General features: G+C 41.4%; 52 protein-coding genes and 1 tRNA gene (2 of these 53 cut by a window edge). 29 read left to right on the forward strand and 24 right to left on the reverse strand.

The window, feature by feature from the left end; genetic code table 11:
* Together P2W82_RS10490 and P2W82_RS10495 are read right to left on the reverse strand one after the other, a co-directional pair.
* Positions 1 to 1,521: the 5' portion of a heparin lyase I family protein gene (locus P2W82_RS10490; protein WP_336515831.1), read on the reverse strand. The gene continues 972 nt to the left of window position 1, outside the view; the window shows 1,521 of its 2,493 coding nt (coding positions 1–1,521); its start codon is at positions 1,519 to 1,521; its stop codon lies beyond the left edge, outside the window.
* Positions 1,522 to 2,005: 484 nt separating this feature from the next.
* The gene (locus P2W82_RS10495) at positions 2,006 to 2,338 is read right to left on the reverse strand and encodes a hypothetical protein (protein WP_336515832.1); all 333 of its coding nucleotides are present in this window, start codon (positions 2,336 to 2,338) and stop codon (positions 2,006 to 2,008) included.
* A gap of 293 nt (positions 2,339 to 2,631) precedes the next feature.
* Between P2W82_RS10495 and P2W82_RS10500 the strand changes: the two genes are divergently transcribed.
* The 5 genes from P2W82_RS10500 to P2W82_RS10520 all read left to right on the forward strand — a co-directional run bounded on the left by P2W82_RS10500 (position 2,632) and on the right by P2W82_RS10520 (position 5,572).
* The gene (locus P2W82_RS10500; RefSeq protein ID WP_336515833.1) at positions 2,632 to 3,243 is read left to right on the forward strand and encodes a hypothetical protein; all 612 of its coding nucleotides are present in this window, start codon (positions 2,632 to 2,634) and stop codon (positions 3,241 to 3,243) included.
* 11 nt (positions 3,244 to 3,254) lie between these two features.
* Positions 3,255 to 3,902, forward strand: a complete 648-nt coding sequence (locus tag P2W82_RS10505) for a hypothetical protein (protein ID WP_336515834.1) — start codon at positions 3,255 to 3,257, stop codon at positions 3,900 to 3,902.
* A gap of 56 nt (positions 3,903 to 3,958) precedes the next feature.
* A complete protein-coding gene (locus tag P2W82_RS10510; protein WP_336515835.1) occupies positions 3,959 to 4,657 on the forward strand; it encodes a sensor histidine kinase in 699 nt (232 codons plus the stop codon).
* A gap of 97 nt (positions 4,658 to 4,754) precedes the next feature.
* Positions 4,755 to 4,910, forward strand: a complete 156-nt coding sequence (locus P2W82_RS10515) for a hypothetical protein (RefSeq protein WP_336515836.1) — start codon at positions 4,755 to 4,757, stop codon at positions 4,908 to 4,910.
* Positions 4,907 to 5,572, forward strand: a complete 666-nt coding sequence (locus P2W82_RS10520) for a response regulator transcription factor (protein ID WP_336515837.1) — start codon at positions 4,907 to 4,909, stop codon at positions 5,570 to 5,572. Before P2W82_RS10515 ends, P2W82_RS10520 begins: the two co-directional genes overlap by 4 nt.
* 81 nt (positions 5,573 to 5,653) lie before the next feature.
* Here P2W82_RS10520 and P2W82_RS10525 read toward each other — a convergent pair whose 3' ends face one another.
* Entirely contained in the window at positions 5,654 to 8,572 is a 2,919-nt protein-coding gene (locus P2W82_RS10525; RefSeq protein ID WP_336515838.1) for a sensor histidine kinase, read from the reverse strand.
* A gap of 85 nt (positions 8,573 to 8,657) precedes the next feature.
* On the opposite strand from P2W82_RS10525, the gene P2W82_RS10530 reads away from it, so the two are divergent.
* On the forward strand, positions 8,658 to 10,118 hold the full coding sequence (locus P2W82_RS10530; protein WP_336515839.1) for a clostripain-related cysteine peptidase: 1,461 nt from the start codon (positions 8,658 to 8,660) through the stop codon (positions 10,116 to 10,118).
* Here P2W82_RS10530 and P2W82_RS10535 read toward each other — a convergent pair.
* From P2W82_RS10535 to P2W82_RS10555, 5 genes are all read right to left on the reverse strand, one after another.
* Positions 10,112 to 10,519 (reverse strand): hypothetical protein, encoded by a 408-nt coding sequence (locus P2W82_RS10535; protein WP_336515840.1) that lies wholly within the window; start codon positions 10,517 to 10,519, stop codon positions 10,112 to 10,114. The genes P2W82_RS10530 and P2W82_RS10535 overlap by 7 nt on opposite strands.
* Positions 10,520 to 11,678: 1,159 nt before the next feature.
* Complete coding sequence (locus P2W82_RS10540; protein WP_336515841.1) at positions 11,679 to 12,488, reverse strand: hypothetical protein; 810 nt, start codon at positions 12,486 to 12,488, stop codon at positions 11,679 to 11,681.
* A gap of 24 nt (positions 12,489 to 12,512) precedes the next feature.
* The gene (locus P2W82_RS10545; RefSeq protein WP_336515842.1) at positions 12,513 to 13,127 is read right to left on the reverse strand and encodes a hypothetical protein; all 615 of its coding nucleotides are present in this window, start codon (positions 13,125 to 13,127) and stop codon (positions 12,513 to 12,515) included.
* Positions 13,128 to 13,977: 850 nt separating this feature from the next.
* A complete protein-coding gene (locus tag P2W82_RS10550) occupies positions 13,978 to 14,355 on the reverse strand; it encodes a hypothetical protein (RefSeq protein WP_336515843.1) in 378 nt (125 codons plus the stop codon).
* Between the two features lie 111 nt (positions 14,356 to 14,466).
* Positions 14,467 to 14,539 (reverse strand) — tRNA-Lys (locus tag P2W82_RS10555).
* Between the two features lie 207 nt (positions 14,540 to 14,746).
* On the opposite strand from P2W82_RS10555, the gene P2W82_RS10560 reads away from it, so the two are divergent.
* Positions 14,747 to 15,538 carry a carboxylesterase family protein gene (locus P2W82_RS10560; protein WP_336515844.1) on the forward strand — a complete coding sequence of 264 codons (792 nt, stop codon included), beginning with the start codon at positions 14,747 to 14,749 and terminating at the stop codon, positions 15,536 to 15,538.
* A 204-nt stretch (positions 15,539 to 15,742) separates the two neighbouring features.
* Here P2W82_RS10560 and tgt read toward each other — a convergent pair whose 3' ends face one another.
* Positions 15,743 to 16,882 (reverse strand): tRNA guanosine(34) transglycosylase Tgt, encoded by a 1,140-nt coding sequence (gene tgt / locus P2W82_RS10565; RefSeq protein ID WP_336515845.1) that lies wholly within the window; start codon positions 16,880 to 16,882, stop codon positions 15,743 to 15,745.
* 256 nt (positions 16,883 to 17,138) lie between these two features.
* Between tgt and P2W82_RS10570 the strand changes: the two genes are divergently transcribed.
* The 3 genes from P2W82_RS10570 (at position 17,139) to P2W82_RS10580 (ending at position 19,704) form a co-directional block, all read left to right on the forward strand.
* The gene (locus P2W82_RS10570) at positions 17,139 to 18,257 is read left to right on the forward strand and encodes a glycosyltransferase (protein ID WP_336515846.1); all 1,119 of its coding nucleotides are present in this window, start codon (positions 17,139 to 17,141) and stop codon (positions 18,255 to 18,257) included.
* The gene (gene rsmG / locus P2W82_RS10575) at positions 18,227 to 18,874 is read left to right on the forward strand and encodes a 16S rRNA (guanine(527)-N(7))-methyltransferase RsmG (protein ID WP_336515847.1); all 648 of its coding nucleotides are present in this window, start codon (positions 18,227 to 18,229) and stop codon (positions 18,872 to 18,874) included. The genes P2W82_RS10570 and rsmG overlap by 31 nt, the downstream gene beginning before the upstream one ends.
* Positions 18,875 to 19,068: 194 nt before the next feature.
* Positions 19,069 to 19,704, forward strand: a complete 636-nt coding sequence (locus P2W82_RS10580; RefSeq protein ID WP_336515848.1) for a response regulator transcription factor — start codon at positions 19,069 to 19,071, stop codon at positions 19,702 to 19,704.
* A 44-nt stretch (positions 19,705 to 19,748) separates the two neighbouring features.
* On the opposite strand, the gene P2W82_RS10585 is transcribed toward P2W82_RS10580, so the two are convergent.
* The 5 genes from P2W82_RS10585 to P2W82_RS10605 all read right to left on the reverse strand — a co-directional run bounded on the left by P2W82_RS10585 (position 19,749) and on the right by P2W82_RS10605 (position 24,976).
* Positions 19,749 to 21,677, reverse strand: coding sequence for a M1 family metallopeptidase (locus P2W82_RS10585; RefSeq protein ID WP_336515849.1), 1,929 nt, complete (start codon positions 21,675 to 21,677; stop codon positions 19,749 to 19,751).
* A 186-nt stretch (positions 21,678 to 21,863) separates the two neighbouring features.
* Positions 21,864 to 22,577, reverse strand: a complete 714-nt coding sequence (gene rsmI, locus P2W82_RS10590; protein ID WP_336515850.1) for a 16S rRNA (cytidine(1402)-2'-O)-methyltransferase — start codon at positions 22,575 to 22,577, stop codon at positions 21,864 to 21,866.
* Positions 22,578 to 22,604: 27 nt separating this feature from the next.
* Positions 22,605 to 22,853, reverse strand: coding sequence for a phosphoribosylformylglycinamidine synthase subunit PurS (purS, locus tag P2W82_RS10595; RefSeq protein ID WP_336515851.1), 249 nt, complete (start codon positions 22,851 to 22,853; stop codon positions 22,605 to 22,607).
* Positions 22,850 to 23,611: a CDP-alcohol phosphatidyltransferase family protein gene (locus tag P2W82_RS10600; RefSeq protein ID WP_336515852.1), complete on the reverse strand. Its 762-nt coding sequence runs from the start codon at positions 23,609 to 23,611 to the stop codon at positions 22,850 to 22,852. Before P2W82_RS10600 ends, purS begins: the two co-directional genes overlap by 4 nt.
* A gap of 72 nt (positions 23,612 to 23,683) precedes the next feature.
* Positions 23,684 to 24,976 carry an aminopeptidase P N-terminal domain-containing protein gene (locus P2W82_RS10605; protein ID WP_336515853.1) on the reverse strand — a complete coding sequence of 431 codons (1,293 nt, stop codon included), beginning with the start codon at positions 24,974 to 24,976 and terminating at the stop codon, positions 23,684 to 23,686.
* 275 nt (positions 24,977 to 25,251) lie between these two features.
* On the opposite strand from P2W82_RS10605, the gene pckA reads away from it, so the two are divergent.
* Entirely contained in the window at positions 25,252 to 26,859 is a 1,608-nt protein-coding gene (gene pckA / locus P2W82_RS10610) for a phosphoenolpyruvate carboxykinase (ATP) (RefSeq protein ID WP_336515854.1), read from the forward strand.
* Between the two features lie 96 nt (positions 26,860 to 26,955).
* Here the strand turns inward: pckA and P2W82_RS10615 are convergent, their stop codons facing one another.
* Both P2W82_RS10615 and trpS read right to left on the reverse strand, forming a co-directional pair.
* Entirely contained in the window at positions 26,956 to 27,591 is a 636-nt protein-coding gene (locus P2W82_RS10615) for a deoxynucleoside kinase (protein WP_336515855.1), read from the reverse strand.
* Between the two features lie 92 nt (positions 27,592 to 27,683).
* The gene (gene trpS / locus P2W82_RS10620) at positions 27,684 to 28,688 is read right to left on the reverse strand and encodes a tryptophan--tRNA ligase (protein WP_336515856.1); all 1,005 of its coding nucleotides are present in this window, start codon (positions 28,686 to 28,688) and stop codon (positions 27,684 to 27,686) included.
* 261 nt (positions 28,689 to 28,949) lie between these two features.
* Here trpS and gatC point away from each other — a divergent pair, with 261 nt between their 5' ends.
* Genes gatC through P2W82_RS10635 form a run of 3 tightly spaced genes read left to right on the forward strand, consistent with a single transcriptional unit; the run spans position 28,950 to position 30,644 of the window.
* A complete protein-coding gene (gatC, locus tag P2W82_RS10625) occupies positions 28,950 to 29,240 on the forward strand; it encodes an Asp-tRNA(Asn)/Glu-tRNA(Gln) amidotransferase subunit GatC (protein ID WP_336515857.1) in 291 nt (96 codons plus the stop codon).
* Between the two features lie 44 nt (positions 29,241 to 29,284).
* Positions 29,285 to 29,986: an ABC transporter ATP-binding protein gene (locus P2W82_RS10630; RefSeq protein ID WP_336515858.1), complete on the forward strand. Its 702-nt coding sequence runs from the start codon at positions 29,285 to 29,287 to the stop codon at positions 29,984 to 29,986.
* 22 nt (positions 29,987 to 30,008) lie between these two features.
* Positions 30,009 to 30,644 (forward strand): cob(I)yrinic acid a,c-diamide adenosyltransferase, encoded by a 636-nt coding sequence (locus P2W82_RS10635; RefSeq protein ID WP_336515859.1) that lies wholly within the window; start codon positions 30,009 to 30,011, stop codon positions 30,642 to 30,644.
* 24 nt (positions 30,645 to 30,668) lie between these two features.
* On the opposite strand, the gene P2W82_RS10640 is transcribed toward P2W82_RS10635, so the two are convergent.
* Positions 30,669 to 31,325 (reverse strand): ABC transporter ATP-binding protein, encoded by a 657-nt coding sequence (locus tag P2W82_RS10640; protein WP_336515860.1) that lies wholly within the window; start codon positions 31,323 to 31,325, stop codon positions 30,669 to 30,671.
* A 168-nt stretch (positions 31,326 to 31,493) separates the two neighbouring features.
* Here P2W82_RS10640 and P2W82_RS10645 point away from each other — a divergent pair, with 168 nt between their 5' ends.
* Positions 31,494 to 31,715, forward strand: a complete 222-nt coding sequence (locus tag P2W82_RS10645; RefSeq protein ID WP_336515861.1) for a DUF2795 domain-containing protein — start codon at positions 31,494 to 31,496, stop codon at positions 31,713 to 31,715.
* Positions 31,716 to 31,752: 37 nt separating this feature from the next.
* On the opposite strand, the gene P2W82_RS10650 is transcribed toward P2W82_RS10645, so the two are convergent.
* From P2W82_RS10650 to P2W82_RS10665, 4 genes are all read right to left on the reverse strand, one after another.
* Positions 31,753 to 32,565 carry an enoyl-ACP reductase FabI gene (locus P2W82_RS10650; RefSeq protein WP_336515862.1) on the reverse strand — a complete coding sequence of 271 codons (813 nt, stop codon included), beginning with the start codon at positions 32,563 to 32,565 and terminating at the stop codon, positions 31,753 to 31,755.
* 310 nt (positions 32,566 to 32,875) lie between these two features.
* The gene (gene recN, locus P2W82_RS10655; RefSeq protein ID WP_336515863.1) at positions 32,876 to 34,531 is read right to left on the reverse strand and encodes a DNA repair protein RecN; all 1,656 of its coding nucleotides are present in this window, start codon (positions 34,529 to 34,531) and stop codon (positions 32,876 to 32,878) included.
* 110 nt (positions 34,532 to 34,641) lie between these two features.
* Positions 34,642 to 35,397 carry a zinc ribbon domain-containing protein gene (locus P2W82_RS10660; protein WP_336515864.1) on the reverse strand — a complete coding sequence of 252 codons (756 nt, stop codon included), beginning with the start codon at positions 35,395 to 35,397 and terminating at the stop codon, positions 34,642 to 34,644.
* Positions 35,398 to 35,403: 6 nt separating this feature from the next.
* Positions 35,404 to 36,501, reverse strand: a complete 1,098-nt coding sequence (locus P2W82_RS10665) for a Nif3-like dinuclear metal center hexameric protein (protein WP_336515865.1) — start codon at positions 36,499 to 36,501, stop codon at positions 35,404 to 35,406.
* 23 nt (positions 36,502 to 36,524) lie between these two features.
* On the opposite strand from P2W82_RS10665, the gene P2W82_RS10670 reads away from it, so the two are divergent.
* The 7 genes from P2W82_RS10670 (at position 36,525) to P2W82_RS10700 (ending at position 46,766) form a co-directional block, all read left to right on the forward strand.
* Positions 36,525 to 37,373 carry a DUF695 domain-containing protein gene (locus P2W82_RS10670; protein WP_336515866.1) on the forward strand — a complete coding sequence of 283 codons (849 nt, stop codon included), beginning with the start codon at positions 36,525 to 36,527 and terminating at the stop codon, positions 37,371 to 37,373.
* Positions 37,374 to 37,466: 93 nt separating this feature from the next.
* Positions 37,467 to 38,975 carry a carboxypeptidase M32 gene (locus tag P2W82_RS10675; RefSeq protein ID WP_336515867.1) on the forward strand — a complete coding sequence of 503 codons (1,509 nt, stop codon included), beginning with the start codon at positions 37,467 to 37,469 and terminating at the stop codon, positions 38,973 to 38,975.
* Positions 38,972 to 39,397 (forward strand): hypothetical protein, encoded by a 426-nt coding sequence (locus P2W82_RS10680; RefSeq protein ID WP_336515868.1) that lies wholly within the window; start codon positions 38,972 to 38,974, stop codon positions 39,395 to 39,397. Before P2W82_RS10675 ends, P2W82_RS10680 begins: the two co-directional genes overlap by 4 nt.
* 208 nt (positions 39,398 to 39,605) lie before the next feature.
* Entirely contained in the window at positions 39,606 to 44,417 is a 4,812-nt protein-coding gene (locus P2W82_RS10685) for a PKD domain-containing protein (protein ID WP_336515869.1), read from the forward strand.
* Positions 44,418 to 44,437: 20 nt separating this feature from the next.
* Positions 44,438 to 45,466, forward strand: coding sequence for a PorP/SprF family type IX secretion system membrane protein (locus P2W82_RS10690; RefSeq protein ID WP_336515870.1), 1,029 nt, complete (start codon positions 44,438 to 44,440; stop codon positions 45,464 to 45,466).
* 359 nt (positions 45,467 to 45,825) lie between these two features.
* Positions 45,826 to 46,296 carry a redoxin domain-containing protein gene (locus P2W82_RS10695; RefSeq protein ID WP_336515871.1) on the forward strand — a complete coding sequence of 157 codons (471 nt, stop codon included), beginning with the start codon at positions 45,826 to 45,828 and terminating at the stop codon, positions 46,294 to 46,296.
* Between the two features lie 128 nt (positions 46,297 to 46,424).
* Positions 46,425 to 46,766, forward strand: a complete 342-nt coding sequence (locus P2W82_RS10700) for a T9SS type A sorting domain-containing protein (protein WP_336515872.1) — start codon at positions 46,425 to 46,427, stop codon at positions 46,764 to 46,766.
* Positions 46,767 to 46,795: 29 nt separating this feature from the next.
* Here the strand turns inward: P2W82_RS10700 and P2W82_RS10705 are convergent, their stop codons facing one another.
* Positions 46,796 to 47,974 carry a class I SAM-dependent rRNA methyltransferase gene (locus tag P2W82_RS10705; RefSeq protein WP_336515873.1) on the reverse strand — a complete coding sequence of 393 codons (1,179 nt, stop codon included), beginning with the start codon at positions 47,972 to 47,974 and terminating at the stop codon, positions 46,796 to 46,798.
* 122 nt (positions 47,975 to 48,096) lie between these two features.
* On the opposite strand from P2W82_RS10705, the gene P2W82_RS10710 reads away from it, so the two are divergent.
* Both P2W82_RS10710 and dnaJ read left to right on the forward strand, forming a co-directional pair.
* A complete protein-coding gene (locus tag P2W82_RS10710; protein WP_336515874.1) occupies positions 48,097 to 48,672 on the forward strand; it encodes a nucleotide exchange factor GrpE in 576 nt (191 codons plus the stop codon).
* A 42-nt stretch (positions 48,673 to 48,714) separates the two neighbouring features.
* Positions 48,715 to 49,869: a molecular chaperone DnaJ gene (gene dnaJ / locus P2W82_RS10715; protein WP_336515875.1), complete on the forward strand. Its 1,155-nt coding sequence runs from the start codon at positions 48,715 to 48,717 to the stop codon at positions 49,867 to 49,869.
* Between the two features lie 113 nt (positions 49,870 to 49,982).
* Here the strand turns inward: dnaJ and P2W82_RS10720 are convergent, their stop codons facing one another.
* Positions 49,983 to 50,300, reverse strand: a complete 318-nt coding sequence (locus P2W82_RS10720; protein ID WP_336515876.1) for a carboxypeptidase regulatory-like domain-containing protein — start codon at positions 50,298 to 50,300, stop codon at positions 49,983 to 49,985.
* 553 nt (positions 50,301 to 50,853) lie between these two features.
* Here P2W82_RS10720 and P2W82_RS10725 point away from each other — a divergent pair.
* The 5 genes from P2W82_RS10725 (at position 50,854) to P2W82_RS10745 (ending at position 57,005) form a co-directional block, all read left to right on the forward strand.
* A complete protein-coding gene (locus tag P2W82_RS10725; RefSeq protein ID WP_336515877.1) occupies positions 50,854 to 52,686 on the forward strand; it encodes an ABC transporter ATP-binding protein in 1,833 nt (610 codons plus the stop codon).
* Between the two features lie 25 nt (positions 52,687 to 52,711).
* Positions 52,712 to 53,911, forward strand: coding sequence for a glycosyltransferase family 4 protein (locus P2W82_RS10730; protein WP_336515878.1), 1,200 nt, complete (start codon positions 52,712 to 52,714; stop codon positions 53,909 to 53,911).
* Positions 53,904 to 54,923: a glycosyltransferase family 2 protein gene (locus P2W82_RS10735; RefSeq protein ID WP_336515879.1), complete on the forward strand. Its 1,020-nt coding sequence runs from the start codon at positions 53,904 to 53,906 to the stop codon at positions 54,921 to 54,923. Before P2W82_RS10730 ends, P2W82_RS10735 begins: the two co-directional genes overlap by 8 nt.
* Before the next feature lie 22 nt (positions 54,924 to 54,945).
* Positions 54,946 to 55,962: a UbiA family prenyltransferase gene (locus P2W82_RS10740; RefSeq protein ID WP_336515880.1), complete on the forward strand. Its 1,017-nt coding sequence runs from the start codon at positions 54,946 to 54,948 to the stop codon at positions 55,960 to 55,962.
* A gap of 116 nt (positions 55,963 to 56,078) precedes the next feature.
* On the forward strand, positions 56,079 to 57,005 hold the full coding sequence (locus P2W82_RS10745; RefSeq protein WP_336515881.1) for a class I SAM-dependent methyltransferase: 927 nt from the start codon (positions 56,079 to 56,081) through the stop codon (positions 57,003 to 57,005).
* A 9-nt stretch (positions 57,006 to 57,014) separates the two neighbouring features.
* On the opposite strand, the gene P2W82_RS10750 is transcribed toward P2W82_RS10745, so the two are convergent.
* Positions 57,015 to 57,671: the 3' end of a vWA domain-containing protein gene (locus P2W82_RS10750; protein ID WP_336515882.1), read on the reverse strand. 1,089 nt of this gene lie beyond the right edge of the window; 657 of the gene's 1,746 nt are visible here — the last part of the coding sequence; its start codon lies off the right edge, out of view — the gene reads right to left on this strand; the stop codon is at positions 57,015 to 57,017.

Genomic DNA, 57,671 nt, shown 5'->3' on the forward strand with positions numbered 1-57,671 from the left:
AGATTTTGTATTGAATAAAACTGAAACCGGTGTGCAATCATCGACCCAGGTTTTTGGAATCAGCATTGATGCAGACATCCAGTTGATCCCGATGAATTTTTCAGCGGGTTGGTTCCATGACAATTCTGCCCTCATACTCACCGGGTTGTAGGTTGGATTCTTCGTTACAGAAACTTTGTAACTTTTCTTCCCCTTACGTGCAAAATCAGAAGAGACAGTAATGTTAGCAAGATCGGCCTTGTTGAAAACATCATTTCCATGACCGGTATAAAATCCCCATCGTGAAAGCGGAAACTGTGCCCATTCGGTATGGGGCTGAATTTCCGGTTCATCCTCGCAGTCATCATATAAAAACACGCCAGGCATATAATCGGGTAACGTGTCGAGTACGGTTACATTAATATCATCGTTTGAAACAAAACCTGTATTATCGGTTACGGTAAATCTGAATTTATACGTACCTATTTTCAGATTAAGAATCGTAGTAGACAATTCTGTTGCGTTCGCAATTTTGACAGAAGTATCGCCGGCAATGAGCATCCATTCCTTTCTGATGATGGCGCCGTCGGAATCACTTGCGGAGCCTCTGAGTGTAACAGAATTTTTTGGTAGATTAACGGAAATGTCCGGACCGGCAGAAATAACCGGGGGTTTGTTTTTAGAACTATCGGGAGCAACAATAAAGTCCTCCAGTTTTGATGAAGTGTTACCAAACCGGATTTCATCCAAATAAATAGTCCGGGAATTATTAACCAGGCTTGGCCCCCTGCCCTCGCCAAGACTATCATTCCACGGCCACTTATGCATACCGACGGTTACATACCCTTCAGCGTAATGTCCTTTTTCCACCCAATTGCCACCGGTATGATTAAGAACGAGTTTGCCATTTTTATAAAGCCGGATATATCCACTATCGGCTTGGGTGAAATTTCGGTTCATGACCCAATCCGTCCATACTCCTTTATCCACCGGGCCAAGATCATAAAGAAAATTCCTGGAAACTTTACCGGAATCGCTCACGATTGAACCTTCTAAAAACCAGCGCCCTTTCATTATATACATAAATGAAGGAGTTGGATGATCGTAAGGCACAGGTATAGTGGAAAATAGAACTCCATCGGGCGTAACATCATCCTGGAACCATGTCGGCACCATTATCGACGCGGCCATCCATCGGATGCCTGTCTTCACATTATTGGATAGAAGATTCCAGGTCAGTTCTGCGCGTGAGGTACCGGTCAGACCGGTTTTGCCATACGAAGTATCTTTTGATATGCTGAAGCGATAACTGTATTTCCCTTTACGCGAAAAGGAATCTGAGATGACAATTTTTGAAGTTCCTGAGTTGAGCGGGCCTGTGCCATCAGGTTTGACATTGCCCTGGAAATATTGCCATTTGTTTATCGGACCAGCCCATTCAATAGCAGGCGCCTTTTCACAGTCATCATAAATGATGAACTGCTTCTGTGCAACAGCACCAATGGTTGTACAACAAAACAGTAGCAATAAAAATTGTTTCATAACCGCATGCTTAGCCGAAAATGCTGATCTTGCTTTATGTCAGTTCAGTGATTGTCGGTTGTATCCTAATGCACAGTTCCCCCTATGCTTTCAAGAGCTGTACACAGTATTTGTTGCGTTTAGCACGTTATATATGCAGTGTTACAGCATACACACGGAAATCGAGAGAATATTTGGATTACAATTGGTGAGAGTAATTCTCAGATCAGAGGATTTGGAAACACTTCAACAGTGTCCGGGTATAGTCAGAGGCAATATATCCGGGCTTGAAACCAGAATAGAAACTGAAGCATTATCCACATTTAATCAACATTACAGACAGCCTCAGTCGCTGCAATTTATAGTAAAAATTCTATTATCCCTCGTATTTAACCGGTATTTTTTAACTTGTACGGCAGAATAGCCCAAAAACCAGAAAAGTAACAGATCACAGATTCCCCCCTGCTGAATCTATCTTGTTGTGTCTCATCTATTAATATCAGGCTTATTGGGGCCGGTTGTTGCAGTTCCACACGTTTTTTTCAAATTTCGCATCATCCCTGAACTGATCAAAACTATATCCATCCGCCATGGTCAGGAGTTCTCCTGCTTCATTATAATATACAGGAGCGCAGTTACACGCAGGTCCTTTACAGAATATTAAATAAACAAATTGCTTATTCCAGGAATAAAGATCAACAAATGGTTCGCACCCGCAATTTGAATTTCCTTCGGTATAAGCCTTAATAGCATAAGGAAGTTCTTCCGGAATTTCACTCTCTTTCGCACAGGAAAATGTAAAAATAATCAGGCATACTAAAGCGACCAGGTATTTCATATGCAGTTTACTGGCAACTGACAAAAGCGAATATCGGGTCGTTGCGTGAAATGAAAATAATATATCGCTTGGATCCTGTTCAAAGTTTACCATTTCAAAATAAAACAAAGGAAACTATCAACCCATCAGATAATAACGTTTATGCATACCCTAAACTATACTTTTTAAACGGAAATTTCTATCGTCATTTCACTGAGATTATCCTCAGAAAACACCCATTCCCAATGCGCTTGAGTGGACGGGCATATCACGGTTTTAGTTTTAAATCTTTCAAAATTTAAAACCGCTGATTTATGAAAAATTCCATCAAAAACACCCCGACCATTCTTTCTTATGCAGCAATTTTCGCCAGTTCTTTTTTCATTCTTGTAGCTGCCTGCAGCAAAAGTGATGTCCGCGAACCTGGCGGAAATCTTTCATCCCATGCTAATGGAATGGGAAAATCCACTAACTTGAATAGTGGCAAAGTAGCTGAACACAACATCAGTGCAGACGATGCTAAAACTTTTGTGCGGGCCTATTTCGACCATACCACTGCTGGTATGACTGCGGAAGAAAAAAAGAACGTGGTAACCTCTGTTTATTTTCCGTTGGATGCCTTGGAAGAATACCTTGCAGCGATGAAGCAGCACAACAGCAGTACCTCGGGTCTGAGAATTTATTTTGCCAGGTACAACAGAAGTCACATCAATACCCTTGAATTGACTGATAGAAAACTTCAGCTGGATCATAACAATATGAATACGGTTGTATTGGTAGCGACAAGAAAAGATGCCGAAGGATACCCGGTCGATATTATCGGAACAGGCATCAACCAGCCCTTCAATGTAGGCATCTCTTGTCCTCCACTGCCGCCTTCCAGCTGCAAAGGCGAATACTGTCCGTTGGTTGAAAGCAGCGATTAAATCCTGAAACAATGAATCATATTTTTCTCTGGTTTGAACTTTTTTGTCTGGTGGTGGCCGTCGTTAACTACCGTACGCTGAAAGGTTCAAACCTTTTTTGGTTTATACCTTTTCTAGTGTTGACCAATGTGCAGGAATGGGGAAGCCGGTATGGGTTTCTGAGTCAGAATGGAAACAATATACTTAGTCAGAATATTTTTACGACTATAGAGTTCATGTTTTATACCTGGTTGTTTTCAAAAGAAGTTCATCATTTATTTTTATCGAAGATGATCAGAATTTCCGGCAGCATCCTGATACTCGCGATTCTAATAAACCTTTTATTTTTCCAGGGAATTGCGCCCGAATTCCATAGTTATACTTATCTGCCCGGATCAATTCTTATGATACTTTTTGCAGCTGCCTTGTTCTTTAATAATTTCCTTGGCGAGGAGTATGTTGATATACCACGCACACCCATGTTTTGGATATCTATTGGCGTAATGTTTTTTTACGCTGGTATGTTCTCTTTATACACCATGTTACTACCTGCAATAAAATCAGGCGACTACAGCTTTGTCAATCTCTATTTAATACTGACAAACGTTTTTAATATTATTTTGTATTCCTGTTTTATTATTTCCTTTTTATGCCTGAGGGGACGGAAGTTAGCAACGTGAATCCAGCTCACATTATATGGACGACAATCGTCTTTTGCCTACTTATTGCTGTAATTATGATTTTTCTGTTCCGATATCAGAAAAGACAGAAAAAATTTATTGAGCAAAAAAATGCGTTCGCTCAAACCTTACTTCAATCGCAATTGGAAATCCAGGAGCAGACGCTGAAAAATATCTCCCAGGAAATTCATGATAACATCGGGCAGGTACTTAGCCTGGTAAAACTGAATCTTTTTAAAACCGACGTCGAAGAAGGAGATCAGTTGCGTCGCCGCATACTCGATTCCAGGAACCTGGTCAGTAAAGCTATTGTAGACTTAAGAGATTTAAGCCATAGTCTGAATACGGATTATGTGGAAGAAAATGGATTGATTCCTGCGTTGGCATATGAGCTGGAGATGATAGCGAAAACCGGTATCCTGAAAACAGCTATGCAGGTGAATGGTAATTCGCGTGCATTTGATAAACAGAAGGAATTGATCATTTTCAGGATTGCCCAGGAAGCTTTTCAGAATGTAATCAAACATGCGCAGGCAAGCGAACTGGTAGTTGTTGCAGATTTCCAGGAGTCTGGATTTTTGTTGTCGATCAGGGACGACGGTTGCGGTGTAAATAAATTGGAACCAAACTCTACTAATGGTAAACCAGGAATGGGAATCAGGAATATGCAGAAACGGGCAGAAATGATAAAAGGTTATGTTTCAATTTCTTCTGATTCCTCAAATGCAGGCACAACGGTTCTCTTCAGGTTGTAACCGCTTGTTTGAAACACATAATAAAAAATCTTTTAAATAATTCTCGTTGTTATTGAGTGTTTTTTCCAGGAAAATGACCGTGAATACACCCTTGCCCATGAATCGCAGGAGTTCGAATTTGTCACTGAATCAACGACAGGCGTACCAGGGATGGATCATTCCTACGCCTGGATTTATTGATCAGCAAAAGAACAGCAGATTATGGAACAACAATATGTATCAGCTTACCCAACGAAAAAACCGACATCAATGAGACAACTTAAAAAAACTACAGTCGCTCTGGTAGATGACCACATTCTTCTCCGCAACGGACTCGCAGGACTCATAAATAGTTTTGATGAATTTGAAGTTGTTTTTGAAGCTGATAATGGACAGGATTTCACTGAAAAGATAAAACACAATCCTGTACCCGATATGGTAATGCTGGATATCAATATGCCGGAAATGGATGGATATTCAACTGCACAATATCTTAAACAAACGTATCCTCTCGTAAAAGTCCTTGCTCTCTCCATGTATGATAATGAAACTTCCATCATTCGCATGTTTAAAGCAGGGGCGCGTGGGTATATTCTCAAGGACAGTGAACCAAAAGAACTGAAAAGGGCTTTGGACTCAATTATTCAGAAAGGATATTACAACTCCGAATTGGTTTCCAGTAAGCTGATTCACTCCATCAATAAACTCGAAAACGAAGAAAGCGAAGTAAAACAGCTTGTCGATTTGAACGATCGTGAAATACAATTTCTGAAATATGCATGTACAGAAATGACGTATAAAGAAATTGCAGAGAAAATGTTTTTGTCGCCGAGAACAATTGATGGTTACAGGGATGCTTTATTTGAGAAACTTGGTGTTTCTACAAGAGTGGGATTGGTAATGTTTGCTGTGAAGAATGGGATTGTAGTGGTGTAAGGTTGGTGCATAATAAGTTTGTAGATGGATTTTTATATTGGCTGATACAAATTTTAATAACTTACTGGACATTATTTCTATTCAGATCTCTGAAATAGTAATTTCCGTGCCGTTGCCGATTGTTGATATAATTTGCACCTTATAATTAATATTTTTAGAACGGTATTTTAAATTTTTTATTCCGTTCCCTTGTGATGGTGAATCTGTGTCAAAACCGTTTCCGTCGTCTTTGATTATTAATACTTTCTTTTTGAAATTTTTTTGAAAAAGGACCTCAATATTCTTACATCCGGAGTATTTTATTGAATTATTAATTGCTTCCTTAGCCATCAGTAATAAATTTCGTTTCTCCTTCTTTGTAAGTATTGAGTTTTTTAATTCATATTCTATTTTACTCGAAAACGTAATATTGTTTGCAAGAGAAATTGGCAATGCGAATTTCTTAATTCGTTCAAGAAATTCTTCTGTTGTATCAAGGCTGTCATCCAGTATCCAGATCATATCCCTCAATCCCGTCGTTGCTTGAGATAATGCGTCTTCAATTTTATTTAAAAAATCTAAATCGCCCTGCGAGTTTTTGGCGAGATGCGTAAACACTTTGACGGTATTTAATGTGCTACCTATGTCGTCATGGAGATCACTCGCCATATTTTTCCTGATATTTTGCTGAGCTTTTATCTGACTGATTCTATAGCGATACAATGCATAGAGGAAGCCTGCAGCGAAAATAACTACTCCAACCCTAAACCACAAGGTCTGGTACCACAAAGGCAACCAGTTCAATGACACGCGAGCGATTGATTGGGTCTCGGAAAAATTTCCGTCAAGATATTTTATTTCAATGCTATAATTGCCTGGCTGGCGACCCATTAAATTGATACTTCTGCTATTCCCGATATTGATCCAATTGGTATCAACTTCCATTATCCGGTATGCGAAACCAAATTTTTCGGGAGAGTCATAGTTAATAGACGAAAAATTAACAGTTGCCTGCAACGCCCCCGCAGGTATCTCAAAATACTCCTGGTTGATATCAAAATTTTCTGTTGTTGTATCTGCCCTCACATGTACCATAATTGAGGAAATGTATACATCATGCCTTGATTTCCGTAGATTCATTTTTTTCGCGTCGAAAGCCGTCATTCCTCCTAACCCTCCAAATATTGCTATATCAGATACGGAAGTACCACTGAATTGTTCAAAATAATTTGAATGCATTCCATCTTCTTCCAGAAATGTTTCAATCGATTCATTTTTCACGTTCATTATAGATAATCCGGTATTCGAGGAAATGGCTAGTAAGGTATCGTTAATCAGAACAATCTTGTTCAATCCCACATTATAAAATCCTTCTTTTTTACCGTATAGTTTTATCGCTCCATTATCTTTTGACACTCTTGCCAGCCCATGTCCATAATCAGCGATCCAGTAATATGATCCCGTCTCTGCAATATCCATGTTTATGTTAAGCGTATCTGTTGAATTCGGAAATAAAAAATACATTTCCTCAGACGACCGTGTCTGCGGATTATACTTGGTTATGCTTGCATCAAATAATACCCATAATTTTTCTTCGGAATCAAAAAAAAGTCGTTTTGTAAAATAACCTTTCCTTGCGCCGAGCCAACTGCTTACATCGACCTTATGCAATAGTCTTTTTTTTCTATCCCAGGCATAGAACTCGTTTGGATTGAAAGCGGCAAAAAAATAAAGTGAGTCCCGCAATGTCACCATAGACACAAATCCCTTGTCTGCCAAGAGACCCAGTTCTGGAAAAACAGAACTTAGATTTTTTTTTCTACCCCCAAAATAAAATTCCGTACCACCGGGGCCAGACACTAAAAGTGAATTATTCGGTAAACAAATTCCAGAATAAAAAGTCTGCGGGTCCGATAATCTTTTTAGCGCACCGGATTGCAGGTACACACGGAAGAGTCCATTATCTGTACATACATATACTTCATTTTCGCTTCGATGAAATATAGTTGTACAATGTCCCAGACGCAAAAAACTTTTATCCATCGATTCATAATAACCGGTAACGGGCGGGTCCAGATTTCTAATATATGCAAGGCCATACTGCCCTCCGATCCACAACGCTTTTCCATCAAAATAAATCGAACTGGTATAGAGCAACCAATCATCGTCATCCATAAATCGACTGAATCTTAGTTCTGTGATTTCGCCTGATGAAAACGATATTTTCAAAAGTTTGCCGTCACCCGTAACAAATGCCTCCTCACCAAAAATCGTGATGCAATCAAACTTCCTATTTAAAATATTTAATAATTTCCCTTTTAAAACCGAGCGAATGTTAACATACCATTGCTTTTCGATATCAACAATTTTCAGACCTGTGTTGATTGGAATGAAAATATATTCGGAATTGGCTGCTAAGTCGGTATATGCAGGAATCTCACTATCACTCGGTTGAGATTCATCAATCAGGAACTTCCAATTATTAAAGATTGAATCCGAAGTGACGATACCCACTTCAGAGATCAGGAACCATAACTTATTTCTTTGGTCTAAAAGAATCTTATTAATTGACCCCGGCTTCTGAAGCTTTTCTGCTGATCGAAAGACAACTTCATTTGTATAATTCGACTTATCGATCCGGAAAACTGTTCCATCTGCGGATCCAATAAAAATATGTCCTGCAGTTACGGCCAATGACCTGCACCACGCCTGGACACCCTTTAACGATATTGTAGTGTCTGTTGTACCGGAGCTAATATTAATTTTAGTGAGCCCACCTGTCAAACTCAGCGCCCAAAGGTGATCCCCGGTATAGTCAATAGCCAGGTCAAAAATATCGGTTCCGTTCAGGATAAATTTTCGATTAGCAACATTCTGACTGAATGCGCGACTTATCGTGCCGTCAAACCGGAACAAACCCTCCTGCGTTGAAACCCATATAAATCCCAGCCTATCCTTTAAAACTTTCCTCGCATTCAGGCTGGGAATGAGATTCTCTTTATTTAACTTAGTCAGGGGCAAAAAAGTAGTTTCCTGAGCTTTTGATATTGCCGGTGCCAGGAAGAAGGTCTGCAGAAATACACAGCAGTGTAAAATTTTGCTACACATGAGTAACACCAAAAAAACCTACAAATGGAAAGTAGTCATCATAGCGCAGTACAGCAAAGACTGGGATCCTGAATATAAGGAACTTATTGATGAAGTTAAAGAGAGTCTGCAGACTTTAGAATCTGTTCGCTTTTTAATACTTACATATCGGGTTCCTCATTCAACATTTAAAAATGGAGCAATTAAAATTGAAGATTTTGAATATGGAAATCCTAACGAATCTTCTGAGGATTGGAAAGACTCAAACTTTTATGATGGAGATGATATAAAATCGTTTTTCAGTGACATAGTTTTGCCCGTTAATGCCGATAAGCTTGTGTTTATGACCTGGGGGCATGGCGCTGGATTAGGGTACCTTCCGGAAAAAATCATTCCTCCAACAGATTTAAACCTTTGGAAACCTAACGAGGTGTTTCAGATCGCAGGCAAGCTGAAAACGATGGAATTATTGCGTGAATATCAAGATCAAATCATTGCCGAAGCCACAGTATCACAATTCATTAATGCCAACTTTTCGATAAAAAAAATTACCCCAACACCTGCTTTGAATGCGCTGATTCTCAAAAGCAGCCATCTGCGGGATTTTGCAAGTGAGTTCGTCCAATCCACGGGTATAATCAGTGCGGGTGACCTGGCAGAATGGTTGAAAATTCTAAATCAAAAGGTAAATATTTTTATCGCCTCAAACTGCTTATGTCAAATGTTTGAGCCTGGATATTCGCTTAGAAAGGTAGCAAAATACATGGTTGCGGCGCAAAGCTTAATTCCGTTATTTGGGTTTGATTATTGGTCATTTTTCTGTTCGCTTAAGGATGACGCCCTCGATGACCGCGATCACGTATTGAACATTATAAAAAATTTCCCGAGCAAGTACGATGAAGAATATTTAATTTGGGCAAAAGCAGCAGACACAAAATTTGACAGAGAAGTTTTAGAAATTGCCTCACTTTCAGCAAACGATCTGTACTATTATGACGATTTACTTATAGAGATTAATAAACTTGCTGAATTGTTATCTGAGATTATAATTAACAATACTGAAAATGTAGGCATTATTATCGACGCTAGAGAGAAAAGCATGGACATGATGCCCGGGAATAACGCAATCGGATTTATCGATATTTTTCACTTTACTAATAATCTCCTTTTTTATTCAAGCAATAGCTTGAACAACGAAATAAAAAAAGTCATCTCAGAAATTAATAAAATCAAAATAAAGTGTTGCATTGCCGCTTATCCTCAATCCACAGCTGACTGGCCAATTTTAGTTCCGATAACTTTTGAAAAGCCCGAATTTTTATCAATTTTTCATCCAGCTCCCGCCAGATATGACAATCAGAAATTCATTTATGATCGCTTTTACTCTGAAAGGTCAAGAGATACCATATCAAGAGAGAAAAAGTTGAAATGGGATGACTATATCAGAGCTTTCTCAAAAAGATTTATTTCAAGTTATTGACTGCTATCCGGAAAGCCAGAGGCGTTCACTTTGCCGCCGGGGCCTTCAAACGTGAGATTTACTTTCGCGAACGATGTGCCTGCAAATCTTCTCCAGCCAAGGTTCATTCGAAAACCTTCAATTTTTATGTCATTTGTTCCGTGCTCAAATTTAAGAAAGGCATACGGATTTTTTTCATCTTTACATTTTTCATCAATTTTATCTATTTCTAAAGGTGTTTCCTGCAAGCTAGCATTTTCATCATCGGTTTGAATTTCAACTGTAAAGTTTAAAATTATAGAGTCACCAGCTTTACTCGCCACAATTTTTTTCGAATCTATTAGAAACGATTTGTAAGGGAATTCTGAAGCTGTAGTTGACTTTAAAATTTTGATAAATAGTCCGGTGAAAGCGTCTGGCATAAAGGTAATTTTTAAATGTCATCAGAATAATTCGAGAAAACTACTCACCAGTGCATTGATTAGTCGTTTCAATTTTATTTAGATTAAAGACACTAGCTGTATTTTCTGAATCGAAATAAATGCTTTTCAATCATTCATAAAAAGTGAAATCACCCTTTTTACCCTGCTTTTTCACCCATATTTATTAATTACTTTTGGAGAATATTTAGTTTTTTGTCTCAACTTCGATTTTACTTCGTCATCAACACGACAAGTCACCTCTGGCTTAATTGTAATTTGACTCTCGGCTTGTGAATCGTTGCAATATATTTGCCAATCGATTTCATAAGTTTCAGCTTGATTGCCCAAACCGCCTAGCCCTCTTTACTTCCCCTTGAAAACGGCTCAAGGTAGGGCCCAGGACTACATGATTCAGAAAGTTTATACTGCTAATCATGCTTTCTGCTATGTTCACGTTTTCTTGTTGCGATAATATTGACTTGCGAACGCCCTGGTGCTAGTGTCCGAGCCTTTTTTCCACGTACACCAAATAGTAAAACCTCCGTAACATTGTAAAATAAAATCAGACACCTCGGCCATCTGGCCCACCATCCTTTTTAATTTTATACAAAATAATGTTACTCTTATAATTAGACCCCGCGCTTTCATTATTTCTAATCTTTCGGGCAAAAAAGCGTTTGGCACCCACAAATAAAGATGTGCTGTTTCATTAGCGGCAATTTGCACTGGTATATCTTTTATTGCTTGACGATCCAAAGTGGGATAACGGCACAGTCTCCGATGTTCTTGGGGCAACTTGCCAGTTCTGTTTCAAACTGCCAGGGTGGATCAGCAACTATCGCCGTGAAACGCTGTTCACCTAAAATTGTTAAAAAATCCTTTGCTCTCAGGAATTAGTGGGACAAAATTACTCGTTCCTGCCGCTCGCTAGTCTTTTATGCCTTTTCTTGGCAAAATCTTTCACTATTAATTCTACTGTGACAATTTTCACAATGTGATTTAGATTTCCAGGCTTTCCCATGTGTTCGTCGGCATCATCCTCCGCCTCGATCTTTGTATCCCTGCGGGTTCCGGCGTAAGAGCATTTAGTACAAATCGCCTGATGATAGATACGATCCGAAAACGAACCATTTTTTAATAACTGTTTTGACATCGTTTATTATTTGTATTTGAATTGAATGGGGAATGAGAAACGAATGCCAATATTGTTTCTTTCGAACAAATCGTATTCAGTTTCTGTCGTTTTAAAAAAATCGAGGAACTTGTAGTACAGCTCCGCATTCACGACCGAACTTTCTTTCTTAGAATCTTTAATTGCGAAAAGAAATCCCAAATAAGTATTAACTATCGGCTTTTGTTTGGATTGTATAATCCATTCCGGATTGACATGAAAAGCAGCTATATTATTCTGAAATAAAAACCAAAAAATATCACCGTATAAAGTCACTTTTTTCAGATCCTGGAGATATTCTCCCTTGTAAGCAGTATAGTTTTTTGTGGTTTTCCGATTGCCGGGACTTGTCCCAAATTCAGTTGTCTCTGAAATTTCCTCCTTTTTCAATTTTGTAAAGTTGTCACTGTAACCGAATGCTATTCCACAATCTGCAAAAAAGGACTGGAAATTTACAGGTCGCCATCGATAATAGGACCATTGCAACTTAAGTTCATGTGTCACAAAGGAAGTGTCAGCTATTTGTTGGTCAACCAGCTGGGCTGGGTAGAATAATTTAAATGCATTTCTGTTGACTTTATATCCAATAGAAAACCAGCCAAAGCCAAATCCCTCAATACCTGATTGGAAGGAAAGACTCTCGAGTTGCTTAAGTGTCTTATTCTTTAGATTTCTAAGCTGTGTTTTGTAATAGGGATAATTTTGAATAGCTGCATGAATTGAATCACATAAATGACTTGCTTTTTCTACCAGATATGTCAATTCAGCGATCCTTGTATCATCTGTTGCGGCCTGCAATAGTAAAGTCAGAGAGTCTTGTTTTTAGGTTTGCGTTTCTAGCGTCATGTTTAGCTGAACAAATTCCCGACGACGGGAAAACGCAATAAATTTCTCCTCGAAATCAAACTTAATTTTATCGATTTGTTGGTTATAAATATCTGCTGAATCTGCATCATACTCCAATCGCTGTTTGGACAAAGTCATAAAATTATACTGCAGATCCAGGCTGAATTGCGTATTAAGCGTTGAATTATTGAATAGGGAAAATATACCGTCAGATACGGCCCCGCTGGCTTTAGCCGTAAAAACTGAACCCTTATTCGATATGATATTTCCGGCAAAGTCCACCTTTCCGTCCGTCAGATCCAACGAAGCGAAATTACCAATGCTGTTCTTCGTTTGGCCGGTAATCAAATTACTGAATTGTTGATTCAGCAGTTTTTTAAACATAGACCGGTTGTCGCCGACAACGACAGCACCATTGTTAACCCTGTACGCGTCAAAATCAATTCTGTAGGCTCGAGTTGAGTCTTGTGCATCTGCCAATAACGGGAACCCAACCATTAGAAAAAGGATATGTCTTATCATAAATCGGAGTTTTCCTATTTTGGAGTAGTGCTTAATCTTTAAATAAGGTTGATAAAGTAAAAAAAACAAATCAGGTTGTAAAACCGTTTTTTCACGTTCTTTCCAGGCGTGTTTTCCTCATTGCCCGCGAAGCAAACATGTATTCACTCCCATTCTATTGAAGTACTACAGATTCGAAACCTTCGTCTAAAACTTACTGTTGAATGTTATTTGTAAATCAATAAACCGTGTGTCTTGTATCAGGTTTATTTTTTGTTTGTCATTTGACAAATTCTTCCTGCGATTTGCTTCCGACCTGCCTCCAATATTAATTTAAAAGGCGGCCTACGGCAGGGTGGTTATTGACTGATTGTTGCAATGGGACTTTCAGCTTTGGACAAAATAATTCTTCCTTTATCATTTTTGCAAACAGTGATCCGGTACAAGCATCACAATCTGAAAAATTGATAACAGACCCCGAGACTTCATACATTCCTGTTAGATTATTACCATACACTATTAAGACAAACTTTTCTTTCGTGCATCTTTTAAAAAAATAGCGCCATTCACACATTCGCGCTATGGGGGGCGCTGAACGTGTTGTTTAATGTCCCGGATGCTGCTGAATACAAAAATCTTTACTCTACAACTGATCACCGTGCATTAATAAAATGGATGCATCGACCAAATACCGATGGCTCATTGAAGGTTGGAGTGACTATTGGAATGATAGAAAAAATGCTAACTGGGTTCATTATAGAATAAAAATGATCAGGTTTTAATTTCTTCACGCAGTACATGAAAATCCTGGATTGGCAAAGAAAGTCGATGGAGAATATCATGAGTTCTGCGGATACGTGGACGTGTTTGTGGAGCGGATTAGATAGGCACCTTATTGTAACTCATCTGTAAATATGCCGAATTAAGTATGAAATCATTCCTAAATAGAATTGCCTACCTTGCCAGATAAATGATCATTCGCTTGATCCCCCTGTTTTTCAAACATTTTGGTCATTGTATTCAAACCAATTTTAATTTTAACAGAATCTCTCCCGGTATCTGGCCCTTCCCCTGTTCTTATTTTTATTATCCCCGCGTTCGTATGCAAAGTTGACATTTGAAACGCTAAATATCTGAGGCCTAAAACAATGCTTATGCTCCACGACACGACTGTTATGGCTAAAGGAATTTGAATTACCCCAATGGCCATCTTTTCAGTTCTTACGATTGTAAAAGCTATTGCAGCAACGCTAAGAGCGGTAATATAATAAACATATTTTTCCTGTTTCGCTTGTAACCTATTGGCAAGATCTTTCAAATCTGGATCCTAAATATTCTTTTCCCAAATTAAGGTTGCTTGTTAATTTGCAAAATACTTGCAAAAGTCGGTAAATGAAAAAAGGGTTTCGCCTGAAACCCTTGCCTGGAGTGACCCCGCAGGGACTCGAACCCTGGACCTACTGATTAAGAGTCAGTAGCTCTACCAGCTGAGCTACGGAGTCAATTGGGGGTGTGAAATTATACATTTTCCGGCAGTCTCCCTATCAGGCAAAAAAATGTTTGAAATGTTCCATTAAAATCCAAAATAAATGGTCTCCATGGTACAATTTTAGAATCAAAAGAATTGCCTGCACAATCCGGGAAATCAATCGATGAAAATATATAATAAGACTTGTATTATTTTCGTAATCAGTTTAACACAACACCCAATGAGGAAAGTTCTGGTATTCGCCCCGCTATTGATGTGGTTTCTTCAGAGCAATGCCCAGGTGAGCTCATTATTTGAGGAACAACTTTTCATTGAAGGAGATGATACGCTCCGATGCCGGATACTTACACCACAGAACTTCAGCACGACAAAAAAGTTTCCCCTGGTGGTTTTCCTTCATGGAGCTGGTGAACGCGGAACTGATAACGAAAAACAATTAACCTGGGGAGCAGATTTATTCCTCGATTCAGTGAACAGGGCAAAATATCCGGCGATCGTTGTGTTTCCGCAGTGTCCGGAAAATGAAGCCTGGTCGAGCGTGAAACGCGGACAGATAAAAGATACATTAGGTGGCTTTGAGTTTGATACCGCTGCCGCACAACCGAAAACTGCGGCATTGGTAATTCGCTTTATCGATAGCCTGGTTGCAAAACCGGGTGTCGATCAGAACCGTGTCTATCTCGGAGGATTATCGATGGGAGGATTTGGAACATTTGAATTTCTCTGGCGTCGCCCGGATCTTTTTGCTGCAGCCTTCCCTATCTGCGGAGGTGGAGTTCCGGCAAAAGTTCATTCCTACGCGAAAAAATTACCTATCTGGATTTTTCACGGTGATGCAGATCCCATTGTGCCTGTAACCCAATCCCGTCGAATGGTTCGCGCATTACAAAAAACTACTGCAGAAATTAAATACACCGAATATCCGGGAGTGCAACACGAAAGCTGGAAAAATGCATTTGCAGAGCCCGGGCTGATGGAGTGGATTTTTTCGAAGAAGAAACCCACACGTTAAACGCAGAACGTTGAACATAAAACATTGGCTCTTGCGGTAATCAGAACTTATAGTTTCTGCTTGTTTTATATGGTTCTGCCAGCGCAATGAGTTTTCAATAGCAAAATAAACTTCATCAAATTATACTTACATCCAAATAAAATTTTTCATTTTATCGGACTTCCAAAACATCAAACTATTACGTTATACATTTAACGTTTGACTTCATACCCGTCTTGAAATGCGAGGTATCATCTCCTTCTTCCAGGACACAAAGTCGCCCGAAACGATATGTTCTCTCGCTGTTTTAACCAGCCACAAATAAAAAGCGAGATTATGTATGCTCGCAATGGTAAGACCAAGAATTTCTTTGGATTTTATCAGGTGACGCAAATAAGATTTTGAATAGTAGTTACTGGTTTCGCAGGGAATGCCAGTATCCAAAGGAGAAAAGTCAAATTCCCATTTTTTATTGTCGATATTAATTACACCTTCAGTAGTAAACAACATTGCGTTACGCCCGTTCCGTGTGGGCATGACGCAGTCAAACATATCTATACCCAATGAGATACATTCGAGCAGATCCCATGGTGTACCCACCCCCATCAGGTATCGCGGTTTGTTTACAGGCAGATGTTCGCAACTCAACGCACAGAATTCATAAATCATGTCAACAGGTTCTCCGACGCTAAGTCCACCGATCGCATTTCCCACTGCATCCTTTGAACTGATATATTCACAGGATGCTTTTCTCAGATCTGCAAACGTGCCACCTTGCACGATCGGAAAAAGCGTTTGCTCATACCCGTATTTCGCACCAGCTTTATCCAGTCGGTTGATGCACCTGTCAAGCCAACGATGAGTCAGTTCCATCGAATCCTTCACATACCTGTATTCGGAAGGATATGGCGGACATTCATCAAACGCCATAATGATATCCGCACCGATCGTACGTTGGATATCCATCACGGATTCCGGAGTAAAAAGATGCCGTGACCCATCTATATGACTTTGGAATACGACTCCTTCTTCAGAAATTTTTCGACTCGCAGCGAGTGAAAAAACCTGGTACCCACCGCTATCGGTCAAAATTGGCCGATCCCAGTGATTGAACTTATGTAATCCTCCCGCTGCTTCCAACACTTCAAGGCCCGGTCGTAAATAGAGATGATAGGTATTTCCAAGTATGATTTCTGCTTCCACTTCCGTAGCCAGCTGCCGCTGCGTCACTGCTTTTACTGTTCCGCCAGTACCCACCGGCATGAAAATCGGTGTCTGAATATCGCCATGCGGAGTAGTCAATACCCCCGCCCTTGCTGCATTCTGTTGTTCTGTCTGTTCGAGTCGAAAGGAAAACTGGCTCATAAGGCGCAAGATAACGCAACTGTTGTTCAGAAGAAGTCCAAGGCAGTAGACCTGAGCCGAACGCCGGTAGCCAACAGCCATACCTTGGTTTGGAAAGGATAAGATAACCGGCAACAATTGTTTTGAATAATAAAAATGATTCTACATCTTATTATACCAAAAGCGGAGATCTGCCGCCCGCTGCCTGTTGCCTTTTCCACATATTGTGAAATCTCCACTTCCACACTTCATTCGCCCATAATCTATCTTCGCGCACATGTCTATCAGCTTGTGGGAAATTGTCTTCATAGTATTCTGCGTAGTTACACTTATTCAAATCATTTTTTACCTGGCCCTTTTCCGTCGGGTTGGCGTTTATAAAAATCCGGAACGTACTCAATTCAGAGAAAATGCAGTGAGCGTAGTTGTCTGTGCCCGCGATGAAGCCCATAATCTTTCCCGCAACTTACCGGGCATCCTCGTCCAGGACTATCGCAGTACACATGAAGTGATTGTTGTAAACGACAACTCCCAGGACGAAACAAAATATCTCCTGGAAGGTATGCATAAACAGTTCCGGCAATTGCATGTTGTAGAGTTGAAACAGGAAGCAAAACTGATCCCCGGTAAAAAGTTTCCTCTTTCAGTAGGAATCAAAACTGCTAAATACGAAATCCTTTTACTGACAGATGCAGACTGTGTGCCTGCTACGGAGCACTGGATTCAGAGAATGCAGGACGCTTATGACGATGGTATTGAAATAGTACTCGGCCATGGCGCTTACGAAAAAAAGAAAGGATTACTCAATGCGCTCATACGATTCGACACATTTCACACAGCGTTGCAATATTTCTCCTATGCGCTTGCAGGTATGCCATATATGGGCGTGGGTAGAAATCTTTCTTATCGAAAAAAAGTTTTCTTTCAGAATAAAGGATTCGCTGCACATAACCATGTTCCCGGTGGAGATGATGATCTTTTCATAAATGCTGTTGCTACAAAAACTAACACCGCTGTTGTGCTGGACAAAGATTCATTTACACTATCCGCACCGCAGGAAACCTGGCAGGGATGGGTGGCACAGAAATACCGTCACTATACAACAGGAAAATTCTATAAGCCGAAACACCGGTACCTGCTCGGAATTTATGCGCTGACCTATTTTTTATTCTACCCGCTTTTCGCTTTGTCAGCGATTTTCTTTTGGTGGCCGCTCGCGCTGGGAATATACTTATTACGTCTGATTATTCAGGGCGTCGTTTGGTACAAAGCCATGGTTAAACTGGATGAAAAAAATCTGTTCCCCTGGTATTGGCTGCTGGATATCTGGATGTTCTTTTATTATCTCATCTTTATGTCAGCAGTATGGAAGAAACCCAAAAAAACCTGGAAATAATATTTAAATACTTCTCTGAGTTTTCACCGGCTCAGACCGATCAGCTTTCTCAGCTGCAGCCATTGTATAAAGAGTGGAATGAAAGGATCAATGTGATTTCAAGAAAAGATATTGACTCTCTTTACGAAAAGCATGTCCTGCATTCGCTCGCCATCGCAGCCTGGTTTGATTTTACACCAGGCGTAAATATAATAGACATCGGAACAGGAGGTGGCTTTCCAGGAATTCCACTGGCAATATTTTTCCCGCAAACAAATTTCCTACTGGTCGATTCGATCGGAAAAAAAATTATGGTTGTTAATGATATTGCCGAAAAAATCGGTCTGAAGAATGTGGAGACAAGACACTGCCGTGCAGAAGATGTCAGGGACAGAAAGTTTGATTTTGCAGTGAGCAGGGCCGTTGCGCCATTAAAAGAGTTGTGGAAATGGGCTAAGCCGCTGCTTACCAACGAGAGAAAATTAAAAGATTTTAAAAACGGACTTATATGCCTTAAAGGTGGCGATCTTGCCCAGGAAATTGCTGAAAGTCGCCTCCGGCCACATGTCCGTGAAATTCAATCCATTTTCCCGGAACCGGAGTTTGAACAGAAATACATTTTGTACACTCCTGTCTGATCACATCCATTAAAATCCCGGTTTGGTTTGCCATTTCAGGATGCCTCTTTAAGATGATTTTTCGCTAGCTTTATAACTCGATCCCATCAGAAAACGCGGTTCGGTTTTCACGTATGCTTTGCCGTGATCAGCCTGAATCGTAGCAGTAATTTTAATCAGTAACGCAGAATTTTACTGCATATTAATCCACAATTATGAACGACATTTCAGTTTGTATCGTTGAAGATAATAAGGACATCCGTCTTGCATTGGAACAAATCATCCAGATGGCAGATGGTTACAAACTGCTGACCTCCTTTCCTAATGCGGAAGAGGCCGTTGCGGGACTGCCCGCCTGCAATCCGAATGTTGTTCTGATGGATATCAATCTGGGCGGCATGAGTGGCATTGAATGTGTGGGCCTGGTAAAACCGAGACATCCGGATATCCTTTTTATGATGTGCACGGTTTATGAAGAAGATGAAAAGATTTTTGAAGCACTGGCCGCAGGAGCCAGCGGTTATATTCTGAAAAAAACCGCACCCGCAAAATTGCTTGAGGCAATTCGTGAATTGTACGAAGGTGGTTCACCCATGAGCAGCCAGATAGCAAGGAAAGTGGTGGCGGCTTTCAGCAAAACACCAAAGACTGCAAGTAATCTTTCTCTTGACACTTTATCGCATCGGGAAACCGAAATTCTTGAATTACTGGCAAAAGGATTGCTTTACAAAGAAATTGCTGCGAAACTTGGAATTGCACAGGAGACTGTCCGCAAACACGTATACCATATCTACGAAAAACTCCACGTGAATAACAGGGTTGAAGCAGTGAACAGGTATTTTGGACGTTAAACGATCTACGTATTACGTTTAACGTAGAACGTTCAACGTAAAGTTTACCAGTTCAATTCAAGCCGGTTGTCCTTTCTCTCCATATCCGCAGTCTGATGTCTTGGGTCTATTTCTACAATCTTAAGATCAAGAAGTTTCCTGTCGACCTCAAATGTGTAAAATCTGTCTGTCCATTTCCAGGGAGCGAACTCAATTCTTTTTACAGAAGCATCATCCTGCGGTTTACTTCCGAACATCAGATATTGAGGGATATAGGCCATCAGTTTTGAACCATCCTTAAAAGTAAGTTGCACATCATTGGGCATTGGCATCGTACCCTTATTCCTCAAGCGGATTTTAGTCTTACCGCCTTCTTCCCATAAACTATCGATCGAATAGTCTATCGTCTTTATCGTATTCACAAAATAACCTTTGTACCAATCCAGTTGGATACCACTAACACCTTCGGCCAAACGAATGAAGTCGTTTGGATTGGGATGTTTGAACTTCCATGTATCAAAATATTTCAGCATGATCGCATCGCGGTTTTTATCTCCAACGATATATGCGAGCGTTTCGAGAAATACTTCACCTTTTACATAAGCATTTGTAGAATAACCGGCATTGGTTTCATACTGATCAGCATGGGTTGTCAACGGTTCATTATAGTCGCTTTTTGAAATAGCGATATAGGCACGCATTGCACCTTCATGTGGAGTGCTGTCTTTAAAATTCTCCAGGAAATTGATGGTACGCGATTCAGCAAAAGAAGTAAAGCCTTCATCCATCCATGAATGAAGTGATTCATTTGTACCCAGCATCATCTGGTACCAGCTATGTAACCATTCATGAATTACAACTCCACGACCAGCACCTTTCAGGAGTGTAGCCATCGGGTATTCCATACCGCCATCACCACCTTGTATAAACGAATATTGCTGGTAAGGATATTTTCCACAGGTTTTTTCGATATAGGGTAAAGCTCTTGAGGCCAGTTCCAATACGTTTTCCCATTCCCTACGATAATTGGAAATGTATTGATCAGCAGACATATTCTGTTTTACGCGTGGTGAAAAACCATCGTAAATAGCTTTCAGTTTATCAGGATCAATTTTGTAAAACGCATGCAGTGTTAAGCCATCGCGGAACTTTTTTGAGAGGTGTATGTACTGCGGATCAGCTGCCCAGACAAAATCATGAACATTTGGTGCAACAAAATGCCAGTTGAGTGTATTTCCTGCTGGCGTTTTAACGGTGGTGCCTGCAGCTTCGTAACCATGGCCTATCTCCTGTGCATTCTGCAAATAACCTGTCCCCGCAATGGTGTAATTTTTATCAATATTGATGGTTACATCAAAATCACCCCACACGCCATAAAATTCACGTGCGATATACGGGGTTGGATGCCATCCTTCATAATCATATTCAGCCAGTTTCGGATACCACTGCGCCATACTGAATCTTACGCCTTCAGCATTATCTCTTCCACTTCTGCGAATCTGTACAGGCACCTGGGCCTCAAAACTAAGTTCAAGAACTGCTTTTGACTTTGGTAGAATCGGCTTGTCCAGTTCCACTTTTAAGATGGTCTCATACAACTTAACTTTTTGAGCACGACCATTTACTTTTACATCGTTCACTTTCTGATATCCTGCCTCATCAGGTTTCAGATTTAATATTCTGTCCCGTACACGACCATCCCAATCGTTTCTTCCATTCACAACACGCTTTCCCAACTCACGACTGCGTGCATCCATCATACTTTCCGGCTGAAATGCATTCCAGTACAAATGATAAAACAACACTTTAAGTGTATCAGGAGAATTGTTGGTGTATTCAATGGACTGCTTGCCTTTAAATTGATTTTTTTCAACATCCATTTTTACATCCATCTTATATTTCACACGCTGCTGCCAACGATCAGGTTGTGCCTGAGAAATAGACACATGGAAAACAAAAACGATCAGTAATGATACAGAAAGAATATTCTTCATATACGCAGGATTCAATAGAAATTGTTCTGATAAAGGCCGCAAAAATACTGATTTAGCCATGGCTGTTAAAGGGAAAGCTGTTAAAATCGGTTAAGAAGTCAGTAGACAGTAGAGCAGACAAGAAGTTTATAGTTAATAGTTGAAAGTGACAGTTGTTTCCGGCGATTGACGGAAATTATACATATGCTATTCCTCAGCCGCGTCATCTTCCTGAAACTGGTCTTTGGAACTCTTTCCCGGCCTCCCCGCAACAACAATTACGATCTCACCTTTCACGGTTTTCGAAGTAAAATAATCATGCACTTCCTGCAGCGTTCCCCTTTTATTTTCTTCAAATTTTTTCGAAAGTTCGCGGCTGACGGAACATAGCCTTTCAGCACCAAAATATCCGATCATTCCGGCCAGTGTTTTGACCAGTCGCATGGGCGATTCATAAAAAATCATCGTGCGTTCTTCGTTTGTCAATGTGGTCAGCAAAGTATGTCTGCCTTTTTTCAGCGGAAGAAATCCTTCAAAACAAAAACGATTTGTTGGCAGACCGCTTACTACCAGGGCAGGTACAAATGCTGTGGCTCCTGGTAAACATTCGACTGGCACACCTTCTTTAATACATTCCCTTACGAGATAATAAGCCGGGTCCGAAATTCCAGGGGTACCCGCGTCCGTAATCAAAGCGATTTTCTTTCCCTCCTGCAATTGTTTTACAAGATGAGCAGACACTTTGTGTTCATTATGCTGGTGATAGGGAGTAAGTGGTTTGCTGATATTGTAATGCTGCAGCAAAACGGAAGAAGTCCTGGTATCTTCTGCAAGAATAAAATCAACTTCCTGCAACAATTGTACTGCGCGGAAAGTGAAGTCTGCCAGATTTCCTATCGGTGTTGGAATGATATGAAGCATCTACGTTGAACGTTGAACGTTAAACGTTTAACGTTGAACGTGGATTTCAAAATACTCCATTACAGGGTTGGCGAGTAATTTTTTGCTTGCTTCTTCTGCAATTGATTTTGCTTCCTCAGGTGAACCTGCTTCTACCTGCAGCATAATGTGTTTGCCGATACGCACATCCTCAATTGATTTCATACCAAGGTTACCCAGTCCGCCAAGCACAGCTTTCCCTTGCGGATCCAGCAGATCTTTCAACGGCATCACATCTATATGCACGTTATAATTCATGCAGTTTGTTTTTTGTAAATTAAAGATATAAGAATATAAGCGAGGAATACCACCGGTACCGCAAGCCATTTTAAAGTTATAGCTGCTAACACAGCAACTACTACAAGTATGATTTTGGGAAGATTTCCTTTTGCACCTCCACCAGAAAATTTCATGCTGATCATCGGAAGGCGCGAAACCATCAGGTAACTGATTACAAAAATCAGGAGATATAATACCCAACGATTGAGTAGCAGTTGCTGAACATTAAAATAGTTATACAGAAGAATCAGCGGGAAAGATGCAATCAGCAGCCCGGCAGCCGGAGCAGGAATGCCGGTGAAACCGGAAAGATTGGGCTCGCTGATATTGAAGCGGGCAAGTCTCCATGCTGCAGCTGCAGGAACCAGGAATGCAGGAATTAAACTGAACATTGCCACATCCAGTCCATCTTCCGTAGAAGCAAAACTAATCCTGAGCAACTGATACATGATCATTCCCGGAGCAACACCAAAACTCACTACATCTGCAAGTGAATCGAGTTGCTTTCCCATTTCGGATGTTGACTTGAAGAGACGCGCGACAAAACCATCCAGGAAATCAATTATGCCTGCAATACCAATACAAACAGATCCCCACCATATTTTTTCCGGAAGATAGATCTTCCAATCCTGCCCGTTATAATTGATGATGCCTTCCCCGGTTTGTAATATAAAAACGATGGCCAGGCAACCTGCAATCAGATTCAGCAGCGTAAACAGGTTAGGGATTTGTTTCATATTTTATTGGTCGCTTGAGCATTGAAAAGCCGGGCAAATATAGCAAGTCAAAACTTGAGGCAACAAACGTTTTTAGCGGCTGTTCATGAGCGACTCGATTTCTTCCGCGGTAATCGGAATATTATTCATGAGATCGATATTCCCCTTCTTTGTAATCCAGACATTGTTTTCAATACGAATCCCCATTTGCTCTTCCTCAATATAGATGCCCGGTTCAACGGTAAAAACCATTCCTGCTTCAATAGGTTCAGTACGCGTACCAAGATCATGAACATCAATGCCCAGGTGATGCGAAATTCCGTGATAAAGATATTTACGGTAAGCTCTGTTTTCGGCGTCTTCATTTTTCACATCTGATTTTTTCAGAAGACCAATTTTGATAAACTGATCCGTAGCCTCCTCCCCCACTTTATCCGTATAGTCAACAATCGATATTCCTGGTTTTAATAAGCTTTTTGCATAATTGTGCAGGTGAAGACAAGCGTTATACACTTGTTTTTGCCTTTTACTGAATTTGCCGTTAACGGGAATGGTACGGGTAAGATCCGCATTGTATCCACCATATTCGGCACCAAAATCCATCAGGATTAGTTCGCCACTTAAACATTGCTGGTTATTGGCTATATAGTGAAGAGTCCGCGCACGATCTCCACTGGCGATGATTGAGGTGTAACCCGGACCAGCCGATCTGTTACGAATAAATTCATGATAAATTTCTGCTTCTATTTCATTTTCCCAAATACCAGGACGGACAAAACCGAGCAGCCGGCGAAATGCAAGTTCAGTGATTCTGATGGCTTCCTTCATCACGTCGATTTCACCGGCGGTTTTGACTGATCTCAGATTTTTCAGAATCCTGGCTGAACGTTTAAATTGATGAAGCGGATATTTCTTACGCAATTCTTCTGCGTAACGATAGTCCCTCGTTGGTACATGATTCGATTTCCTGTCGTTCTCGTTACTGTTCAGATAGATTGTATCAGCCAGATGGATCCATGTTTGCAAAGCGGCGTCGATACTATCAAGCCAAACAATCGTTGAAATTCCGGAAATGGCTGTTGCTTCCTCTCTGCGGAGCCTCTTACCATCCCATTTTTCTTTCAATTCATTGGGCCTGACCAATACCAGCACTTCCCTGAATTTAACATCCGGACTATCGGGGAAAAGGATCAGCATGGTATCCTCCTGGGTTATACCTGTAAGCCAATAGAGATCCGAATTTTGTTTAAAAGGAAAAAGAGCGTCGCCATTGGTGGGAAACTCGTCGTTACTATTGAAAATGGCAATACTGTTTTTGTCCATTTTCTTTACAAACCTGCTCCTGTTTTCGATGAAAATGCCTGGATTTACGGTTGCCTGTTTCATAATTCAAAAAGCATAAAAATACTGATAAAAAAGCGCGGATTTTTTAAAGTCTGCCCTTAACCATCATCCAAAAATGTTGAAAAAATATTTTTTTTCGAAGAAATTCAAAGTGAAACGGTTAAACTTTATTCAAAACTAACACCTGTAAGTTTTTAGCAGTAATATTCTATCATTAATCGAATTAGCAGATAATTTTCAATTTCCAGTTGAAAACCAAGCGATTTTTAGATATTATTCAAATAATTATTTTTGTTGATCGTTTAAAATAAATGCGCATGACGATTACTGCCAACCCATTGATTCCGAGAGAGAAAATTCTTCATTTCGGTCTTCGTAACTCGGACAGGATACATTACCAGTTGAGTCCGCAGGAACTTGCTGCTGCCGCCGTTTTACGCGGCGAAGCTGTTTATAATGATACCGGCGCGCTGGTTATAAATACAGGCGAATGTACCGGTCGTTCTCCCAAAGACAAGTATATTGTTCTGGATGAACTGACCAGGGATAATGTCGACTGGAACAATTTCAACCAGCCGATTGATTCCATCAGCTTCGACCGGGTTTTTGAAGAAATTACTGAATACCTCGCGACAAAGGATATGTGGGTCAGGGATTGCTACGCTTGTGCGGATGACAGATTTCGGGTGAACATAAGAGTAATCACCGAAAAGCCTGCGGAGAATCTTTTTGCGTATAATATGTTTTTACGACCTTCCGAAGAAACCCTGGAGACCTTCCGCCCGAACTGGCAGATCATCTCTGCTTCCGGTCTCAAACTGGACCCACGCTTTTGCGGAACAAGGAGTGGCAATGCTGCCATCATCAGTTTCAAACACAGGATGATCCTTATTGCCGGGACAGCTTATACGGGAGAAATCAAAAAGGGAATTTTTACCGTCCTGAATTATATTCTTCCCCTGGAAAAGGATGTGTTGAGTATGCACTGTTCTGCAAACAAAGACAACGATGGAAACACTGCACTTTTCTTCGGTCTCAGTGGAACAGGAAAAACGACGCTTAGTGCAGACCCCAGGAGGATGCTGATCGGCGATGATGAACATGGGTGGACAGCTGAAGGTGTATTCAATTTTGAAGGCGGATGTTATGCAAAATGCATCCAGCTATCAGAAGAAAAAGAACCACAGATTTTCCATGCCGTAAAACCCGGTGCTCTGGTAGAAAACACGAGGTTTTTCGAAGGCACCAATACCATCAATTTTGATGATGGTTCGATCACTGAAAACACAAGGGTTTCCTATCCGCTGGATTTTATTGATAATGCCGCGAGCCCTTCAGTTGGAAATAATCCCAAACACATATTCTTCCTCACCTGCGATGCTTACGGCATTTTACCACCCGTTTCACAGCTGACACCTGAACAGGCCATGTACCAGTTCATCAGCGGATACACCGCAAAAGTTGCAGGAACAGAGGCGGGAGTAACCGAACCCAAAGCTACATTCAGTGCTTGTTTTGGTGCACCTTTTCTTCCATTACATCCCGGACATTATGCCCAGATGCTGGGAAGAAAATTAAAAGAACACAATGCAAAAGTGTGGCTGATCAATACAGGATGGACCGGCGGACCTTATGGAACCGGAAGCCGCATAAAACTTGCTTATACGAGGGCACTTATTACTGCGGTTTTAGAAGATAAATTGAATATGGATGAAAGTGAAATTTTCCCGGTGTTCAATTTCAGAATTCCGAAATATTGTGAAGGTGTTCCGGATCAAATATTAAATCCGGCGAATACCTGGTCTGACAAAAATAACTTTACTGAGAAGTCAAAATCTCTTGCGAAACTTTTCACAGAGAATTTTCAAAAATATGCGGATGGAGTTTCATCAGAAATTAAAGCTGCAGCCCCCGCTAGAATTTAAGCGGTCTTATCGATTGTTTGCTAATAACGGCCCGTTGTTTTCAGCGGGCCACTTTTTTACGTTGAACGTTGAACGTTGAACGTTTTACGTTGAAACCTAGAACAACCCGTAAAGCTCTGAGTCTACCCTGCTGATAATCTCCCCAAAGTGTTCATCGTTTTCAGCGAATTTATTTTTATCAACATTGATCACCAATAACGGCCCTTCCTTATACCCTTCGATCCATTTATTGTAATATTCGTTTAGGCGTTTCAGGTAGTCCAGTCGAATATTTTCCTCGTATTCGCGACCGCGTTTCTGAATTTGTCCGACAAGTGTAGGAACAGACGCCTGGAGATAAATCATCAGATCCGGTGGTTTGATCATCTGCCTCAGCGTCTGGAAAAAATCAAAGTAGTTATCGTAATCACGTTTGCTCATCAGGCCCATCTCGTGCAGGTTCGGCGCGAAAATGTGCGCATCTTCATAAATAGTCCGGTCCTGAATGATTGTCTCGGTACCTCTGTTGATATCCAGCAACTGGGTCAGCCTGTTATTCAAAAAATAAATCTGGAGGTTAAAGCTCCAGCGTGGCATGTCTTCATAAAAATCGAATAGGTAGGGATTCTGATCTACGTTTTCAAATTGCGGAATCCAGCGATAGTGTTTGCTGAGCATTTCAGTAAGCGTGGTTTTACCCGCACCAATGTTTCCTGCTATCGCAATATGTTTTGGTTTTTTCAGCTTGGCCATAGTGTCCTTAAGGTTCCCTGTTTGCTTACCTGAGAGCAGAGTATTTAATGTACATATTCATTCTGGAATCAGGAAAGAGTTATTTCTTTTTTTTAATAATAATTCAATCCCATCGCTTCCCTGACAAGTTTCATTGTTTTCTGAGCACTGTGGTTAGCTTTCTCAGCTCCCTTTATCATTATATCTTTAAGGTATTGTTTGTCTGCCTGGATCTCTTCTGCCTTGATCCGAATGGGGCTTACAAAACTCACCAGATCCTCTCCCAGTTGCTTTTTAAACTCACCATATTTGATGGTGCAATTGTTCCACGCATCTTCATAGTGCTGGACATTTGCAGGCGTTCCCAGCAGCCTCATCAAGCCAAACAGATTCTCAATGATTTCAGGTTTTGGAGAATTGGGCTCAACAGGACCGGAATCCGTCACTGCTTTCATCGCCTTTTTCCTGATCAGATCGTCTCCGTCAGACAGGTATATCGTAGCATACTGATTTTCACTTTTACTCATTTTGCCCTTCCCGTCAAGACTCGGAATACGTGCAAGATCCTCGCCAAAATTGAATGCTACCGGTTCAGGAAAAATTTCACCAAAACGATGATTGAAACGATTTGCAAAGTTTCTGCACATTTCGAGGTGTTGCTCCTGGTCCTTACCTACAGGCACATACGAAGCGCGATGGATAATGATGTCAGCAGTCTGCAAAACCGGATAGGTTAATAAACCTGCATTGACATTATCGGGCTGCGATCTCGCCTTATCCTTAAACGTGGTTGTTCTCTCCAGTTCACCAACATAGGAAAGCATGTTCAGGTATAAATAAAGTTCTGCAGTTTCAGGTACATGACTCTGGCAATACAACGCCACTTTATCCGGATCAAGACCGCAGGCAATATTTTCAGCCAGTACCCGATGGATATTATCTTTCAGTTGTGATGTATCAGGATGTGTGGTCAAGGAATGGAGATCGGCAACCATAAAATAACATTCAAACTCGTCCTGCATGCGCACATAGTTACGAACCGCCCCGAAATAATTTCCCAGGTGCAGATACCCGGTAGGCCGGATACCACTCATTACAATCCCTTTTCTTGAAGTCATAAGGACGGCAAATATAGAATACAGGAGACAGAATACAGAAACAGGAAACAGAAACAGAAAACAAAAACAGGAAAAGAGTGTTTTTTCCGTGTTTTTTGTTTGACTTGAAGCCATTGTGTTTTAAGAAAGCGCCTGCAAATTGTCTCAGGCCGGCTGTTCCCTTTTGCCTTTTGCCTTACGCCTTTTGCTCCTTCTTCCTTTCATCAAAAAAAAGACTCAATCCCGACTATTCTGCTATTTTTGTACATAATCGATTTTTCAATGGAGGTAACTGATGAAATGGTGGAAAAACTGGCCTGGCTTTCCAGGCTGAGTTTCAATGAAGAAGAAAAAACAGCGATCCGTGCTGATCTGCAGGACCTGATTGCATTTGTTGATAAACTCAAAGAAATCGATGTCGAAGGCGTGGAGCCCTTGATCCATATGAGCCAGGAAATCAATGTATTCCGGGAAGATGTTGTCCGGGGTTCGGTTCCCAGAGAAGAAGGTCTTAAAAATGCACCTTCCGTGGCGGGTGATTTTTTCACTGTACCGAGAGCGCTAAAAAAATAACATGAGAAGCCGGAAATGAATTCCGGTTCAAGAAAATTATACGTATGTCTGCAGTCATTCATCTGGAACAGATCAGGAAAAGTTACTTCATGGGGAAGCAGGAGCTGCAGGTACTCAAAGGAATATCCCTGGATATTAACCGTAATGAGTACGTAGCGCTGATGGGACCTTCAGGATCGGGAAAAAGTACGTTGATGAATATTCTCGGATGTCTTGATTCTCCTACTTCCGGGAAATATATTCTCAATGGACATGATGTCAGTAAAATGGCGGACAATGACCTTGCTGAGGTCCGTAATAAAGAAATCGGATTTGTGTTCCAGCAGTTCAATCTTCTTCCAAGGCTTACAGCACTCGAAAATGTAGCATTGCCTCTGATTTACGCAGGCATTCCGAAAAAGCAGCGCCTTGACATGGCCAATGAAGTATTGAAAAAGGTTGATCTGACTGAAAGAAGTCATCATAAACCAAATGAGCTTTCGGGTGGACAATGTCAGCGCGTAGCCATTGCCCGTGCGTTGGTGAATAATCCATCGATTATTCTCGCGGACGAGCCTACAGGTAACCTCGATACAAAAACTTCTTATGAAATCATGTCTATTTTCCAGAAGATCCATGATGATGGAAATACTGTTGTCCTGGTTACCCATGAAGACGATATTTCGAAGTATGCAAAAAGGATTATCAGGTTAAGAGATGGTGTTCTTGAAAGCGACCGCAAACACGAACAAGTTGAACCGGTATAATGCGATCGATTAATCAATTAAATTGAGCCCGTTAGATGCGGGCTTTTTTATTTCAGGTGTATTTCCAAAGGGACTCGCCTGTCATATTGAAAATGATTTTATGGCAACAAAAATTTATACAAGAACAGGAGATAAAGGCACAACAGGTTTAATCGGCGGCACACGGGTGCTAAAATCGCATTTGCGCATTGAAGCGTACGGCACTGTTGATGAACTCAATTCCTATTTGGGTCTTTGCAGGGATCATTTAAACGATTCGCGGAGCAGGGAAATGCTGAAAGGAATACAGGACAGATTGTTCACGATCGGTTCTTCACTCGCAACTGACCCGGAGAAAGAACCTAAAATGAAATTGCCGGATTTGAAGGAAGATGATGTTGTAATCCTGGAGAAAGACATCGATACGATGAATGAACAAATAACTCCGTTGAAGTCATTTATCATTCCTGGTGGAAATGTTGCAGTATCTCACCTGCATGTAGCCAGGTGTATTTGCCGTCGGGCAGAACGTTGCTGCGTAAGGCTGGATGCACAAAACGAAGAAGTGAGCGAGATAGTGATCAGGTATCTGAACCGGCTGAGCGATTATCTTTTTATCCTCTGCAGGTTTATTTCTCATCAACTCGGCGTTGAAGAATTACCCTGGAAACCACGTTAAACGCTATACGTTTTACGTTCAACGTTAAACGTCGGCGATTCTACCATCTTTCATGTGAAGTGTCCGGTCACTCATGGATGCCAGTTCCTCATTATGTGTCACGATCAGGAACGTCTGGCCAAATTCCTGTCTGAGACGTATAAAAAGATGGTGTAATTCGTTTGCATTGGCCGAATCGAGGTTGCCGGTGGGTTCATCGGCAAAAACAATTTCGGGCCGGTTTATTAAAGCACGTGCAACGGCCACTCTTTGCTGTTCTCCGCCGGAAAGTGCTGAGGGTTTATTTTCCTCCCGGTCTCTCAACCCCAGCCAGCCCAACAGCTCTTTTGCCCGGGCCTCTACCTCTTTCTTTTTTGTACCAGCGATCCAGCCCGGGATGCAAACATTCTCCAGTGCGGTAAATTCGGGAAGTAAATGGTGAAACTGGAATACAAAACCTGCATGAAGATTGCGAAAAGCAGCGAGCGGCTTCCCTTTCAGAAGATCCACACGCCTACCGCCCAGTTGGATTTCTCCTGAATCGGCATGATCAAGCGTACCCAGGATATGCAGTAAAGTCGATTTCCCCGCACCGGAAGAGCCAACTATACTCACTACTTCGCCTGATTTTATCATCAAATCCACACCTTTTAAAACCTGCAATTTTCCATAAAACTTGGTGACACCCTTGGCAACGAGCATGAAGCGACTTTTTATAAAGAAAGTTGAAAATTAAGCTTTGTATAACTCCCGATCAAAACAGGAGCAATAAATAGCAAAACGGTACCGTTGAATTTTCTGTGTGGAATAAAGGATTTGGAAAATTCCCTGTAACAATTACATTTGCGAAAAATTAAACGTAGAATCTAGATGTTCTGGACACTTGAATTGGCTTCGTACCTTGAAGATGCACCCTGGCCTGCCACTAAAGATGAACTGATCGACTATGGCATCCGTAGCGGAGCGCCTATCGAGGTAATTGAAAACCTGCAGGAATTGGAGGACGAGGGAGAGATTTATGAAGGTATCGACGATATCTGGCCCGATTATCCAAGCCAGGAAGACTTCTTCTTTAACGAAGACGAATATTGATTCACGTTGTACGTTAAACGTATAACGTTCAACGTAATTACTTCTCCATTTGTTCGATTACTTCCATAGTAACTCCTGTGTTCGAAAATCCGCCATCGTGGAATAAATTCTGCATCGTTACCATCCTGGTATAATCGGAAAACATGGCAACACAGAAATTCGCACAATCTTCACCCGTTGCATTTCCCAGGGGACTCATTTTTTCTGCGAAACCGATAAATCCATCAAAACCTTTCACACCGCTACCGGCGGTTGTTCGGGTAGGCGACTGCGATATCGTATTCACACGCACTTTGCGTTTTCTGCCATAATGAAATCCGAAACTGCGGGCAACACTTTCAAGTAATGCTTTTGCATCCGCCATTTCACCATAATCAGGGAATACACGTTGAGCTGCTATATAAGACAAAGCCACAACACTACCCCACTCATTCAAAGCATCCAGATCATAAGCCGTGCGCAACACACGATGAAAAGACATTGCAGAAATATCAAGTGTTTTCTGGTTGAAACCGTAATCTATTTCAGTATAAGATTTTCCTTTACGAACATTGATACTCATTCCTACAGAATGAAGGATGAAATCGAATTTTCCTCCAAAATGTTCGATACTTTTTTCCATCAGGTTTTTGAGATCATCCATATTCACCACGTCAGCTCCGATCACGGGAGCGTTCACCTGCTCAGCAAGTTTATTTATTTCACCCATACGCAAGGCAACCGGGGCATTTGTTAATACCAGTTGTGCGCCTTGCTCATGGCATGCCACCGCAGTTTTCCAGGCCATTGATTTTTCATCCAGTGCTCCAAAAATTATCCCCTTTTTCCCCTGCAGTAATTGGTGAGTCATGTTAGGTATTTTTTGTAAAAATAAAGTTTTAACCAGATACAAAGTTCCTGAAACAAGCTACAGTTATTCCGAATAAAAGAATAATAATAAACACTGAATTTATCAGTAAAATGAAGTACAGTAGAAATCGTTTTATCGATTCTCCCGGCCTGATAAATTTTATCAGCAGCCTGTTTCCTAACCAGGTAAGGAAGGCAGCAACTACAAATAAGAAAAGAAGAAAATAATCTGTGGTGGTCATGAAGATTTCAGCTAAAATGCAATCGGAGTGCTGCACCAATATACCGTAAAAGGATAAACGAAATCGTCATCAGCCGGCAACCATTTCACGCGCATTTTCCAAGGCAACTGCTGATGGCGGTTCACCACCCAGCATCCTGGCAATCGCTTCTATCCTTTCATCTTCGCCTAATCTCCGGATATGCGTCCTGATCTGCCCTGATTTTTCTTTTTTGTATACGTAATAATGTGCATTTGCACGTGCTGCAATCTGCGGTTGATGGGTGATTGAAATTACCTGGTGCTGTTGACCAAGTTCCTTCATCAGTATTCCCACCTGTCGTGCTGCTTCGCCGCTGATACCACTGTCAATTTCATCAAATATCAATGTGGGCATTTGAAGTGAATCCGCTACGAGGGATTTCAATGAAAGCATTAACCTGCTTAACTCACCACCGCTGGCTACTTTTTCCAATGGTTCAAATCTCCCGGTTTTATTCGCATCAAAAAGAAAGCTGATTTTATCTGCACCGGATTGACTTAATTCCTGCGGCTGAATGTCAACTTTCAACATTGCGTTAGGCATACCGACTCTCGTGAGCAATTCTTTTGTTTTCTTTTCGAGAGGCGATACCTGCCTCTTTCGACCGGCACTCAATTGGTCCGCCACTTTTTGTGCTTTTACAAGAACGACAGTCAATTGTTTCTCTATGGAAAGAATTTTTTCTCCAGCCTGATCAATAATCAACAATTTTTCTTCCAGCAAATCTTTTACTGCAAGTAATTCTTTTGTACTGCTGACATTATGTTTCTTAAATAGTTTTTGCGCAAGTGCGATTCTTTGTTGCAACACATCGATCCTGGCACCATCCATCTGTATTTTGTCATTCAGATTTTCCAGTTCTGATTGAATATCCTGAAGTTCGATATATGCGGATTGTAGTCGCTGTGATAATTGCGGAATCTCCTGGTGAAACCCGACTACAGCTCCCAGTTGCTGTATTGCTGAACGAACAGATTGCACTACGGGTTGTTCAGATTCCTGTAAAATAAAATTGACACGGCCAAGAACAGCCTTGATCTGTTCAGCATGAGATAGCAATTTCAACTCCGCATCAAGTTCTTCAATTTCTCCATCTTTGAAATTTGCATTATCAAGTTCTTCAAATAAAAACCGGTGGAAATCGGCTTCACGATTGGCTAATGCCTGCGACTCTTTCAAAGCTGCGAGTTCTTTCCTCAGTGACTCATACTCATTGTAAAATTGCGCATATTCCTTTCTTAGAGAAGAATGAGTCGCAAGTGCATCGAGTACATTTAATTGAAATGTTGAAGAGCCAAGTTCCATCGTATCAAACTGCTGATGAAGATCAACAAGCATTCCAGCGAGTTGATGCAGCTGAGCAAGATTTACGGGCGAATCATTTATAAATGCTCTTGATTTTCCCCCTGCATTTATTTCACGACGTAATAAAAGTTCATCTGCTGTATCAATATCCCATTCACTGATCAGTTTATCTATCTCTGCAAAATCCAGTTGCGAAAACACTGCTTCAACAACAGCCTTTTTATTTTTATCAGCCAGCACAGTGGAATCGGCACGATCTCCCAGTACTAACCCCAACGCACCAACCAGAATCGATTTACCTGCGCCGGTTTCACCGGTAATGATATTGAGATTATCAGAAAATTGAATATCAACTTCTTCTATGATCGCATAGTTCCTAATCGTCAGTCTGCTCAGCATGCGATAAATTTAAGGGCATTCGGAATAATCAAAAAGCAGATAAAGAACTTGTGGAAAAAATAAAAGGCATCCTGGGGATGCCTTTTACGTTATACGTTACACGTTTTACGTTATACGTTCTTCGCTTGTTCCTGCAGTTCCTCATCCACAAGGATGCGGCCGCAGTTTTCACAAACGATAATTTTTTTGCGCTGACGAATTTCACTCTGCCTCTGCGGTGGAATCGCGTTATAGCATCCACCACAAGCATCACGAACGATCGCTACAACGGCTAAACCATTGCGATAGTTCTTACGGATCCTGTCGAAAGAAGCCAGCAGGCGCGGTTCAACTTTCTCACGTGCCGCTTTACTCATTTCTGAGTATTCTGTTTCTTCTTTCTCCGTCTCGCTGATGATTTTCTCCAGCTCGCCTTTCTTGTGTTTCAGGTTAGCTTCTTTGGTTGCGATATTTCTTTTCGCAGATTCAAGCAGGCGGGCCTTGTCAGAAATTTCTTCATTTGCATCTTTGATATGCTTTTCCGCAAGCTTCGTCTCAAGGGTCTGCATTTCGATCTCTTTATTGATCGCTTCAAACTCACGGTTATTTTTTACATTCTCGCTTTGTTTTTCATACTTAGCGATCAATGCCTGTGATTCTTTTATCAGATTTTTCTTCTGCTCGATAAATTCAGTGATACCATTCACCTCTTCTTCAATTCTTGTTTCCCTCGCATGCAAGCCCTGAATTTCATCTTCCAGATCACTCACCTCAATTGGCAACTCCCCTTTTAAAATCTGAATTTCATCCAGCTTACTTTCAATCTTTTGCAGATTAAGCAGGGAAGAGAGCTTCTCTTCAACCGAATATTCTTTTACGTTAGCCATAATGTTTTATAAAAAGTAATTGACGGGATTGGTGCGCACACCAGTTTTAAGGACGGCAAAGTTAGGAAATTTTTGTTTCAATCGGTCAATCAGCAGGTCTTGTGTATACTGTTCACTTTCGTAATGACCAATGTCCGCAAGTATTATCCTCCCATCAGCCTCAAAAAAATCATGGTACTTCAGATCGCCAGTCATAAAAATATCGGCCCCGGCCTGTAATGCCTTGGGAATCAAAAAACTACCAGCGCCACCGCACAATGCCACCCGTTGAATAGGCTCTCCTTTTAAAGCGGAATGTCTGATCATAGGAATATCGAATTCCTTTTGAACCAGTGCAAGGAAATGCTTTTCTTCCATTGCTGATGGCAGTGAGCCAACAACCCCGGATCCTGCCCTTTCGAATACATTGGCCAGTGGAACCAGGTCGAAAGCCACTTCCTCATACGGATGACTGGCTTTCAGTGCCTGTATTACAGCCTTATCCCTGAAAATGGGCAATATCACTTCCAGCCTGGATTCCGGTTCCAAATGACGCCGACCCTTTTCTCCCACGAACGGGTCCGTTTGGTCCCCGGCTTTGAAACTTCCGTTACCTTCAGATGCAAAGCTGCATTCAGAATAATTTCCGATCTCCCCGGCACCCGCTTCGAAAAGAGCATTCCGGACTTTATCTACATGATTTAATGGAACAAATGTGATCAGCTTCAATAACTGCCCTTTCTTCGGATCAAGCACCGATGGCTTCTCAAGGCCCAGTTTTTCCGCCATTTTAAAGCTTACACCATCCCAGGTATTATCCAGGTTAGTATGAATAGCATAGATCATCAGGTTTTCACGAATGGCCCTGATCAAAAGACGGCCAACTGGATTTTTCTCGCTAAATCGCTTCATTCCTCTGAAAACCAATGGGTGATGAGAAATAACCAGGTTAATTCCTGTTTGCAATGCTTCCGTCAGAACATCATCAGTAATGTCCAGGCAAACCATCGCTCCCTTGCATTCCATACCAGGGTCCCCCACAATCAGTCCTGAATTGTCATAATCCTCCTGCAATGCAGTTGGAGCCACTGTTTCCAAAAAGTTAATAATCTCTGCTGTTTTCATTTTCGTTCAGCCAATTGACAAAATTGAAATTACTTTGGCCTCATTCAAAAGTATATACTCAAATGTTAAGATGGCTGACCTTATTCTTTTTGATTTCCTTTACCGGCGTTTTTGGTCAGCAGCACCAGGGGGACTGGGATACTTATTATACCCAGGTAAATAAAAAGCCGGTAAGTATAATTGTTGACCTTTCTCTCGGAAAGCTTGCCCCTGTGCGTGAGCGACCTTATGTAATCATCATCAGAACTGAACTACGTTATCCAGATACCAACGGCCTCCCATCATCGGTAGAGGTTCCTTTGCTTGATGAAATGGAAGAACAACTGGTGGAGAATCTTGCGAGAAATAATGGGGCATGGTATACAGGCAGGTTTACGCAGAGAGGGATCAGGGAGTTCTACTTTTACGCTTTAGATACCCTTCAGTACAGAAATGCGCTGAACAAAGCCATGACAGCTTATAAAGAGTACAAATGGCTGGCACAAGCCAAGGATGATAAAACCTGGACCAATTACCTGACGGTTCTATATCCTTCGCCACTGGATATGGAAAAGATACAGAACCGAAGACTGATCGATTATCTTAAAAAACAAGGCGATGGCCTGACCGCAACCAGGAAAGTCGAACACTTTTTCCAATTCAAAACAAAATCATACCGGGATGAATTTGTCCGCAAATCCGGGATCGAAGCTTTTACGATCACGGAAATGCCTGATAAACCAGGGGATGGCGAATTTCCATATTCCCTACGGATCGAAAAAGACGATGTGCCGGATTACACCTATATCGATCGGGTGCTGATTCCACTTTGGCAATTGGCGGGAAAGTACCATGGTCGTTACGACGGCTGGGAAACGGTGATGGTGAAATAAATTCCTTTCCTTTGATTCATAAATAATTAAGATCGCTGGGTGTATTTTGGGGATAACTATCCCCTATATTTGCCTTTCCTTAAAAGTTTACCATTGAAACCAGACACTGCCCAGAAGTACTCGAGGTATGTGGATTATATGCAAAAAATTGCAGATATCCGCAGTGCCAGCGCAGTTTTACAATGGGACCAGGAAACTTACCTCCCGCCTGGCGGCGCGATGGCCCGTGGTCGACAAATAGCTACACTTTCAGAACTGGCGCATAGTCATTTTTCAGCTCCGGAACTTGGTGATCTTTTAACTGAACTTACTGAAGCAGAAGGTCTTACAGCAGGCCAGAAAAAAAATATTGCGATCAACCTCGACGATTACAACCGGAACAGGAGATACAGTTCCGCTTTTGTAAGGAAATTGAGTGAACAGATCAATCAATCTTTTCATGCCTGGCTGGAAGCCAGGAAAAAGAATGATTTTTCCGTTTTTAAAGCTGAGCTCGCCGGTTTGATTGAATTGAAAAAAGAAGAATCACATATTATCGGTTTCAGCAAGCATTTATATGATGCACACCTGGACGAACATGATCGCGGACTGACCGTTGAAGTGACCGATAGACTTTTTACCGACCTGAAGAAAATACTGAGCAATGTTTTACCGGAACTTATTCAGCAGGACGACGAAACTTCGGGGGTGAATTTTGCGATGGCAAAGGATGATCAGTGGAAACTGGGAATGGAGATCCTTGGATTGATGGGTTTCAGTTTTGACTACGGCCGACAGGATATTTCAGAGCACCCGTTTACCATAAGTTTTCATCCAACAGACGTCAGATTAACAACCAGAATAAATCCCGATAATTTTTCAGGAATGCTCTGGAGCTGTATTCACGAAGGAGGCCACGGACTTTACGAGCAAGGCCTGAATCCCGAAGAAGCTGGGTTGCCGCTGGGAGAAGCCTGTTCCCTGAGTATCCATGAATCCCAGAGCCGGCTTTGGGAAAATTGTGTAGGCAGAAGTTTTGCTTTCTGCAGTTTCCTGCTTGAAAAATTAAAAAAGCACCATCCTGCGCAGTTTGGATCGGTGAACGCTGAACGGTTCTTCCGATCTGTAAACCAGGTGAAACCTACGTTGATCAGAACTGAGTCGGATGAGGTAACTTATCACTATCACATACTTATCAGGTACGAAATGGAGAAGGATCTGCTTACAGGTGATCTTTCTGTGAAAGACATTCCTGCCAGGTGGAACCAATTGTACAAAGAATATCTTGGACTCGATGTCCCCGACGACAAACAGGGATGTCTGCAGGATGTACATTGGTCACATGGCAGTTTTGGATACTTTCCAACTTACACATTAGGAAGCATGTATGGTATACAGTTTTTTGACGAGTATAAGTCAGGAAATCCTCAATGGGAAAAAGAAATTTCTGCCGGCGAGTTTGGAAATATCAGGAACTGGTTGAAATCCAATGTCTACAACTACGGAAAATTTTACAACAGTCTTGAGTTGTGCAATATCAGTACTCAACATCCGTTAGAATTGGGTCGGTTTGCGAACTATCTGGAAAATAAGTTCAAAATCTTAACCGCCAGTATTTTATGAATAAGTTGTTTACTCCACAGCATTTTTTGCTGTTGCTTGTAATATCGATTTCGATAGCACATTGTGCAAAGAAGAAAGAAGAAATTAAAACCAATATTGTTATCGATGCAATGACCAGTGGAAGATGGGTGGTTGAAAAATTTTCTGAAAACAATGTTGATGTGACGAGTGAATTCAGCAATTACGAATTTCAGTTTTATAAAGATGGCTCTGTAAAAGGCTTCAATATCAATGGGGAATCCGTCGGCACATGGGTCGGCGATGTAGTTTCCGAGACAATTTCATCGAACTTTCCAAATACCAATGATACCCTTAAACGGATGAATGACACCTGGAAAATTGTGAAAAACAGTTTTACTTATGTCGAAGCGCGGCCAACCAATACCAACAGGACTGCGTTTTTGAAATTAGTAAAGAAATAGCCTGAGGATCGTTCGTTGTTTAGCTCCAATTATTGCATTCCCCCAACTCCTTTGAAAAGTTTTTTTCCTGAGTGTTACATAATTAAGCAATTAATTATTCGTTTTCCATTCGGCACGATCCAATTCTTATAACCACCGATAATCAATTATTTATTAAATCAGACAGGTCCCTATAGAATCAACTTAACACTAAAACTGTTTATAGCTTTTGAAAATTTTGAAGAATATCGGGCTCTGGCTATTGCTGTCTCTCGGCATGTTGCATGCGAATGCGCAGAATGCTGAATTCAGTGCTGATGTAACCAGGCAGTGTGCACCCGCCTCCGTGAATTTTACTCCTGCTGAAGAAAATTCAAATAATACTTATTTCTGGGATTTAGGTAATGGTGTTACCTCCACCAGGATGAAACCATTTGCGACATACATTAATGCAGGTCAGTATACTGTGAAATTGGTGGTAACGGCTCCGGGCGGCCAGAAGGATTCCGTAATCAAAACAAATTACATTACGGTACTTCCGCAACCAGTGGCCGCATTTGACGCTTCTGATTCAGTTGGATGCTATCCAAAGAAAATAAAGTTCACTAATAATTCTACTTCTGATGGAGAAATAAGTTCCTATTTCTGGGATTTTGGAGACGGGTTCAATTCGAATGAAAAAGAACCGTCACACGTATATAAATTTAATGGTGAATTTACAGTTACACTTACTGTAACTACCAAAGACGGCTGTACTAATACCGTTGCCAAATCGCGACTGATCAAAATTTCAAATGGAGTGAAGGCCGATTTCTTTGCTCCACTATCCAATGCATGTAAACCACCTTTGAAAATGTCATTTACGAATCTGAGCGCAGAATTCGGGACAATGACATGGCAATGGAATTTTGGTAACGATTCTTTATCTGATAGTAAAAATCCCACAGTAACCTACCTGAATTCAGGAGACTTTACTGTGCAACTGATTGCAATAAGTAATTCAGGTTGTTCTGATACGGTAAGAAAGAAAATCACCATACCTCCCAGTTCAATTCAAACTTCATTTACAGCGCCTGACACTGCATGTGTAAGGCAATCTGTTCTAATAACAAACACATCCTTTCCGGATCCGGATAGTTCATTCTGGGCCTGGGGAGATGGAACCAATTCAGTAACCACTTCTCAGATTACGGTCAATAAAACTTACATAAATCCCGGCACCTATACTATCAGGCTGAGAAATAAATTCGGAGTTTGTATCGACTCAATCGTTAAAACTATTGTGATTGTAGATACTCCAAAAGCTGCATTCACAAACAGCAGCCCGTTAGGATGTAAACCTCCTTTTACAGTAAAATTCACTGATCAGTCAACTAACGGTGCAACCTACCTGTGGGATTTTGGTGACGGTCAAACTTCAACGGAACAAAATCCAAGTCATATATACAATGACTATGGCCTTTTTAATGTTTCGCTCACTGTTACCAACAGAAATGGTTGCAAATCGAAAATTGTAAAATCTGCTCTTGTTAATGTAGCTAAGCCGGTTTTCAAAATAAACAACCTGCCAGATAGCGGCTGTGCTCCGTTTACGGTAGCTCCGGATATTGACGTAGATGCAATCGACGGGGTCAATAGTTATTTCTGGGATTTTGGAAATGGAGTTACAAGTACTCAGCAAAAACCATCGGTCACTTATACGGCAATAGGAAACTACACAATAAAGCTTGTAGTATTAACCAAGGCTGGCTGTCGCGACTCTGTTTCAGTCAGAAACATAAAAGTAGGTGAACCGGGTGCGAATGCCGTATTCAGTGCATCACCGTTATCCAATTGTACGGGGCAGGCAATTAATTTCACCGATCAGAGTACGGGAAATGTCACCGGCTGGCTATGGGAATTTGGTGACGGCCGCAAATCAAGTGAGCAAAATCCGATAAAAATATATAGTGATACCGGTTGGTTCGATGTAACACTCACTGTATTCAATAATGGTTGCGGAAATTCGGTTACACGTCCGCAATACATAAATATTAAAGGCCCGATTGGTCGTTTTGGTTACCAGATTGATTGTGATAACCGGAGAACGATGGCTTTTAAGGATAGTTCAAAAAATACAGATAGTCATTTCTGGGATTTCGGAGACGGAACTACTTCAACAATACCGAGCCCTACTCATACTTTCCCAACCGAAGGCGAGTATAATGTAAATCTCACGCTTACAAAAGATGGCTGTACGACAGTAGTGACAAAGAAAATCTTCATTGTTAATGAAAAAGCAGAATATACCGTTACACCTGATGTTATTTGCAGAGGTTCGTCAGCGCTGTTTACCGCAAAACTTGCAACTCCTGATTTTGCCGTAGGAAGATATCAATGGGATTTCGGAAATGGAGTCTATGTAGATTCGCCGCGGGTTACTTCTTTCACCTATACGGGATTTGCCAACGGAACATATACAACGCGCCTGAAAATTACAGACTACAATGGTTGTTTTGACTCATCATCAAAAGTGATCAAGATCGGCGGCCCTACAGCTAAATTTTCTGCCGTTAATCCAACGGGATGTAAGGGTTTGAATGTGAATTTTAACGATGAATCATTTGGTGATGGAGCTGTTAACATCGTCAACAGAATTTGGGATTTTGGAGATGGAGTAATTATCAGCACTACACAAACATCTGTTCAGCATCAGTATGTTCGTGCAGGAACTTTTTCAGTAAAACTGAAAGTGGTTGATGCTGCTGGCTGTATTGATAGTTTGGTTATACGCAACCTGATTACCACCTCAGAACCAAAAGCTTCATTCATTGTTGCCGATTCAATCACTTGTCCTGGTCGTCCACTCCAGTTCTCAAGTACTTCAACACCAGCTTCAGTAAATATTTTTACATGGACTTTCGGTGATGGTTCTGCACCGCAGACAGGAAGAAACGAGGTGCATACCTATAATGCCGTCGGAAATTACACTGTTAAGCTTAAAATCCGTGACAGGTTTGGTTGTGAAGATTCAATAACAAAATCAAACTTTATTAAAATTGACACTCCTTACGCAGCCTTTACCATCAGTGATTCAGTCGGAACATGTCCGCCGCTGAATGTCAAATTTAAATTCGAGGGAAATTTTGCTTCTGGTATCTTCTGGGATTTTGGAGATGGCGGTACTAACGTTGGTGAAGATACGGTTAGTCACTCCTATTCATTTCCTGGTGTGTATACAGCTAAACTAATTGTAACCAGCCCAGGAGGCTGTACCGACACAGCATACAAAACGATAACCGTATATGGCCCGAATGGAACATTCAATTATAACCCCATAGGTGGTTGTGCACCATTGCAGGTACAGTTTAATGTAACTACACAAAACGTAGACAAAATCACTTACAATTTTGGTAATGGTGACGCTATCCAGAAAACGGAACAAACGTCAGTAAACTATATCTATACTGATCCGGATCATGTATTACCTGTTGTAATATTATATGACGACAAAGGTTGTGCTGTACCGATCAAAGGAAAAGATTCAATTAAAGTAATTAAAGTATTTCCAGGATTTAAAGTTGATTCAAGATCACTTTGTCAGAATGGTTCAGTGACATTCACCGATACCTCAAAGAGTATCGGCAAATTCACCAACTGGCTCTGGAATTTCGGTGATGGACAAACATCTACGGATCAGCACCCGGTTCACTATTATTCGTTACCAGGTCAGTATACAGTAACATTAACTGCAACGACAGAGTTTGGATGTAGTGAGACCATCACCAAACCAGCTTATATAATTGTCAATCGCAATCCTGTTACAGGTATCACATCTTCCGTAGATTCAATCTGTGTGAACAACACGATAACTTTCAATGGAATTGTCGTACAACCGGATACACTCGCATTGACCTGGTCATGGAATTTCGGAAATGGTCAGACTTCAACTTTGCAGAATCCTCCGGCACAATTGTATACCCAGTCCGGTAACTACAACGTGCAACTGATTACAACCAATAGCATGGGTTGTAAAGACACGGTGATTTACCCGATCAATATCCAGGGTCTGCCACTGACGGATGCTGGTCCGGATGTCGATATATGTCGCGGCCAATCTGTGCAGCTGAATGCGACAGGGGCAGTAAGCTATCAATGGACGCCGGCAACTGCATTGAGTTGTACCAACTGCCCGAATCCAACAGCGAATCCGCTGGATACAACCAAATACTATGTCACCGGGCGGTCAGCATTCGGATGTACGTCAAGAGATTCAATCATGGTGAATGTGATCCAACCTTCACAGGTTGTGGCTCCGCCAAACGATTCATTGTGTATCGGGCAGAGCCTGCAATTGGTTGCTAAAGGAACTATGGTTTACAGCTGGTCACCAACTACCGGGTTGAATAATCCGAATATTGCTAACCCTGTTGCAAGCCCGACAACAACAACTACGTACACAGTAACGGGATCGGATATACGAGGATGTTTTGTGAGTACAGACACGGTTAGGATTTCAGTGTTCCCATATCCGACAGTCACTACTGGTGCAGATACAACCATACAGGTGGGCTTCTCAATCAAACTGCCTTCAGCAACATCTTCAGATGTTACGGGCATATTGTGGAGTCCGAGCGTGGGATTGAGTTGTACAACATGTCCGAGCCCGACTGCTTCACCGACATTCAACACTACTTACACAATTACAGTGAAGAACAATGGAGGATGCCAGGCCAGCGATGCGATCACTGTATTCGTTGTTTGTAATGATCAGAATCTCTTTATGCCAAATACCTTCTCACCGAATGGTGATGGCATGAACGAAATATTCTACCCGAGAGGAAGAGGTATCAACACCATCAGGACATTGCGGATATTCAACCGTTGGGGCCAGGTGGTATTTGAGAAAAAGAATTTCAACGCCAATGATCCGTCTGCAGGTTGGGACGGTACATTCAAAGGTGCGAAACTGGCTCCCGATGTGTATGTGTACATGATGGATCTGAGTTGTGAAAACAATTCCATCATCACACGCAAAGGAGATGTAACACTTATCCGATAACCGAACAACAGCTTTGAGATGTGAAAAAGTTTAGATTACCATTCCGACAATTCTTCGCCATAGTAGCGGGAGTATTTATGATGGGAGAAACCGGTGCGCAGGATCTGCATTTCTCGCAGTTCTTCGAGGCACCATTGCTTCGCAATCCATCGCTGGCAGGTTTGTTCGAAGGTGACATTCGTGTGCAGGGGGTTTATCGCAATCAATGGAACAGTATTTCATTCCCATACCAAACAGGATCACTTAATGCAGACTATAAATTTCCGGTAGGCAAAGGTGATGATTTCATGACGCTGGGAATTCAGACACTGTTTGATAAAGCAGGAACCGTTGCACTGAATACGACCTACGTTATGCCGGCTGTGAATTTCCATAAAGCAGTGAGTGCAACAAGAAATTCATTTTTATCTCTTGGATTCATGGGCGGTATCGTGAGCAGGCGACTCGATCGTTCCAAAGTAACCACCAACAACCAGTATGACGGTTTTGGATACAACGGTTCTCTGCCTGACGGAGAAACTTTTGTAAACAACTACAGTTATTTTGATGCCAGTGTGGGTATGAGTTTCAACAGTACATTAGGCTCAGAAGAACAACACACCTATTTCATCGGACTCGCCTATCATCATTTTACAAAGCCGGTCAATTCTTTTTATAGAAATATCAATCACCTGCCCAAATGGGTTGTTTCCGGTGGATTGAAAATGTTTATCGATCCTTTTTCATACGTTACTTTCCATGCAGATTATAGCAGACAGGATCCTTTTGAAGAAGTCATTTTCGGTGGAATGTATTCAAGAAAACTGGGTGATGAAGATGTACCGACGGTAACTGTTCATGGTGGATTGTATTACAGGCTTGGTGATGCAGTTATTCCAGTTGTAAAACTTGATTATCATCCTTTCTCTCTCGCCTTCAGTTATGATGTAAATGCATCAAAACTTGCCACTGCAAGCCAGGGCCGCGGCGGTGTAGAGATTTCTCTTTCTTACATTGCCTTCGTAAATAAAGAGAATTCGACGAAGAATTTGAAGTGTCCGAAGTTTTAAAAAAATTGGTTGGTTGTTCGTTGTTCGTTATTCGTTTTTCGTTGTTCGTTGTTCGTTTGTGGTACCAAATACAGGTGAGTGAAAAACATCCTCCAATTCGTTTTCGACATTACAGCGAAACACTCTGCGGAGGAAACTATTTCGTCCGCGACATCGATTCGGTCCGACAACTGACAACCGGCAACCTGCAGACAGGCCGACTACCAATAACTAAAGTGACTTCGCTCATAGTAATGCTCGCCGCAGAGATCTGCTGCCCGCTGCCTGTTCGGTCTTCCGGTTCACTGCAAACTGAAAACAACTGCACTTTTTTTTGAAATCACTCAACCAATCTGTAATATCGATGTTATTGAAAAGTCATGTCGATAAAACCTGGACAAGCCGCGCCGCAGTTTTCCTTATTTGATACAGAAAAGAAGAAAATAAGTCTGTCTGATTTTAAAGGCCAACCTGTACTTATACTTTTCTTCCCCCTTGCATTTACGAGCACCTGTACTAAAGAACTATGCAGTGTACGTGATGATATTGCACATTATGATCAACTGAAAGTTCAGATCCTCGCGATTTCCGTGGATTCTCTTTACAGCCTGAAAAAATATAAGGAAGAGCAAAAATTAAATTTTCCCCTGCTTTCAGATTTCAATAAGGAAGTAAGTACGGCATACGATACGATATATCCTTTATTTGGCTTTGATATGAAAGGAGTTAGTAAAAGATCAGCATTCGTGATTGATCCGGATGGAGTTGTTGTATATGCAGAAGTACTCGAGAATGCGGGTGAGATACCCAATTTCGAAGCAATAGAAAAGACTCTTTTAACGTTTGCTTAACCGATGTATCATTCTTCCGCCTTTATTGAAAATCAACATTTTACAAATAAAGAACGGATTGATTCAGATACTTGCTTTTTTAACATTTAGATATTAATTTAGTGCCGTATAGTTACCTTTGAAAAAGAATGAAAAATTTTACCATCATTTTTATTGTGGCATTATTTTTCTCGCTGAACGGGAACGCGCAAACGAATACTGCGTCTACTGCTCAGGAGGTCGCAAGGATTGTAAAATATTTCCCCAACCCGGCAACTACTTATATCAATTTTGAGTTCCGGAATTTCCTCGAAAAAAATCACACGCTACAGATCTATAATTTCCTCGGCAAAAAAATCCTTGATGTACAGGAACTCACCTCACGTACACAGGTTAATCTCACCAATTATACGCGCGGTGTTTACATTTTCCAGGTAAAAGACAAATCGGGAAAAGTAGTTGAATCAGGAAAATTCCACGTTGAGAAATAGGTTTTACGTATAACGTATAACGTTCCACGTTATACATTGTCGACCTGCACTATCAGGAACTTCAGGTAATTCGTATTCTCCAGCCCGGGAACAATAGGGTGATCAGAAGATTGTGCCTGGAAGGTTACCTGCCTGATCTTCTTACGGGCATCCTTAGCTGCCATTTCAATGACCTGCAAAAACATTTCCGGTGGAACAAGATTCGTACAGGAAGAAGTAACCAGAAATCCTCCCGGCCTGACGAGTTTCATTCCGCGGAGATTGATTTCTTTATAACCGGTAATTGCTTTCTGTACTGCTGACCGGGTCTTTGCAAAGGAAGGCGGATCAAGCATTACTACATCCCATTTCTTGCCTTCCTTTACCCATTGTTTCAATACGTCAAAAGCATTTACTTCCTGGAACCTGCAGATATGATCAAGCCCATTAAGCTTTGCATTTGCTTCGGCCATCGCTACCGCCTGCGCAGAAATATCCAGACCTAAAACAGATTTTGCTCCATAATATCCTGCGTGAATTTCAAAAGTGCCGGTATAACAAAAAGCACCAAGAACATCAGCATCTTTCACGATGTTTGATATCGCTCGGCGATTATCCTGCTGATCGAGAAAATAACCGGTCTTCTGACCTTTCTCGACATCAGCATAGAACTGCAGGCCGTTTTCTTTCAGGGTGATTTTTGTATCAAACGGCGCGGATAAAAATCCCTTATGCTGTGTCATTCCTTCCAGCTCACGAACCGGAACATCATTTCTTTCAAAAATTCCCTTCGGAGTAAAAATCGTGTTTAATGCATCAACAATTGCTGGCTTCCAGACATCAATTCCCAATGCGAGTGTCTGGATGACAAAATAATCATTGAACTTGTCAATGATCAGCTGGGGGAGTTCATCAGCTTCTCCAAACACAAGACGGCAATTTTCAGTATATCCAAGTTTTTTCCGGTAGTTCCAGGCTCGTTTAAGCCTGTTCAGAAAAAATTCTGCGTTGATGGTTTCATTGGGATTACGGGTGAGAATCCTCGCAGTGATCATTGATTGAGGATTTACGAATCCCCGGCCCACAAACTTGTCATCATACGTATAGATATCGGCTATATCACCACCGTGGAGCTCATCGTCCATCTGATCGATCTCATTGGAGAAAACCCAGGGGTGTCCGGCAAGTAGCCTGCCTGCGACCTTTTTCTTCAGGATAATTTTTAACATAGGCGCAAAGGTAAGCCGATGTCATATGAAGTAATAACCCGGGTAAATTTCAGACAATTTGACCTGCAAAGGCAGGATGGCAAGGCATTTGACTATATTTTCGCTCCTGATAAAACTCAATTATGGAAGAAAAAAATCGCAATACGGCGGAAAAAAACGACAATGCGCCTGAAGAAACGGCAATCAACCTGAATTCAGATGAAAATATTGCCGGAGTTAACCGCCTGGATGATGAAATGACCGAAGAAAATGAGTCAGAGGATATGCGGATCGAATTACAGGAACAGAAAGACAAATTTGTACGCCTGTTTGCTGAATTTGACAATTTCAAACGCCGAAATGCCCGTGAAAGAGTTGAATTGATTCAGACTGCTGGAAAAGAGGTAATTATTTCCATGCTGGAAGTGCTTGACGACTGCGATCGTGCAGAAAAGCAGATTCCGAAGGAATGGGCTGACTCGCCTGCTACCTCTGGTGTTCAACTGGTTTTTAATAAGCTCAGAACTGCTTTACAACAAAAGGGATTGAAAGAAATGAAATCTATAGGTGAGCGTTTCGATCCGGACCTGCATGAAGCCATTACGGAAATCCCGGTAACTGATCCGGCGATGAAAGGAAAAGTCGTGGACGTAGTAGAAAAAGGCTATTTCCTCAATGATAAAATAATCCGCTTCGCAAAGGTCGTTGTTGGAAAATAATTCAAAATATTTCAACCCTTTCAGCCAAAATCTGGAGTAGCAATGTCAAAAAGAGATTATTATGAGGTGTTAGGTGTAGGAAAATCATCATCTGCTGATGAGATTAAAAAAGCCTACAGAAAAGTGGCGATGCAGTTTCACCCTGACCGAAACCCGGGAGATAAATCTGCAGAAGAAAAATTTAAGGAAGCTGCCGAAGCATATGAGATTTTAAGCGATCCTGATAAAAAGAGTCAGTATGATCGCTTTGGTCATGCAGGCCTTGGAAACAATGGAGGTTTTGGAGGTCATGGTATGAATGTCGATGACATTTTCAGCCAGTTCGGCGATATTTTCGGTGACGACCTGTTGGGAAATTTTTTTGGCGGTGGCGGTGGACGTGCAAGGGGCAGTCGCGGTCGTGGATCAAGAGGAACCAACCTCCGTATCAAGCTTAAGATGAATTATGAGGAGATTGCAAAGGGCGCTTCCAAAACCATCAAGGTTAAAAAATATGTGACCTGTAATACCTGCTCTGGTTCAGGTGCAAAAGATAAACATGCTGTTCAAACCTGCGGAACCTGCGGCGGCAGCGGCCAGGTAAGAAAAGTCACCAATACTTTTCTCGGTCAGATGCAGACCGTAGCCACCTGCCCGAATTGTAATGGTGAAGGAACGACCATCACCAGCAAATGCGGTAGCTGTAAAGGTGAAGGTCGGGTATATGCTGAAGAAACTGTAACGATCGAAATCCCTGCCGGTGTTCAGGAAGGAATGCAGTTGAGTCTGAGCAATAAAGGCAATGCTGGCGAACGTGGTGGTGCCCCCGGTGATTTAATTGTACTTATCGAGGAAGAACCTCACCCACAACTGCAGAGAGAAGGCCTGAATGTGGTTTATGATCTTCACATATCTTTTCCTGACGCTGTTTTTGGTACCAATCTCGAAGTACCCACAATTGATGGTAAAGCAAAAATCAAGATACCGGCTGGAACTCAGAGCGGGAAAATTTTCCGTTTAAAAGGAAAAGGTTTTCCGGCAATCAACTCCTATGAAAAAGGAGATCAACTGATTCACATGAATATATGGACGCCGCAGCAGCTGAGCGATGAGGAAAAATCAGCACTGGAAAAGATGCAGTCATCAAATAATTTTCAGCCTAAACCTGAAAAAGACGAGAAAAGTTTTTTTGATAAAGTGAAAGAAATGTTTAGTTAGCACTTAATCATAAACGTTCGTACGTTCAAGATCATACGTTAAATGTAAAACGCTGTTTCAAATGAATGAAACAGCGTTTTTTATTTATACGCAAGCGTATAAAATATCCTGCATTACTGATTAACGACGATTTCACCTATATCAGTTACAGCGCCTTCTTTTACCTCAACATTATTTTTTGCTGTGTTTTTGTAAGGAGCTTTTGCTTCGATAATGATTTGATAAGTGCCTGGTTTCGCTGTTGCGAAATTAAACTCACCATTTGTTATCGGAGCCTGCAGAGTATCACTTGCAGATAATGCCCAGGCTTTTTCAGAAGCCGTAGCAGGTGTTATTTTACCTTTGATTGATGCCGTTTGATTGATATTAAACGCCATGAAGGTAGACGCACCAATAACCAATGCAGCAATAGCCAGTTTTACATTCTTCATAGTTGAGAAAATTTTTGAGTGATAAATAAAATAATTCTTTTTTCTTTTTAAAAATCTACATCAACAGTTATTCAACTACTATGCCAGTGAAGCCTGCAACTGTTATTGTATCGTTAACAGTTCCGGCCGAAAAATATTTTATTGTCTGATTGCGTGAAAATTTTCACCACGCATATATTCAAATCAGCACCATGAAGAGGTGTAGAGAAAATTGCACAGTGAATCAATCTAGTAACGTGTATGGTTAACCGACGATAAAAACAGGGTATATCGTCCGGTCCCGAAACGCTGATTTTTTGTTTATATCCGGTTACTGATTTGATGAACAAAATCGCTCTGAAAACAGAGCTCCCCGGCCAATTCTAATGGAACTTTAATCGGTAAGGAATAATATCAAAAAACTTCCCGATTATGGTATTGATTCTACAAATAACGAGCATCATTTTATACTTTAGCGAAGCTTTATGCGTTTTTTCTACTGTTAATACCAGATTGATTGCCAACTGATTTAGTGTTTAGATAGTATTTTTTGGTTTTGAAGATCGTTTGCAAAATGGCTACCTCAATAAGTGACCGGATTAAAAAATTCAGGCGAAACCTGAACCTGACCAGGACTATAAAACTTATCTGGTCAATTGCGCCTGGGAGAACTGTCTGGGCGGTCCTGTTTATAGTTATCGAATCCGTTCTTTGGTTCGGCACGCTCTATACCCTGAAGCTACTGATAGATTCTGTAGCGCTGAAAGGGACGCAGGGCGATGATTTTTTAAGCAATACCCTGAAACTGATTTTTCTGGCAGGTATAGTTTCAGCCCTCTACAACTGCGTCAAATCTTATTCAACATACTTATCGGAATATCTCGGAGCCAAAATCAGCCAGGCCGTGGATGACAGGATACATTCGCATACCATTAAACTGGATCTCAGCTATTATGAAAGCCCCGAATACCTGGATATACTTAAAAGGGCGAGGGAAGCGGGAAATATTCATCCTTTTGCTGTTGTAGTGAGCCTGTTTGACCTGATCCGCAATTTGCTGATGATGCTGGCAGTAGGATCTGTGCTGATAACCATTGACTGGATGCTGATGCCATTACTTGCTGTTTTTGTGTTGCCCATATTGTTGGTCCGGATAAAATTTTCCGACAGACTATATGAATGGCAGCGCAGGCAAACCCCGCTCGAGAGAAAATCTTCTTACCTGAGCAATCTACTTACAGGAGATTCTTCGGCAAAAGAGATCAGGGCTTTCTCCCTCGGAAAATATTTGCTTGACCAATATACCAGGATCAGGCAAACATTGATCAAGGACCAGATGAAGCTGAATAAAAGAAGGACTTTTATTGAGATGGCCACCATGGTAATGGTGACTTCTGCGTTTTATGCCATCACTGCTTATATCATTTTTGGAGCAATGAAAGGTTCGACAAGTGTCGGCGATATTGCAGTTTTTTTAGTAATATTTCCCCAGACTTTTACGATCATGCAGGCACTTGCTTCTGCAATTTCGAAATTGTACCAGGGCAATATTTATGTCGCAAATATTTTCGAACTTTTTGATCTGCAGCCGAAGTTATTCACTCCGAAATCAACTGATCCTATTCCGGCAGAAAAAAATCTGGACGTAGAAATCAGAAATATTCATTTCAAATATCCGCATGCCGATGCTCCTGCGTTGAGCGATGTGTCTATCCGTTTGCCCGCGGGGAAAATTGTAGCCCTCGTAGGTTTGAACGGAGCGGGTAAATCTACTTTTATAAAATTGCTTTGCAGATTATACGATCCTGTACAAGGAAGTATTACCTTAGGAGGTACAGACATCCGCAAATTCAATATCGATGAGTACAGAAGGCAGATTAGTACTGTATTCCAGGATTTTGTTCGTTATAATGTTACTGCGCGGGATTGTATAAAGTACGGCGATATTGAAAATCCACTACGGGAAGATGAGATGCGCGAAGCCGCCATCAATTCCGGTGCAAACGAATTTATTGAACGTTTTCCCAATGGTTACGATACCATGATGGGCAGGGTATTTGACGAAGGGCACGAGGTAAGTATCGGGCAATGGCAGAAACTGGCTATTGCGCGGTCGTTTTACAGTCCTTCCCGCTTAATCATTTTTGACGAAGCCACAAGCGCACTGGATGCTAAATCGGAGTCAGAACTTTTTCAGTCATTCAGAAAACGAATAGGTTCCAGGTCCGCCCTTGTCATAAGCCATCGCCTGTCGACAGTTAAACACGCTGATTATATCTACGTAATGGGCGATAAAACTGTTGTTGAATCCGGAACGCACGAAGAACTCGTATCTATTGAGAATGGCGTGTATGCACGACTTTTTCAGACACATCTTGAAAAACAAATCGCAGTAGAATCAGACTGAAATAAACAAGAACGGTCATTTCACTATGAAGCAGGAATTAACCATCACAACAGAAAAACTCCGGAACTTTTCCGGAGAAATTGCTATTGTGACCTGCTGTATGGATGATTGGGGTGGAAGTGAAGAACTGTGGGCCCGCAGCCTGCCCTACCTTATCGAAGAAGGAAATACGATTACCGTATACAAGGAAAATATCAATCCGGGACATCCCGAATATGTGAAGCTGACAGCCCTCGGCGTTAAGCTTCAGAATATTGAACCAACACTGCATTCACTACCAATACGTGTCGGAAAAAAAATATCGCGAAAAATTTTGCCCTCGGCATTTAAATATAATGCCGATTCCAGTCAGGAAGTGTTTTATAACAAGCTGAAAGAGAACAAGCCCAGGCTGGTGATTATTAACCAGGGAATAAATTTCGATGGTGTTCATTTCGCAAAAGTCTGTATCGACCTTGGTATAAGATACGTTATGGTTGCTCAGAAAGCAGTGGATTTTTACTGGCCTTATTTTAAAGAGCGCGCGCTGGTCATCGATGCATACCGGCATGCAGTACAATCGATTTTTGTGAGCAGGCATAATTTGCGTCTGACTGAAGAGCAACTGGGTATGCGTCTGAAAAATGCTGCTGTTGTTTTTAATCCTGTAAAATTTTCAAGATCGATAATACCTTATCCTTCAATTGAAAAAGGATTTAAACTGGCTTGCGTAGGCCGGTATTTTATCCTGGACAAAGGCCAGGATATTCTTATCCGGATTTTTTCAGGAGAACGCTGGCGCAACCGGCCAGTGACAATAAGTTTTATAGGGGCAGGAAATGATAAACAAAGTCTTATTGAACTTGCACAGTTATTGAATGTAACAAATGTTCATTTCCTGGATTATTCAACAAACATGGAAAATGTGTGGAAGGAACATCATGCACTTGTACTTCCTTCCAGGAGTGAAGGGATGCCGCTGGTGATGTTAGAGGCTATGTCAGCGGGCAGAATGGTAGTTGTATCTAATGCCGGCGGTAATACAGAAATAGTTGAAGAAGGCGTTAATGGTTTTATTGGAGCGCCTTATGAAGATAGTTTTGAAAAAGCTTTAGAAGATGCCTGGACTCGCCGAGAAGAGTGGAAGCGGCTGGGAGAAAATGCTTCATCTTTTATAAAAGAAAGAGTGCCTGCATGTCCGGAACTTGAATTTGCAAATCATTTAAAAAGGACTATACATGGATAAATTTCCATTGGTTAGTGTGATCATTCCGACGTACAACCGGATACGAAAGGTTGGGAATGCGATTGAAAGTGCCCTGAAGCAGACCTATCCAAACATCGAAATAATTGTTGTTGACGATGGATCTGAAGATGGTACTCCTGCCCTGATGAAAAAATTTCCGGGAGTTCAATATATAATCCAGGAGCATGCAGGGCAGGCGGCCGCAAGAAACAATGGATTGAGAAGAGCGAAAGGAACTTACATCGCTTCATTGGATTCCGATGATACCTGGAACCCAACGTTTATTGAAAACTGTGTTGAATGTATCGAGAATAATAATCTTGATTTTGTCTTTACCAACTGGCAACATGATGATGGTAACGGGGAGTATGTTGATCCGTTCAGTACATACAAATTTTTCAAACCTTATCTTGTCGACAGAGACCAGCCATGGAACATACTCGATGACGAGGAATTGAGATCGCTTTATATAAGCGGATGTCCTTCTCCTTCATCTTCGTTGCTGATTCGTCGCACTTCGATAGTTTCCGAATGGAACGCGAATCTGAAAATTGCTGACGACTGGTGCGTGCTGCTGGATATCATCTTCGCCAAAAAATGTCGCGCAGCATATTCTAAAAAGAAACTCTGGGTTAAAAACCAGGATGGAACAAATATTCATGATGGTCGTCATGAAAATGAATTACTGCAACACCTTTATGTACATGATATGGAGATTATGTACAACCGCCATAAAAAAGGTTTGAAGAAAAGTGAAATCCAGGTATATAAGGAGTCTGTAACCTATTACCTGACAATGTATGCATTGCAAAGGCTTACCATCTACAAAGATCCTAAAACCTTTGTGGCGCCGATGCGTAAGGCGTTTATGACAAATCCAAAACAGGTTGTCTCCCTGTTATGGTGGGAATTTAAAACAAGAAGTCAGAAGAAACTGGCCCGTCTAATACAGCCATCGTCTACACCTTCGGTAAAGCCTGACCCGACAAAGAATGCAAGCAGTATTTCCTGATTTGTAACATCATTCTAAAAAAATGAATATCCGATCAGCATTAAGAGCAGGTGAATGGTGGGAGTATAAACTTGTTCCCATTCTCACTGTGGGTTATATGACTGCGTTGAAAGCAGGAAATAATCTGCTGCCCACCTCGCTCTGGATCGTGTTCGTTTTTTTCTCACTGATCGTTGGCGCCAGTTACGTAAGCCTGATAAATGATATTACCGACATCGAAGAGGATCGTGCGGCTGGAAAAAAGAACAGAATGGCCGCAATGAAACCGGCAGTCCGACTTGTATTCCCGGCAATGATGGTCCTCAGCGGAGTGGGGTTTGGATATTTTTATTCAGCTCATTTACTTTCCGTGTTATTATATCTCGCTTCATGGATCGTATTCAGTTGCTATTCCATTCCTCCGGTAAGATTGAAAACCCGCGGCATCTGGGGTGTGTTTGCCGATGGAACTGCATCTCAATTTTTTCCAAGCCTGTTAATGGTATCTTTTATCAGTTTTAAAACCGGGCAGCCTGTTAACTTCATGTGGTTTTGTGCGGTGGGTGGCTGGTCTTTCGCATTGGGATTACGCGGAATTCTGTGGCACCAGTTTCACGATCTTCAGAATGATAAAAAAATCGGAATAAACACATTTGCTGTCAGAACAAACGAGTCTACTATTCGCTTGCTTGGTCGCCTCCTGATCATGATCGAACTAGTGAGCTTATTTCTTATGCTCTATTACTTCAATGCAATGTTACCTCTCATCGCTCTTGCATTGTACCTGATTAATATCGCCGTTACGTACAGACTCAGAAGAATAACCCAGGTGATTATAAAACCATCAGGGTTTGAAGAATACAGGATTTTTATGTCAGAATTCTATATTGTTTTCCTCCCGCTTTCAGTTTTGATTGATGCGGGAATACAATATCCTGGGAACTGGATTATACTGGCCATCCATCTGATTTTATTTCCGGCGAATCTGTACAAAACCATTGCAAATGGAATTGGTATTATTCAGTCGGTGTTGATCAAACTAAAACCAGGAAGAAATTGATTGCAGACTTTTTACCTGCAACAGGAGCTGCAGAGAAATAATTATAAAAACTGTCATTCGTTATACTGCAGAATATCTGTTAAAGATGATATGGCTGCAGAAAAAATATACAACCCATGCCCAAAAAGGAATTTCCATATAATGATAAGTATGCTTCTGTTTATGACAGCATATGGATCACCAATGATTTTATTGGTGGAGAGGTACAGCACAACGTAAACAAGGTTGGAGAAATTCTGACAAAAGATATGAAGTGGCTGGACTGCGGTTGCGGTACCGGGTACCTCTTAAGTAAATTCCCGGGCTACCAGCGTGCCGGTTTTGATCTCACACCCGCCATGCTGAACCAGGCTGGACAGGTTAATAAAGACCTGCTATTTCTCAGGCAAAAAAATATCCTGGAGGATGAACCGGAATGGCATAATCAATGGGATCTGATTACATGTACCGGGCAGCCCTGGAGTTACCTCGATACCATCCATGATATTGAAAAAGTAGCTGGTCACCTGGCCGCATACACGAAAAAAGGCGGCACCTGTATGATTGCCATCATTGATATCGCTGATTATATTAAGGCACCCAATTATCATTCATTTCATTACTATCATGATATTCCGGTCAATGTTCCGGTGATCACGAGTATTATATGGGACCTCAAAGAAGAGGATGCCTATCACCAGGCAATCATATTCCCCAGCGCAGATCAGTGGATAAGATGGATGGGAAAGTATTTCAAAAAGATTGAAGTCTCATATTATGCATTACCCTCTCCGCCGATTTATGTTCCAAGGAAGGTTTTGATTTGTACAGAAAAAAGGGAGCCTGGTGATGATACTCCGGTGGAAGTACATAACCCGCCGTTTGTTTTAACCGATGATAAAAAAATTCGTTATCTCACAAAAAGTGAAATCGAAAAACGGTTTACTTTTCCCGGGATAAATCCGAGAGTAATTGATCTGCCACTCTCCTATTTCCTGGAACGAATGAAACCCTGGCAGGTTTCCTTCTGGAAAAGAATCGTCAAAAAGTTAATAGGGAAATAAAAGCACAGCTTATTTTTTCTTCCGGGTAGTGACGTAAAGCTTCTGTGCCTTCAGTACCAGCTCAGCAAATTCTCTTTGAGAAGGATTGGTATGATCACTGTAATCACGCGCCATCACTACCAATTGATCCCAGGTAACATTTTTCACGAATTCTGAAGATCTCAGCATTTGCCCGAACAGTGCCACTGTTGCAGCAAACCTGATCTTGTGCTCTGATTCTGCAAACTCGAGGAAGTTGAACGGACTGCGGTACTTGAAAAAACTGATCGATTTATTTCCGGGTAAGCGGTACCGTATTTCCACATCAGCGATATGGTCCTTCATAATTCCACTCACTACGCCTTTTACATTTTCTACAGTCGGAACCACCTCAAATATGGCGATCATCGAATGTCCCGATCCTACTTCACCACCTTCAAGATTACTGGTGCTATCCGTAAGTGCACTAAGTTTATTATCGAACCCGATGAGCCTGTAACTTGACACCAGCGAGGGATTGAAATTGACATTCATGTAAACATCATCCGCCACTGTGTACAACGTTTGTGTGAGTTCTTTGACCAACACTTTTTCGGCTTCCATTTCATTATCGAGATAAGCGAAATTTCCATTGCCGGTTTTTGCAAGAATCTCAATTTTTGAATCCTTATAATTTCCCATACCTAC

This window comes from Pollutibacter soli, from assembly GCA_029269725.1.
Taxonomy (GTDB): domain Bacteria; phylum Bacteroidota; class Bacteroidia; order Chitinophagales; family Chitinophagaceae; genus Pollutibacter; species Pollutibacter soli.

Bases quoted from the DNA above. Each gene is read 5' to 3' on its own strand.
- P2W82_RS10660 (WP_336515864.1), bottom strand. From the start codon at position 35,397: ATGGCTAACGTAAAAGAATATTCGGTTGAAGAGAAGCTCTCTTCCCTG.
- P2W82_RS10665 (WP_336515865.1), bottom strand. From the start codon at position 36,501: ATGAAAACAGCAGAGATTATTAACTTTTTGGAAACAGTGGCTCCAACT.
- P2W82_RS10615 (WP_336515855.1), bottom strand. From the start codon at position 27,591: ATGGCCAAGCTGAAAAAACCAAAACATATTGCGATAGCAGGAAACATT.
- dnaJ (WP_336515875.1), top strand. From the start codon at position 48,715: ATGTCAAAAAGAGATTATTATGAGGTGTTAGGTGTAGGAAAATCATCA.
- P2W82_RS10500 (WP_336515833.1), top strand. From the start codon at position 2,632: ATGAAAAATTCCATCAAAAACACCCCGACCATTCTTTCTTATGCAGCA.
- P2W82_RS10710 (WP_336515874.1), top strand. From the start codon at position 48,097: ATGGAAGAAAAAAATCGCAATACGGCGGAAAAAAACGACAATGCGCCT.
- P2W82_RS10495 (WP_336515832.1), bottom strand. From the start codon at position 2,338: ATGAAATACCTGGTCGCTTTAGTATGCCTGATTATTTTTACATTTTCC.
- P2W82_RS10720 (WP_336515876.1), bottom strand. From the start codon at position 50,300: ATGAAGAATGTAAAACTGGCTATTGCTGCATTGGTTATTGGTGCGTCT.
- P2W82_RS10735 (WP_336515879.1), top strand. From the start codon at position 53,904: ATGGATAAATTTCCATTGGTTAGTGTGATCATTCCGACGTACAACCGG.
- pckA (WP_336515854.1), top strand. From the start codon at position 25,252: ATGACGATTACTGCCAACCCATTGATTCCGAGAGAGAAAATTCTTCAT.
- P2W82_RS10570 (WP_336515846.1), top strand. From the start codon at position 17,139: ATGTCTATCAGCTTGTGGGAAATTGTCTTCATAGTATTCTGCGTAGTT.
- P2W82_RS10700 (WP_336515872.1), top strand. From the start codon at position 46,425: ATGAAAAATTTTACCATCATTTTTATTGTGGCATTATTTTTCTCGCTG.
- P2W82_RS10695 (WP_336515871.1), top strand. From the start codon at position 45,826: ATGTCGATAAAACCTGGACAAGCCGCGCCGCAGTTTTCCTTATTTGAT.
- P2W82_RS10530 (WP_336515839.1), top strand. From the start codon at position 8,658: ATGAGTAACACCAAAAAAACCTACAAATGGAAAGTAGTCATCATAGCG.
- P2W82_RS10560 (WP_336515844.1), top strand. From the start codon at position 14,747: ATGAGGAAAGTTCTGGTATTCGCCCCGCTATTGATGTGGTTTCTTCAG.
- tgt (WP_336515845.1), bottom strand. From the start codon at position 16,882: ATGAGCCAGTTTTCCTTTCGACTCGAACAGACAGAACAACAGAATGCA.
- P2W82_RS10650 (WP_336515862.1), bottom strand. From the start codon at position 32,565: ATGACTCACCAATTACTGCAGGGGAAAAAGGGGATAATTTTTGGAGCA.
- P2W82_RS10600 (WP_336515852.1), bottom strand. From the start codon at position 23,611: ATGAAACAAATCCCTAACCTGTTTACGCTGCTGAATCTGATTGCAGGT.
- purS (WP_336515851.1), bottom strand. From the start codon at position 22,853: ATGAATTATAACGTGCATATAGATGTGATGCCGTTGAAAGATCTGCTG.
- P2W82_RS10725 (WP_336515877.1), top strand. From the start codon at position 50,854: ATGGCTACCTCAATAAGTGACCGGATTAAAAAATTCAGGCGAAACCTG.
- P2W82_RS10640 (WP_336515860.1), bottom strand. From the start codon at position 31,325: ATGCTCGTTGCCAAGGGTGTCACCAAGTTTTATGGAAAATTGCAGGTT.
- rsmG (WP_336515847.1), top strand. From the start codon at position 18,227: ATGGAAGAAACCCAAAAAAACCTGGAAATAATATTTAAATACTTCTCT.
- P2W82_RS10580 (WP_336515848.1), top strand. From the start codon at position 19,069: ATGAACGACATTTCAGTTTGTATCGTTGAAGATAATAAGGACATCCGT.
- recN (WP_336515863.1), bottom strand. From the start codon at position 34,531: ATGCTGAGCAGACTGACGATTAGGAACTATGCGATCATAGAAGAAGTT.
- P2W82_RS10505 (WP_336515834.1), top strand. From the start codon at position 3,255: ATGAATCATATTTTTCTCTGGTTTGAACTTTTTTGTCTGGTGGTGGCC.
- rsmI (WP_336515850.1), bottom strand. From the start codon at position 22,577: ATGCTTCATATCATTCCAACACCGATAGGAAATCTGGCAGACTTCACT.
- P2W82_RS10705 (WP_336515873.1), bottom strand. From the start codon at position 47,974: ATGTTAAAAATTATCCTGAAGAAAAAGGTCGCAGGCAGGCTACTTGCC.
- trpS (WP_336515856.1), bottom strand. From the start codon at position 28,688: ATGACTTCAAGAAAAGGGATTGTAATGAGTGGTATCCGGCCTACCGGG.
- P2W82_RS10730 (WP_336515878.1), top strand. From the start codon at position 52,712: ATGAAGCAGGAATTAACCATCACAACAGAAAAACTCCGGAACTTTTCC.
- P2W82_RS10520 (WP_336515837.1), top strand. From the start codon at position 4,907: ATGAGACAACTTAAAAAAACTACAGTCGCTCTGGTAGATGACCACATT.
- gatC (WP_336515857.1), top strand. From the start codon at position 28,950: ATGGAGGTAACTGATGAAATGGTGGAAAAACTGGCCTGGCTTTCCAGG.
- P2W82_RS10585 (WP_336515849.1), bottom strand. From the start codon at position 21,677: ATGAAGAATATTCTTTCTGTATCATTACTGATCGTTTTTGTTTTCCAT.
- P2W82_RS10605 (WP_336515853.1), bottom strand. From the start codon at position 24,976: ATGAAACAGGCAACCGTAAATCCAGGCATTTTCATCGAAAACAGGAGC.
- P2W82_RS10515 (WP_336515836.1), top strand. From the start codon at position 4,755: ATGAATCGCAGGAGTTCGAATTTGTCACTGAATCAACGACAGGCGTAC.
- P2W82_RS10535 (WP_336515840.1), bottom strand. From the start codon at position 10,519: ATGCCAGACGCTTTCACCGGACTATTTATCAAAATTTTAAAGTCAACT.
- P2W82_RS10510 (WP_336515835.1), top strand. From the start codon at position 3,959: ATGATTTTTCTGTTCCGATATCAGAAAAGACAGAAAAAATTTATTGAG.
- P2W82_RS10740 (WP_336515880.1), top strand. From the start codon at position 54,946: ATGAATATCCGATCAGCATTAAGAGCAGGTGAATGGTGGGAGTATAAA.
- P2W82_RS10645 (WP_336515861.1), top strand. From the start codon at position 31,494: ATGTTCTGGACACTTGAATTGGCTTCGTACCTTGAAGATGCACCCTGG.
- P2W82_RS10745 (WP_336515881.1), top strand. From the start codon at position 56,079: ATGCCCAAAAAGGAATTTCCATATAATGATAAGTATGCTTCTGTTTAT.
- P2W82_RS10680 (WP_336515868.1), top strand. From the start codon at position 38,972: ATGAATAAGTTGTTTACTCCACAGCATTTTTTGCTGTTGCTTGTAATA.
- P2W82_RS10630 (WP_336515858.1), top strand. From the start codon at position 29,285: ATGTCTGCAGTCATTCATCTGGAACAGATCAGGAAAAGTTACTTCATG.